This is a genomic window from Mesorhizobium sp. STM 4661, from assembly GCF_000359125.1.
Taxonomy (GTDB): domain Bacteria; phylum Pseudomonadota; class Alphaproteobacteria; order Rhizobiales; family Rhizobiaceae; genus Mesorhizobium.
This window is the reverse complement of sequence record NZ_CAAF010000078.1, coordinates 1-56,313: the sequence shown is the minus strand read 5'-3', so window position 1 is coordinate 56,313 and position 56,313 is coordinate 1. Positions and strand designations below refer to the sequence as shown.

Here is a 56,313-nt window from a genome sequence, read left to right as displayed (position 1 = left end):
GCTCAGACCGGCCGCGAGATGCTGATCGGCGTCGCCGGTTGCGTGGCGCAGGCCGAGGGGGCCGAGATCATCCGTCGCTCGCCGGCCGTCGATCTGGTCATCGGCCCGCAGACCTACCACCGTCTGCCCGATGTCCTGGCACGGGTGCGAGGCGGCGAAAAGATCGTCGAGACCGACTACGCCATCGAGGACAAATTCGATCATTTGCCGCAGCCCAGGCGCGCCGAAATCATCAAGCGTGGCGTCACCGCGTTCCTGACCGTGCAGGAGGGCTGCGACAAGTTCTGCACCTTCTGCGTCGTGCCCTATACGCGGGGCTCCGAGGTTTCACGGCCGGTGGCGCAGATCGTCGCCGAGGCCGAACGGCTGGCGGCAGCCGGGGTGCGCGAGGTGACGTTGCTTGGCCAGAACGTCAATGCCTGGCACGGCCAGGGCGAAGCCAAAGGGGGCAAGACCGAGGAATGGGGCCTGGGCCGGCTGCTGTTCAGGCTGGCCGAGATCCCCGGCCTGGGACGGCTGCGCTACACCACCAGCCATCCGCGCGACATGGACGACGAGCTGATATCAGCCCACCGCGACTTGCCCGCGCTGATGCCGTATTTGCATCTGCCGGTGCAGTCGGGCTCGGATCGCATCCTCAAGGTGATGAACCGCCGGCACACGGCAAAAGACTATCTGACGCTGCTCGACCGCATCCGTGCCGCGCGGCCGGATATCGCGCTTTCCGGTGATTTCATCGTCGGCTTCCCCGGCGAGACGGAAGCGGATTTCGAGGCGACGATGGAACTGGTGCGCCAGGTCAGCTACGCCTCGGCCTTCTCGTTCAAATATTCGCCGCGACCGGGCACACCGGGCGCCGAGATGGCCGACCATGTGCCGGAAGCTGTCAAGGACGAGCGCCTGCAGCGGCTGCAGGCCCTGCTCCTGAAACAGCAGCAGGATTTCGGCTTGAGCCTGGTCGGCAGGACCATCGATACACTGATCGAGAAGCCGGGCCGCCAGGCTGGCCAGAAGGTCGGCCGCTCGCCCTGGTTGCAGCCGGTTATTGTTGATGAAAAGGCCGGCGAAATCGGTGACATTATCCAGGTACGAATCACGAAGACGGGCTACAACAGCCTGTTCGCCGAATTGGCCTGAAGGTCTCGGCAGATGAGGAGAGACGGTTGAGCGCTGCGGAAGTGAAGAACCTGCCCCAGAACCTGCAATCTGGGGCCTCGGATATGGCGCACATCGTTCTGACTTTCGACAACAACAAGCTTGCCAGCGCCCTTTACGGCCAGTTCGACGAGAATCTGGCCCGGCTCGAGCAGAAGCTCGGCGTCGACATCCGCTCGCGCGGCAACCAGCTGACCATCAAGGGGTCCGCCTCGGCCGCCGAGCAGGCACGCCGCGCTTTGGATAATCTCTACGGCATTCTGCAGAAAGGTGTCGACATCGGTCAGTCGGACGTCGACGGCGCGGTGCGCATGGCGATCGCCGCCGACGATCAGCTGACGCTGCCGACGCTGGAGCGCAAGGGCAAGGTGTCCGCGGCCCAGATATCGACGCGCAAGAAGACGATCTACGCCCGCTCGCTCAACCAGGACGCCTATATGCGCGCACTGGAGCGGTCCGAACTCGTCTTCGGCATCGGCCCGGCCGGCACCGGCAAGACCTTTCTGGCGGTGGCGCATGCGGCGATGCTGCTCGAGCGCGGCATGGTCGAGCGCATCATCCTCTCGCGGCCCGCCGTCGAGGCCGGCGAGCGGCTTGGCTTCCTGCCCGGCGACATGAAGGAAAAGGTCGATCCCTATCTGCGGCCGCTCTATGACGCGCTTTACGACATGATGCCGGCCGACAAGGTCGAGCGGGCGATTGCCGCCGAGGTGATCGAGATCGCGCCGCTGGCCTTCATGCGCGGCCGCACGCTGGCGCACGCCGCCGTCATCCTCGACGAGGCGCAGAACACCACGCCGATGCAGATGAAGATGTTCCTGACCCGCCTAGGCGAAAACTCGCGCATGATCGTCACCGGCGATCCGACCCAGATCGACCTGCCCACGAACACCAAATCCGGCCTCGTCGAGGCGTTGCGCATCCTGGATGGCGTGCCGGGCGCGGTGACCGTGCGCTTCAATGACGGCGACGTGGTTCGCCACCCGCTCGTCGCGGAAATTGTCAGGGCCTATGACAGGGACGGCAAGCTGGCGCGCGGCCTGGGCGCCGAGAGTTGATGTGACGATGCGGCCTCATGGCTGACGACAGAAAGTCCGGCGGCGGGGATTTTTCGGTTCCCGTCGACATCGATATCTCTGTCGAAGCCGGCGACTGGCCCTATGAGGCAGCGCTGACGCTGCTGGTCGATCGCGCCGTTGCCGCCGCCTTTGCCGAAACCGCGGTGGCGGGTCGTTCCGAACTCAGCATCGTCTTTTCCGACGATGCCCATATTCGCACGCTCAATGCCGGCTGGCGCGGCAAGGACAAACCGACCAACGTCTTGTCTTTCCCGGCGTTTCCTTTTCCAAAAGGCGGTCCGCTGCCGCCGATGCTGGGCGACATCGTACTGGCTGCCGAGACTGTTGCGCGCGAAGCGACCCTGGAAGACAAGCCTGTCGAGAACCATATCACCCATCTCGTCATCCACGGCCTGCTGCACTTGCTGGGCTACGATCACGAGACCGACGCCGAAGCCGAGGAAATGGAAGCGATCGAGCGCTCGGCACTTGCGAGGCTTGCCATTCCCGATCCCTACGCGTAACTAAAAAGACCAATTGACCGGACGACAATGAACGACAAACCAGAAACTGCCGCCCGCCCCGACGCCGGCAGTGCGACCAAGCCTTCCGAAACGGCGGAAGAGGGCTCGAGTCCGAGTACCACGACCGGCAGCATCGCCAGCGAGCCATCGCCTGCCGGTCCTTCCCTGTTCGATCGCGTGCTCGGCCTGTTCAGGCAACGCAACGGCACCAGCCTGCGTGAGGAGATCGCTGGCGCGCTCGCCGAAACGACGAGCGATGCGGAATCTTTTTCGCCCGGCGAGCGGGCCATGCTCAACAACATCCTGCGCTTGCGCGAGGTGCGCGTCGAGGACGTCATGGTGCCGCGCGCCGACATCGAGGCGGTCGAGATCACCACGACGCTCGGCGATCTTCTGGGGCTGTTCGAGCAGTCCGGCCATTCCCGCATGCCGGTCTATTCCGAGACGCTTGACGATCCGCGCGGCATGGTTCACATCCGCGACGTGCTGGCCCACATCACCAAGATCGCCCGCGTCAAGAAGGGCAGGACGACCAGGAAGACGCCGGTCGCGACGGTTCTCGATCTCGCCAAGGTCGATCTCGCGCGCACCATCGGCGACCTGAACCTGATCCGCCCGGTGCTGTTCGTGCCGCCGTCCATGCTCGCCTCCGATCTCATGGGACGGATGCAGACGACGCGCACCCAGATGGCGCTGGTCATCGACGAGTATGGCGGCACCGACGGCCTCGCCTCGCTGGAGGACATCGTCGAGATGGTGGTCGGCGATATCGAGGACGAGCATGACGACGACGAGCCGATGATCACCCAGACCGGCGAGGGCGTGTTCGTCGTCGATGGCAAGGCCGAGATCGATGAGGTCACCAAGATGATCGGCGAGGATTTTGCCGCCGGCGAGCATGGCGAATATGTCGACACCATCGGCGGCATGATCTTCAACACGCTTGGCCGTGTTCCTGCGCGCGGCGAAGTGGTGCAGGCCATACCCGGCTTCGAATTCCATGTGCTGGATGCCGATCCGCGCCGGGTCAAGCGCGTGCGCATCGTGGAGACCCAGAAGGGCGAGCGCCGCCGGCGCGCCGCCCGCGCCGAGCAGGCCTGAGAATCGGTCGCGTGACAGTCGACGACCCGTTCAGGCATTCGGTCCTTGGTTCGGGGATTTTCTACAGGGCGCCGCGAATATTGGCTCATTGCGGCTTTCGCGCGACGACTCTTAACTCAACGACAACGCCTTCGGATGCAAATCCCCCAACCTCGATTGCGGTCCAGGCCGGATATGGCTCACGAACATATTGGGCGCGTATGGACTTGAACTGCTCCAGATGGTCTCGCAGCCCTACATGGTAGGAGGTCATTTCCACCACGTCCTCGAAGCGCATTCCAGCTTCAGCGAGAACCATGTTGACCTGGGAAAATGCTTCGTGGATCTGCTCCGAAGGGACTGCGGACAATTCACCGTCGAGAGACATTCCGTTGATGCCGGTCAGAAAGACGAAACCATCGCATTCCAAACCCGGCGACATGCGCCAGTTTTCGTACAGGGATTTCATCCTCGCGGGGATTATTGCGCGCTTGACCATGGTTCCTGCTTAACAGCCAAGACCATTTCTCTCAACGACTGCTCTGGGGTGGCTTTCATAGCTGACAGGCTTGCAATGGGCGCGAGCCGAAATTCAAACCGAGACGTTCGCTAGTGGGGGCATCGTTTGGCGCCCGGAGCGCGGCCTGATAAATCTTGCTTCCTGATTCGCGCGACTCGGGAAGTGTGCATGGAGCGCCTGGCCGGCCGGATAATTCTGCTATGGGGTTGGCGGCGCGCACTGGTGGCGTTCCTTGCCGGGGCGCTGGCGGTTCTTGCCCAGGCGCCCTACGATTTCTTCGCGGTCTGTTTCGTTTCGTTTCCGCTGCTGGTCTGGCTGCTCGACGGCGCCACCGGCGAAGCTTCCGACGGCTGGCTCAGGCGCCTGCGGCCGGCTTTCGCCATCGGCTGGTGGTTCGGTTTCGGCTATTTCCTCGCCGGCCTGTGGTGGATCGGCTCGGCGCTTCTGGTCGAGGCCGACAGCTTCGCCTGGGCGCTTCCCTTCGCCGTGGTCGGGATTCCACTGGCGCTCGCCTTCTTCTACGGCTTCGCGACGGTGGTTGCCCGGCTTCTGTGGAGCAACGACATCGGCCGCATCGCCGCCCTCGCCTTCGGTTTTGCCCTGGCGGAATGGCTGCGCGGCTTCCTGTTCACCGGCTTTCCCTGGAATGCAATCGGCTACGCCGCGATGCCGGTGCCCTTGCTGATGCAGAGCGTGTCGGTGACCGGCATGGTCGGCATGAACGCGCTGGCGGTCTTCGTCTTCGCACTGCCCGCCCTGCTTGCGGCGCGCCGGCATGTCCGCCTGGGCGCCGCACTGCTTGTCGTCGTCGTCGCGGCTCATGTCGGCTTCGGCTATGTCAGGCTAGCCGCTCCGGAGAAGCCGGCCGAGCGGAGCCTCGATGTCCGTATCGTGCAGCCGGCCGTCGACCTCTCGGAGAAGTGGGACGCTTCGGTGCGCGACCGCATTTTCGCCACCATGATGGGGCTCTCGGCCAAGACGCCCGAGCCCGGCCATGAAAAGCCGCAATTGATCCTGTGGCCGGAAACCTCCGTGCCGTTTCTTCTGACCGAACGTCCCGATGCGCTGACCGCGCTGGGGGATATGCTCGGCGACGGCCAGTTGCTGATCGCCGGCGTCGTCCGGGAGGAGGGCGGCTCGGCGGCCAATGCCGACGCCCGGTACTACAATTCCGTGGTGGCCATCGACGACAAGGGCGAAATCGCCGACGCCGTCGACAAGGTTCACCTGGTGCCGTTTGGAGAATATCTGCCTTTCGCCGAATTGCTTGGCCGCTTCGGGCTCGAGCAGTTGGTCGCCGGGCCGACGAATTTCGCGGCGGGCAATGAACGGCATCCGATTGCGCTTCCCGGCGGCATACGCGCGCTTCCGTTCATTTGCTATGAAGTTATCTTTCCCGATCTGGTAGCAGTTGACGCTACGTCAGCCGAGCTTATTGTGAACCTCACGAACGATGCGTGGTTCGGGGACACGCCAGGCCCCTACCAGCATTTCAGACAGGCGCAGGTTCGTGCGGTGGAGAACGGGGTGCCCCTCTTGCGCGCAGCCAATAACGGCATTTCCGCGGTGGTCGATCCGCGTGGGCGCATCGTCGACGCGCTGGCGATCGACGCCCGCGGGGCCATCGATGTGCGTGTGCCGATTTCCAATCAAGCCATCGTCTCCTCCGGCCAAAGACGCATTAACGGAATGCTGATCATGTTGCTGTTTGCCCTAACGGCATGCGCATTGAATGTAAGGCAAAGGCTACGGGTGAATTGACAGTCGACACATTAGAAACTCATACTGTAAGCGCCTGAAATTTCTCGAAGTCGGTGGGTCGTTGTGTTGGGGCACAGGCCGCCGGCTTCGTTTGGGCGAGAAAAAATAGAAAAAGCCGGAAAAATTCGGCGAGGAAAAATAATGACAGAAGAGAACAAGAAGAAACCGAATCCTATCGACATCCATGTCGGAAGTCGTGTCAGGCTTCGGCGCAATATGTTGGGAATGAGTCAGGAAAAGCTGGGCGAGAACCTCGGCATAACCTTTCAGCAGATACAGAAATACGAAAAGGGGACCAATCGCGTCGGCGCCAGCCGCTTGCAGGCAATCGCCTCGATTCTTGGCGTGCCTGTCGCCTTCTTTTTCGAGGATGCGCCAGGCCAGGAGGCCGTGGGTAACCGCGGGTTTGCCGAAGACACATCGATGACTTTTGCCGTCGAATTCTGCGGCAGCCCGGAAGGGCTCCAGCTCAACCGGGCCTTCGTCAAGATCGCCGACGTAAAGGTTCGCCGCAAGATCATCGAGTTGGTGAAAGCCCTTTCCGTCGATGAAGTTGATTGATCTGGAAGTTGATTGACCTGGCGGGCTGTTGAAGGGGTCGAAAAAGACCGGGGCGTCGCAGCGGGGTATGCAAATTTCCGCGGTCGCGTGCATCGTGGAATTTGCATTCCACGGGCATGGCGGAATGGGGATCGATTTTGCTCGACACGCATCCCCAAAGCCCTTTTTCTTGCAGCCTGCGAAAGGTAGGGGACGACGGCGGCGCCTTGCCGCCGTCTAGGGATACGAACATAAAGATAATAGGATATGAAGATAATAGCATAGAAATTCACGTCAGAGCGGCCACGCCGCTTGACGAGCGGCGGCTGGCACCGCTAACACGTGGCGCGCCTGGATCGGCAGCCTGCCGATATTTTTTCAAGAGGGGACACCCGTGACGCGGCAGAACTATTTCTTTACCTCGGAATCCGTTGCCGAGGGTCATCCCGACAAGGTTTGTGATCGTATCTCCGACGAGATCGTCGATCTGGTCTATCGTGAGGCCAGGAAGACCGGCATGGATCCCTGGAAAGTCCGCGTCGCCTGCGAAACGCTGGCGACCACGAACCGCGTCGTCATCGCCGGCGAAGTGCGCGTCCCCGAGACACTGCTCAAGAAGGACAAGGAAGGCAACATCCTGAAGGATGCCGCCGGCCATCCGATCGTCAATCCGGCGAAGTTCAAGTCGGTCGCCCGCAAGGCCATCCGCGAAATCGGCTACGAACAGGCCGGCTTCCACTGGAAGACGGCCAAGATCGAGGTTCTGCTGCACGGCCAGTCGCCGGACATCGGCCAGGGCGTCGACAATGCCTCCGACCGACAGGGCGAGGAAGGGGCCGGCGACCAGGGCATCATGTTCGGCTATGCCTGCCGCGAAACGCCGGACCTGATGCCGGCGCCGATCTACTACAGCCACAAGATCCTCGAACTGCTGGCCACCGCGCGCCATGAGGGCAACGGCGATGCCGGCCGGCTTGGCCCGGATGCCAAGAGCCAGGTCACCGTCCGCTATGTCGACGGCAAGGCGGCCGAGGCCACGCAGATCGTGCTGTCGACCCAGCATCTCGATGCGACTTGGGATTCGAAGAAGGTCCGCAAGGTCGTCGAACCCTATATCCGCGAGGCGCTGGGCGAGCTGAAGATCGCCGACACCTGCAACTGGTATATCAACCCGACGGGCAAGTTCGTCATCGGCGGCCCTGACGGCGACGCCGGCCTTACCGGCCGCAAGATCATCGTCGACACCTACGGCGGTGCTGCGCCCCATGGCGGCGGTGCTTTCTCCGGCAAGGACACCACCAAGGTCGACCGCTCCGCCGCCTATGCGGCGCGTTACCTCGCCAAGAACGTGGTGGCGGCCAAGCTCGCCGACCGCTGCACCATCCAGCTTTCCTACGCCATCGGCGTCGCCCAGCCGCTCTCGGTCTATGTCGACCTGCACGGTACAGGCAAGGTCGATGAGGCAAGGCTCGAGCAGGCATTGCGCAGCGTGATGGACCTGTCGCCGTCAGGCATCCGCCGTCACCTCGATCTCAACAAGCCGATTTACGCCAAGACGTCGTCCTACGGCCATTTTGGCCGCAAGGCCGGCCGCGACGGCTCCTTCTCCTGGGAAAAGACCGATCTCGCCAAGGCGCTCAAGGACGCACTCGCCGAAACGGCCGCCGAAGCAGTCGCCGCCTAACCGCGGCGCCTATGGATCCGAAAGACCGGCCAAGTCGCGCGACCGAAGCGTTTTTCGGTCGCCGGCGCGGCAAGACCATCCGCCCGCAACAGGCGGCGGCACTGGAAAGCGGCTTCAAGACATACAAGCTCGATCTGACGGCGGGACCGCCGGCCGAATTGCGCAGCCTGTTCGAAGCCGATATTGGCGCTATCCACCTCGAAATCGGTTTCGGCGGCGGCGAGCACCTGTTGCATCGCGCGACGGCGGCTCAGGCGACCGGTTTTATCGGCGTCGAGCCTTTCGTCAACGGCATGGCCAAGATGATGATGGCGGTCAGGGAACGGCCGCTTGCCAATCTTCGGGTCTATGATGACGACGCCACGCGCCTGCTCGACTGGCTGCCGCAAGCCTCGCTCGACGGCATTGACCTGCTCTATCCCGATCCCTGGCCGAAGAAGAAACACTGGAAGCGGCGCTTCGTCAGTCCGCTCAATCTCGACCGTTTCGCGCGCGTCCTGAAGCCTGGCGGAAAGTTCCGTTTTGCTTCCGATATCGATAGCTACGTGAACTGGACGCTGCTCAACTGCCGGGCGCATGATGCGTTCGCCTGGCAGGCCCGCGAGGCGGTCGACTGGCATCGGCCTTACGAGGGTTGGCCGGGGACGCGCTACGAGGCAAAAGCCATCCGCGAGCGTCGGCGGCCGGCCTATCTCGCTTTCGTTCGAAAATAGCGCCGATCGAATATCGCCCTTCTGGGGCGACGCTCAGACGCTCAATCAAATATCGCCGCAGCGGGACAGAAGAACCATCCCGGCTAGCATGGCCTGCTTCAGAAACGGCCGATCTTGTCGAAGGCGGCCGGGTCCATGCCAAGGTTGCGCAGATCGTTGGCGCGCGGCTTGCGGCCAGCTTCGACGGCCCTCGACACGGCAACGGCGCTGCCGAATGTGGTGAAGATGTCGCCAATGGCGGAAAACAGTTTACGGCTGCCCATGATATCAGACCTTTCGCGCGCCACTGCGCGCCTCTTGTGCAATGCAACATAAATAGGCATGACGCAGCTCCAATCACAGCGGTGTTACTGCATGGTGGCCATGCGTCAGGCGCAAGGCTGCCCGTTTCCTGCCCAGCCTCCATTCGCCGAAGATCAAACCGCACAACTCGCATGCCACCTAATCCGGACAACTCATCTGCTTACGACACACGCCTGCATGCAGACTTGAAACGCCGGCCGGGATCGTCTATATCAGCCTCAAATTCTTGGTCGGTATGACGAAGAGTGGGTCCACCCGGTCCCGCTCTTTTTTATTACCTGCCCGGCGCATCGGACCGAAAAGTGCGAAGCGGTTTTCGGCTGAATCCGATGCGCAAGCTGAGAACAAGACAGTGGCAATCCGGTTTAGGGTTTGCCAACTGCCTACGGAAAGAGCGACAGGATCGAATGACCGCAGCGGCAAGCCAGGCCGACGACCGTATCATCCGCGAAAGCGGCATCGATGCGCGCATCGCGCTGATCGTGCAGCCGGTGCTGCGCGGCATCGGTTTCCGCCTTGTGCGGGTGCATCTGTCGGGCCAGAACGGGCTGACGCTGCAGATCATGGCCGAACGCGAGGACGGCACCATGACCGTCGAGGATTGCGAAGAGGTCAGCCGCGCCGTGTCGCCGGCGCTCGATGTCGATGATCCGATCGAAAAGGCGTATCATCTCGAAGTGTCGTCGCCGGGCATCGATCGGCCGCTGGTCCGCAAGTCGGACTTCGCGACCTGGGCCGGCCATCTGATCAAGATGGAGACGTCGATCCTCGTTGCCGAACGCAAACGCTTCAAGGGCAAGATCGCGGAGGCCGGTGAAGACGATGTGCTGATCGAGCGCGACAAGGCCGCTTATGGCGAGGAGCCGACGGTGCGCATTCCTTATGAAGCGATCGCCGATGTGCGGCTGATCCTCACCGACGACCTCATCCGCGACGCGCTGTCGAAGGACAACAGGGCGCGCAAGGAAGCCAAGAAACGCCGTGGCGAACCGGACGACGCGCCAGATGGTGCGGAAGCCGGCGCCAAAGACGAAATCGAACAGGAACTATGATTGAGCGGCCGAGCCCAAAAGGTTCGGCAAAAAGCTCGGGAGAAAAAAGATGGTTGTAAGCGCCAACAGGCTTGAACTGCTGCAGATCGCCGACGCGGTCGCGCGTGAAAAGTCGATCGACAAGTCGATCGTCATCGCCGCCATGGCCGATGCGATCCAGAAGGCGGCGCGCTCGCGCTACGGCCAGGAGACCAACATCCGCGCCGACATCAACGCCAACACCGGCGAGATGAAGCTGCAGCGGCTGATGGAAGTGGTCGAGAAGGTCGACGACTATGCCACGCAGATCGCCATTTCCTCGGCCCGCGAGCGCAATCCAGACGCCCAGCTCGGCGACTTCATCGCCGAACAGCTGCCGCCGATGGATTTCGGCCGCATCGCCGCCCAGTCGGCCAAGCAGGTCATCGTGCAGAAGGTGCGCGAGGCCGAGCGCGACCGCCAGTATGACGAATACAAGGACCGCATCGGCGAGATCGTCAACGGCACGGTCAAGCGCGTCGAATACGGCAACGTTATCGTCGATCTCGGCCGCGGCGAGGCGATCATCCGCCGCGACGAGCTGATCCCGCGCGAGAACTACAAATATGGCGATCGCGTCCGCGCCTATGTTTATGACGTGCGCCGCGAGCAGCGCGGCCCGCAGATATTCCTGTCGCGCACCCATCCGCAGTTCATGGCCAAGCTGTTCACCATGGAAGTGCCGGAGATCTACGACGGCATAATCGAGATCAAGTCGGTGGCCCGCGATCCTGGTTCGCGCGCCAAGATCGCCGTCATCTCGCGTGACTCATCGATTGACCCGGTCGGCGCCTGCGTCGGCATGCGCGGCTCCCGCGTCCAGGCGGTGGTCGGCGAACTGCAAGGCGAGAAGATCGATATCATTCCGTGGTCGCCTTCGGCCGCATCCTTCATCGTCAACGCGCTGCAGCCGGCCGAAGTCGCCAAGGTGGTGCTCGACGAGGATGCCGAGCGCATCGAGGTCGTGGTGCCGGACGACCAGCTCTCGCTGGCCATCGGCCGCCGCGGCCAGAACGTCCGGCTTGCCTCGCAGCTCACCGGCTGGGATATCGACATCCTGACCGAGCAGGAAGAGAGCGAGCGTCGTCAGAAGGAATTCGTCGAGCGCTCTTCGCTGTTCATGGAAGCCCTCGACGTCGACGAGATGGTCGGCCAGGTGCTCGCCTCGGAAGGCTTCACCAGCGTCGAGGAGGTCGCCTATGTCGACGCCGGCGAGATCGCTTCGATCGACGGCTTCGATGAGGACACCGCTTCGGAAATCCAGACCCGCGCCCGCGAATATCTGGAGAAGATCGAGGCCGAGCACGACGAGAAGCGCAAGGCGCTGGGCGTGACGGACGAATTGCGCGAGATCCCCGGCGTCACCACCGCCATGATGGTGACGCTCGGCGAGGACGGCGTGAAGACGATCGAGGATTTCGCCGGCTATGCGGCTGACGACCTGACCGGCTGGAAGGAACGCAAGGACGGCGAGACGAAGGTGTTCCCCGGTGTGCTTGCCAATCACGGCGTGTCGCGCGCCGATGCCGAGCAGATGGTTCTGGCGGCCCGCCTCAAGGCCGGCTGGATCACCGAGGACGAGGTTGCGGCCCAGGAAGCGCCGGCTGACGAAGCCGTTGGTGCGTGAGGTGAAACCGCATCGCACACAACCCGCCCTTGGACGAGATGAACGATCGCACCTGCATCGTTACGCGCAGACAGGCCGAACCGGATGAACTGATCCGCTTCGTCGTCGGCCCGGATTCGGCCGTCGTTCCGGACATCAAGAAAAACCTGCCCGGCCGCGGTTGCTGGGTGACGGCCGACCGCCTACATATCGACAAGGCGGCAGCGAAAAACCTGTTTGCCCGCGCCTTCAAGGCGCAAGTGGCCGTGCCGGCCGACCTCGGTGGCATGGTCGACGGGCTGCTTTCCAAATCCGCTCTGGGTATGCTGGGCCTTGCTCGCAAGGCAGGCGCGATCGCGCTCGGCGCCACCAAGGTCGAGAGCGCGGTGCGCGGCGGACTGGCACTTTTCGTGCTCCACGCAGCCGAGGCGTCCGATGATGGGGTTCGCAAGATCAGCCAGGCGCGGCGGGCAACCGTCCATCTCGGCGGCCCCGCCATCCTTGCCTACAAACTTTTCTCCGAGGCCGAGTTGAGCTTGGCTTTGGGGGGTACAAATGTGATACATGCTGCCGTTCTCGCGGGAGACGCGGGCAGGGCGGTCCAGAAGCGCATGGTTGCGCTCGACCGGTATCGGGGCGGTTCCCCGGACGATCTGGCAATGCTTGCGGCCGTTGCTGATGAAGATGATGCCGCAGAGGATATGGAATGAGCGATACGAAATCGGGCGACGACAAGACGTTGAGTGTTACGCCGAAGAAGACCTTGACGCTGAAGCGCCCCGGTACGGAACAGGGCACAGTGCGCCAGAATTTCTCGCACGGCCGCACCAAGTCGGTTGTCGTCGAGACCAAGAAGCGCAAGTTCTCGCTGCCCGGTGACAAGCCGGAGCCGGCCGCTGCCCCTGTGTCCGTCTTCACGCCGAAGCCGCCGGTCGCGGCAGCGCCCGTCGTGCAGGAAGCGCCCAAGGCGCCGCCGTCCCCGCCGCCGGTCGAACGCGGCGGCATGGTGCTGAACGAATTGTCGCGCAATGAGATGGAAGCACGCCGCCGAGCCCTGGAAGGGTCGAAAGTGCGCGACGTCGAGGATCGCCAGCGCGCCATCGACGAGGCCAAGCGCCGCAACGAGGATGAAGAACGCCGCAAGCGCGAGCGCGAGGAATCCGCGCGCCGCCAAGCCGAGGAAGAGGCGCGGCTGCAGACCGAGGCCGAGTCCCGCCGCCGTGCCGAGGAAGAGGCGCGCCGCCGTGCGCCGCTGGCCGCCGAACTGGCGACCGCCGACGACGATGAGGAGGTCAAGCCGAAGCGCGCCGGCGCCGGTGCCCCGGTGCGCCGTCTGGTTACGCCCGAAGTGGCGCGCCCGGCCAAGCCGACCAAGGGTGAGGAAGACCGCCGTCGCGGCAAGCTGACGCTCAACACCGCGCTTTCCGAAGAGGATGCGCGCGCCCGTTCGCTGTCGTCGATGCGGCGGCGTCAGGAGAAATTCAAGCGCGCGATGCACAATGAACCGCGCGAGAAAGTCATGCGCGAAGTGATCCTGCCCGAAACCATCACCATCCAGGAACTGGCGCAGCGCATGTCCGAGCGCGCCGTCGATGTGGTCAAGTTCTTCATGAAGCAGGGCCAGATCCTGAAGCCGGGCGACGTCATCGACGCCGACACGGCCGAGCTGGTTGCCACTGAATTCGGCCACACGGTCCGCCGCGTCGCCGAGTCCGACATCGAGGAAGGCCTGTTCAACATCGCCGACCGTCCCGAAGATCTCGAGCCGCGTCCGCCGGTGGTGACGATCATGGGCCATGTCGACCACGGCAAGACCTCGTTGCTCGACGCCATCCGCAACGCCAATGTCGTGTCCGGCGAGGCCGGCGGCATCACCCAGCACATCGGCGCCTATCAGGTCGAGAAGAATGGCCACAAGATCACTTTCATCGACACGCCCGGCCACGCTGCCTTCACGGCGATGCGCGCCCGCGGTGCCCAGGCGACCGATATCGCCATCCTCGTGGTGGCGGCCGACGACAGCGTGATGCCGCAGACGATCGAATCGATCAGCCACGCGAAGGCGGCAGGCGTTCCGATCATCGTGGCGATCAACAAGATCGACAAGCCGCAGGCCGATGCGCAGAAGGTGCGTTCGGAACTGCTGCGCCACGAGGTCTTCGTCGAATCGATGGGCGGCGAAGTGCTGGATGTCGAAGTGTCGGCGACCAAGGGCACCAATCTCGACAAGCTGCTCGAAGCGATCCTGCTGCAGGCCGAAATCCTCGACCTCAAGGCCAATCCGGACCGTACCGCCGAGGGCGTCGTCATCGAGGCCCAGCTCGACAAGGGCCGCGGCCCCGTCGCCACCGTGCTGGTGCAGACCGGCACGCTGATGCCGGGCGATATCCTCGTCGCCGGCAATGAATGGGGCCGGGTGCGCGCGCTGGTCAACGACCGCGGCGAGCAGGTCAAGGAAGCGCCGCCGGCGATGCCGGTGGAAGTGCTCGGCCTGCAGGGAACCCCGCTGGCCGGCGACCGCTTCGCCGTGGTCAACAACGAGGCCCGTGCCCGCGAGATCACCGAATACCGCCAGCGTCTGGCGCGCGAGAAGGCGGTGGCCAAGCATGCGGGCCAGCGTGGCTCGCTCGAACAGATGATGTCGCAATTGCAGACGAGTGGGCTGAAGGAATTCCCGCTGGTCATCAAGGGCGACGTGCAGGGCTCGATCGAGGCGATCAACGCCGCGCTCGACAATCTCGGCACCGACGAGGTGCGTGCACGCATTGTCCATGCCGGCGCCGGCGGCATCACCGAAAGCGACGTGTCGCTGGCGGAGACCTCGGGTGCCGCGATCATCGGCTTCAACGTCCGCGCCAATGTGCAGGCGCGCGCCGCTGCCGCGGCGGCAGGCATCGAGATCCGCTACTATTCGATCATCTACAATCTCGTCGATGACGTGAAGGCGGCGCTCTCCGGCCTGCTCTCGCCGGAGCGTCGCGAGACCTTCATCGGCAATGCCGAGATCCTCGAGATCTTCGACATCACCAAGGTCGGCAAGATCGCCGGCTGCCGTGTCACCGAAGGCAAGGTCGAGCGTGGCGCGGGCGTACGCCTGATCCGCGACAACGTCGTCATCCACGAAGGCACGCTGAAAACCCTGAAGCGCTTCAAGGATGAGGTCTCGGAAGTCCCCGGTGGCCAGGAATGCGGCATGGCCTTCCAGAACTACGAGGACATGCGCGTCGGCGACGTCATCGAGTGCTTCCGCGTCGAGATGGTGACCCGGACGCTCTGAGTTCGTATACTATCGACATGACCGGGCGGTGGTCGAAAGGCCGCCGCCCAAAACATATGAGACATGCGGTGCGGTCCCATCCCGTGCCTCACGATTTCAGGACAGAAAAAATGCCCCGTCCAACCACATCAGGCCCATCCCAGCGCATGCTGCGCGTCGGCGAGCAGGTGCGCCATGCGCTGTCGGAAACCTTGCAGCGCGGCGAGATCATCGATCCGCTGATCGAGAACGCCGTGGTTTCGGTCTCCGAAGTGCGCATGTCGCCCGATCTGAAGATCGCCACTGCCTTCGTCTCGCCGCTTGGCGCCGGCGATGCCAATGCCGTGGTTGAGGCGCTCAACAAGCACGCGAAATTCGTCCGTGGCCGCGTCTCCGGTGCGCTTAGGCAAATGAAGTACATGCCGGAATTCCGCTTCCGGCTGGACACTTCCTTCGACAATTTCGCCAGGATCAACGATCTCTTGAAGTCGCCCGAAGTGGCGCGCGATTTAGCTCACAACGAAAAGCCGACTGGTGAGGACGATTGATGTCCAAGCCAATGACGCCCAAAATGATTGCAAGCATGACCACTGAACAACGCCAGATCCTTTACAAGAACTGTATGGATCGCATTGATAGTGAAGAGGCTATTCGAATTGTAGATATGATTGTCGATTCGGGACTTCCTTTTAAGAAAACGAAGGAAATTTCGCACGGTGACCCCGAAATGAGAGCGATAGAAATCATAGTAAACGCCAAAGATAACGAAGCCATTATGCTTGATGCTGCGGCTAAGGACATGCCGCCTTTGTCTGTCTTAGAACCGTTGATCGTCGAAAAGCTTGGTGAGGGTTATCGTGGAGACAACGGTGGAACTATTGCAGCAGGATATCTAATTGCCAAACGGCTTTACGCCCTCGGCTACGAGAAAAGGCCAAGCAAGGCAATGCCTGCGGGAAGCGTCGCCAAAACGGCTGCTACTTTTCGCAAGAAGCCGGGAAATCGCTGATGGCGCGCCGCGGCAAGAAGAAAGGCCGGCCGGTCTCCGGCTGGCTGGTGCTGGACAAGCCGGTCGGCATGGGCTCGACCGAAGCCGTCTCCAAGATCAAATGGCTGTTCCAGGCGGAAAAGGCCGGCCATGCCGGCACGCTCGACCCACTGGCCTCCGGCATGCTGCCGATCGCGCTCGGCGAGGCGACCAAGACCGTCCCCTACGTCCAGGACGGCGCCAAGATCTATCGCTTCACCGTCGCCTGGGGCGAGGAGCGTTCGACCGATGACCTCGAAGGCCCGGTAACGAAGAGTTCCGACCGGCGTCCGCCGGAAGCCGATGTTCAAGCGCTCCTGCCGAAATACACCGGCGTCATCATGCAGACGCCGCCGCAATTCTCGGCCATCAAGATCGCTGGCGAGCGTGCCTACGACTTGGCTCGCGAGGGCGAGACGGTCGACATTCCGCCGCGCGAGGTCGAGATCGGCCGCCTCGACCTGGTCGAACACAATGCCGATCACACCATTTTCGAGGTCGAATGCGGCAAGGGCACCTATGTGCGCTCGCTGGCCCGCGACATGGGCCGCGACCTCGGCTGTTTCGGCCACATCGCCGAGCTGCGCCGGATCGAGGTCGAGCCGTTCACCCAGGACGACTTCGTCACCATCGCCGAGCTGGAGGCAGCGCGTTTCGGCGAACAGGGCGATGAGGATCCGGATACGGCCGATGATGCATCCGACGCTCCCGATCTGCCGGTCGACTTCACAGCCATCGACGCGCTTCTGGTCGACACATCAGCCGCGCTCGATTGCCTGCCGCGGATTGCGATCAGTGACGATGCGGCGACAAAAATCCGCCTCGGCAATCCGGTCATCATCCGTGGCCGCGATGCGCCGGTGGAGGCCGAGGAAGCCTGTGCCATGGCGCGTGGCAAGCTGGTCGCCATCGGCGCCATCGAGCAAGGCATGTTCAAGCCGAGGCGGGTTTTTGCCGGGTGACGGCTCTCATCTAATCTCGGTTCGACATTGCGCTCGAGGGGCATATGGCAAAGGTTGAGACGATCAAGAAGCAGGTGCCGGTGAAAACGCGGCGGCCGCCGGTTGGCGCTTCGCCAGGCACGCTGATTGCAGATCCCGCGGCCCGCAGGTCCGAACTCAGGCTGACGCTGATGTCGCCCGACAGGTTCGAGACGATCGAAAATGCCAGTATCGACGACCTCAACACCCATTGCGACAATTGGCCGGTCATCTGGCTGGACTGCACCGGCCTTGCCAACATCCCGCTGATCGAGGAGATCGGCCGCACTTTCAGCCTGCATCCGTTGGCGCTGGAAGATGTCGTCAACACCGGCCAGCGGCCGAAAGTGGATTTCTTCGAGAACCATGCCTTCATCGTCGTCAGGATGATCGACGATGTCACGGCGCATCGCTACGAGCAGATCGCCGTTTTCTTCGGTGAGAACTTCGTCGTCACCTTCCAGGAGCGCGAGGGCGATCCGTTCGACCCCGTGCGCAAGCGCATCGAAAGCTCGGTGCCCAACCGGTTGCGCTCGCGCGGCGCCGACTATCTCGCCTATGCGCTGATCGACGCCATCGTCGACAGCTATTTCCCGCCGATCGAGACCGCCGCCGACATGGTCGACGACATCGAGGATCAGATGCTGCACACGCAGCACAAGCACCAGATGCGCAAGCTTCACGAGTTGCGGCGCGACGCCAATGTGCTGAAGGGCGTGCTGTGGCCGATGCGCGACGCGCTGGCGACGCTGATCCGCAACGACGTGCCCTATGTGAAGGCTGAGACCAAGGTCTTCCTGAACGACACGCTCGATCATTCGCTCCGGCTGATCGAACTGGTCGAGACCCAGCGCGAAATGCTGACCGGCCTGATCGAGATGCATCTGTCGCTGAGCCAGGCGCGCACCAACGAAGTCATCGGCTATCTGACGATCGTCTCGGGGGTCTTCATGCCGCTTACCTTTCTGGTCGGCGTGTGGGGCATGAATTTCGACCCTGATAGCTCGCCGTGGAACATGCCGGAATTGAAGGCCTACTACGGCTACCCGGCAGCGCTCTTGTTCATGGCTGTTGTCGCAATAAGCCTGGTTGCCTTCTTCAAATGGAGGAAGTGGCTATAGCATAAGCCTAAAAGTCTTCATTTTCTCGTAAAAGCCGCGGCAAAGCCGGCTTGTGAATTGGGCTGGTGTTTTCTGGGGAATTGCACTATATGCGCCGCAGCATCGCGCCATGACGCGTTGCTTGCACCGGCCCCTGCTGGACGACATCCCGGCTGAGGGCGTCCCGTTTCCTCAAACAGATAAGGAAAAACACGATGTCGATTACTGCCGAGCGCAAGAAGGAATTGATGGGTGAATTCGCAACCGCCAAGGGCGATACCGGGTCTCCGGAAGTCCAGGTGGCCATCCTTTCCGAGCGCATCAAGAACCTGACCGATCATTTCAAGGACCACAAGAAGGATAACCATTCCCGCCGTGGTCTGCTCGCTCTCGTCTCCCAGCGCCGCAGCCTGCTTGATTATCTCAAGCGCAAGGATGACGCGCGCTATCAGACGCTGATCGAGAAGCTCGGTCTGCGCCGTTGACGAATTGGCCGGCGGGCTTTCCTCGGAGAGCCCGCCGGTCGCGCATTGGAGCACCGGATCAATCCGGCGCTCCAATGAAGGAACAGAGCGTCGCGCCCGACGCGCAAAAGGACGCTCTGAAAATTTGATTTGCGCATGACGCTTGCCGAAAGCCGTGGTTTTCGGGGTCATGCGCAAGGCCAGTCGGATCGATTGGCCAGACCCGGTTTCGAGCAGCAGAGGGCCATTCGAAACCGCCCATGGACGGTCATGGGGCAGGATTGCAGGACGCTCGTCGCGGCCACGGTGCCGGACTAACCGAGCTTCCCGTTGTCTTGCCCGTGGCTGCCCGAGAAAGGAAGCCAGGGAAAGGGCATCCGCGCACGCTGAAACGGCGCGGCCCTTTCCGCATATGAAGGACAAGACATGTTCAATCACCACAAAGTGGAAATAGAATGGGGCGGCCGCCCGCTCATCCTGGAAACCGGCAAGATCGCGCGCCAGGCTGACGGCGCGGTGCTCGCCACCTACGGCGAAACCAAGGTTCTCGCCACCGTCGTTTCGATGAAGGAGCCGAAGCCCGGCCTCGATTTCTTCCCGCTGACCGTCAATTACCAGGAAAAGACCTATGCCGCCGGCAAGATCCCGGGCGGCTATTTCAAACGCGAAGGCCGTCCCAGCGAGAAGGAAACGCTGGTTTCCCGCCTGATCGACCGCCCGATCCGCCCGCTTTTCGCCGACGGCTACAAGAACGACACCCAGATCGTCGTCACTGTCGTCCAGCATGATCTCGAGAACGATCCGGACATCCTGTCGATCGTCGCCACTTCGGCGGCTCTGACGCTGTCGGGCGTGCCCTTCATGGGCCCGATCGGCGGCGCCCGCGTCGGCTACATCAACGGCGAATATGTGCTCAACCCGCATGTCGACGAGATGCAGGAATCCAAGCTTGACCTGATCGTCGCCGGCACCGCCGACGCCGTGCTGATGGTCGAGTCCGAAGCCAAGGAGCTCGGCGAGGATTTGATGCTCGGCGCCGTCATGTTCGGCCACAGGGGCTTCCAGCCGGTGATCGACGCGATCATCAAGCTGGCCGAAGTCGCCGCCAAGGACCCGCGCGATTTCACCGCGCCGGACTATTCCGCGCTCGAAGCCGAGATGCTGAAGATCGTCGGCGACGAGCTCCGCGACGCTTACAAGATCACCGACAAGCAGAAGCGCTATGCCGCCGTCGACGCCGTCAAGGCGAAGGTCAAGGCCGCGTTCACGCCGGCCGAAGGCGAAGAGGCCAGGTACACGTCCGAGCAGATCGGCAGCGTGTTCAAGGAGCTCCAGGCCAAGGTCGTGCGCTGGAACATCCTCGACACCGGCTCGCGCATCGACGGTCGCGACCTGAAGACGGTCCGCAAGATCGTCTCCGAAGTCGGCGTGTTGCCGCGCACCCACGGTTCGGCGCTGTTCACCCGCGGCGAAACCCAGGCGCTGGTCGTTGCCACGCTCGGCACCGGCGAGGACGAGCAGTATGTCGATTCGCTGACCGGCATGTACAAGGAGAAGTTCCTCCTTCACTATAACTTCCCTCCCTATTCCGTCGGTGAAACCGGCCGCATGGGTTCGCCGGGCCGCCGCGAAATCGGCCACGGCAAGCTCGCCTGGCGCGCCATCCGGCCGATGCTGCCGACCGCTGACCAGTTCCCCTACACGCTGCGCGTCGTCTCGGAGATCACCGAGTCCAACGGTTCGTCGTCGATGGCCACCGTTTGCGGCACCTCGCTGGCGCTGATGGATGCCGGCGTGCCGCTGGCCAAGCCCGTCGCCGGTATCGCCATGGGCCTGATCAAGGAAGGCGAACGCTTCGCTGTGCTCTCCGACATCCTCGGCGACGAGGATCACCTCGGCGATATGGACTTCAAGGTCGCCGGCACCGCCAACGGCATCACCTCGCTGCAGATGGACATCAAGATCGAGGGCATCACCGAAGAGATCATGAAGATCGCGCTCGACCAGGCCAAGGACGGCCGCCAGCATATCCTCGGCGAAATGTCCCATGCGCTCTCCGGCGCGCGTGCCGAGCTCGGCGAGTTCGCGCCGCGCATCGAGGTCATGCACATTCCGACCGATAAGATCCGCGACGTGATCGGCTCGGGCGGCAAGGTCATCCGCGAGATCGTCGAAAAGACCGGCGCCAAGATCAACATCGAGGACGATGGCACCGTCAAGATCGCCTCGTCCAATGCCAAGGAGATCGAGGCGGCGAAGAAGTGGATCCACACCATCGTCGCTGAGCCGGAAGTCGGCGAGATCTACGAAGGCACGGTCGTCAAGACCGCCGACTTCGGCGCCTTCGTCAACTTCTTCGGTCCGCGTGACGGCCTCGTCCACATCTCGCAGCTTGCCAACGACCGCGTCGCCAAGACCTCCGATGTCGTCAAGGAAGGCGACAAGGTCTGGGTCAAGCTGATGGGCTTCGACGAGCGCGGCAAGGTCCGCCTGTCGATGAAGGTCGTCGACCAGGCCACCGGCAAGGAACTCGCTCGCGACAAGAAGGCCGAAGGCGAAGAAAACGCCGCCTGAACGGTCTGAAAAACATGACCGAAGCGGGCGCGACGGATGTCGCGCCCGCTTTCATTTGAGCAACAATCAGAAAGACCAGGCTACAATCCACGCATGTCGGCAGAACCTCTCAAGACCCTGTTCCATCCCTTCGAGGTCGAAGCTCTCCCGATGCCATCGAAAGACGCGCGCATTCTCTTCCTCGGCGCGGAGCCTGGCTTCCGCTTGCCGGAAGGCTTTGATGCCGCGCTTCATCTCGTGCAGGGCTTCAGGCCACACTTTCGTTCGCTGGAGCGTGCCGGCCATGTGGTGACGCCGCGTCTAGAAGGTCACGGGTTCGACGCAGCTCTTGTCCTGGTAGGCCGCCATCGCGGCGAGAATGAAATACGCATTGCCGATGCGATCGAACGGGTCGTGTCAGGCGGATTGATTGTTGTCGCCGGCGGCAAGGAAGATGGCATCGATAGCCTGCGAAAGCGCATGGCCAACAACGAAGACAAGTTGGCCGCTGCGATAGGACGCCGTGGACCGGGCGGACTTGTCCTTGAACGGCCAGGCCAGCCCCCTGAGATATTCAACGAAAGGCGGTACCATCCTCAGAAGGTCCATGTGCCTCTTGGCGGTCATCTGTCAAAGAACCATGGTGTTGTGTTTTGGCTGGGGGGGACCCCTCAGGCAGATGCATTCGCGAAATCCATCAAGGATTGGCAAGACGGTTGGCCGCTTATTGACGGCCGTTTCCGCACCGCCCCCGGCATGTTCTCCTTCGACCGGATCGACGCCGGTTCGAAATTGCTCGTGGACAATCTGCCCAACGATCTGCGCGGCAACGTTGCCGATTTCTGCGCCGGCTGGGGCTATGTGGCGGCGGAGGTCGCAGCACGCTCGCCCGGCATATCGGGGCTCGACCTTTACGAGGCGGACTTCGCCTCGCTAGAAGCGGCGAAAGGCAATGACGGCAAGGGCACCGTTGAGCCGCGCTTCTTCTGGATTGATCTGCTGACCGAAGCGGTCGAGCGCCGCTATGACGCAATTGTCATGAACCCGCCCTTTCACCGCAGCCGTGCCACCGAACCGGAGATCGGCGCCGGCATGATCCGCGCTGCGGCAAAGGCGCTGAAACCGGGTGGACGGCTGTTCATGGTGGCGAACCGTCAACTCCCCTACGAGCCGGTGCTGGCGGCAGCCTTCTCCAGCCACGCCGAGATCGCCCGCGACGGCATGTTCAAGATCTTTGCTGCGCGGCGCTAGTCTAGCGCAACTCGCCCAAAAGCACATGGCCTTGGTCTTCAGCCGAGGGCGCGCTGCGGATTTGGGATAGGCGGCTGAACGATACCGCTCAGTGCAGGTTGGCGACACGCCGTTCGCGGATCCCATGGACGGCGAGCGCTCCGCCAAGCTCAAGCGGTGCCGGCCGCCCGTACAGAAACCCTTGCACCACTTCGCAGCCGGCCGCCCGAAGCAGCGTCGCCTGGGTTTCGGTCTCGACGCCTTCCGCGATGATGCTGACGCCGAGCGCGCGCGAAAGCCCGACAATGGTCGAAACCACCGCACCGGAGCTGGAATCGGTATCGATGCGGCTGACGAAGGAGCGGTCGATCTTCAGCTTGCCGAACGAGAAATCGATCAGATAGCTCAGATTGGAATAGCCGGTGCCGAAATCGTCGACGGCGACAGAGATGCCCATCTCGGCAAGCTGCCGCAGGATGGTGGCGGCGCGGTCGCGGTCCTGCATCATCGCCGTCTCGGTCACTTCCAGCTCCAGCCGCGACGGCTTGATGCCGGTGCTCGCCATCGTATCGCGCACGATGCCGACGAAATCCTTGGTCATGAACTGGACCGGCGAGATGTTGACGGCAACAAAACAGTCCTCGGGCAGATGGCGGGCATCGCTGCAGGCCTTGCGCAGCACCCATTCGCCGATCGGGCCGATCATGCCGGTTTCCTCGGCGATCGGAATGAACTCCATGGGCGCGATCATGCCGCGTTCGGGATGCCGCCAGCGGATCAGCGCTTCGTAGCCGACGATGCGGCCGCTCGAAAGGTCGAGTTGTGGCTGATAGTGCAGGTCGAAATCGCCGCGGTCGAAAGCGGTGTGCAATTCCGATTCGATCCACTGGCGATAGTCGGCGACCTGGCCCATGTCGGAATGGAAGACCGACCAGTTGCCTACCCCGCTGGCGCGCGCGTTCTGCAGCGCCAGATTGGAACGGCGCAGGATCAGGACGGGATCGACGCCATCCTTCGGCATCGCCACGATGCCCACAGACAGGCTGACCGATTGCAGGTGGGAGCTGAGCTGGTAGGGCTCCATCATCTGGTCGATGAGCTTCTCGACGGCGCTTTCCAGCGACCCTTCTATCTCCCGGTCGGTGATGAGCACGGCGAACTCGCCGGCGCCGATGCGCCCGATCACCGCGCCCTCCGGCAATGAGTCCTTCAGCCGGCTGGTGAAGACGCCGATCAGCTCGTCGCCCTGGCTGTAGCCGATCGCGTCGTTGATCTGCTTGAAACGGTCGATATCGATGTCGATGAGAAACACCGGTTCGCCGGTCTTCATCGTCGCGGATGCGGCGTCGGCAATCCTGCCGACCATTGCCGGGCGCGCCAGCAGGCCGGTCAGCTTGTCGAAATGGGTTTCCTTGAAGACATAGTCCGCCGATTCATCGACGCCAGCGAAGAAGGACAGCGCCGCTCCCGCGGAAGCGAGCGCGCAAAGTGCCGCTATGATGGCTATCATCGTTCCGGTCTGCATGGCGGCAAGGCCGTCGCCGAAACCGAATTTGAGGCCCCACAGCCCGAGGATGAAACTGCCGATACCCGAGCTGGCAATGGTGAGCAGCCGAAAGACAGGTGTTCGCGTCGGATTGCCGGCAGCAGACATTGTGCAAAGTCCCCAAGTTGGGGGACTTTTAGCGGACATCTCCTTAAAATGAGTTGCCGCGAATATTAATAATTTTACTGGACTGCTAGTCCTTGCCGCCGTCGGTTTGCTTCAACTCGTCGAGCGTCGGCATGGAGACGATGTGGTAGCCGGAATCGACATAGTGGATTTCGCCGGTGACGCCCGATGACAGGTCGGACAAGAGATAAAGCGCGGAACCGCCGACCTCGTCGATGGTCACGGTACGGCGCAGCGGCGAGTTGCGCTGCTGGTAGGAAAACATGTGGCGTGCATCGGAAATCCCGGCGCCGGCCAGTGTTCGCACCGGTCCCGCCGATATGCCGTTCACCCTGATGCCGCGCGGGCCGTAGTCATTGGCGAGATAGCGGACGCTGGCCTCCAGCCCGGCCTTGGCGACACCCATGACGTTGTAGTTCGGCATGACGCGGACGGAGCCGGCATAGGTCAGCGTGATCATCGAGCCGCTGTCCCCCATCAGTCTGGCGGCGTGACGGGCGATCTCGGTGAAGGAATAGCAGGAGATGACCATGGTGCGGACGAAATTGTCGCGGCTGGTGTCGGCGTAGAGACCCTTCAGCTCATTCTTGTCGGAAAAGCCGATGGCATGGACGACGAAGTCCAGCCCGCCCCAGGCCTTGCCCAAAGTCTCGAAGGTGGCGCTGACCGATGCACTGTCCTCGACATCGCAAGGCACCACCAGCGATGCGCCAAGCTTGTCGGCGAGCGGCTTGACCCGGCGCCCGAAGGCATCGCCCTGATAGGTGAAGGCGAGTTCCGCCCCGTGTTCGGACAATTTCTTGGCGATGCCCCAGGCGATCGAATGATCGTTGGCGACACCCATGACAAGTCCGCGCTTGCCCTTCATCAATCCGTCCATGGCCGGCAAAATCCCTTATGCGGAATAGCGCTGGAAAACCAGCGTCGCGTTGGTGCCACCGAAACCGAACGAATTGGACAAAACAGTGTCGATCCTGGCGTTATCGATGCGCTTTCGCACGATCGGCATGCCCTCGAATTCCGGGTCGAGGTTCTCGATATGGGCGCTTTCGCCAATGAAGCCGCCTTGCATCATCAGGATCGAATAGATCGATTCCTGCACGCCGGCCGCACCCAGCGAATGGCCGGTCAGCGATTTCGTCGAGGTGATGAAAGGCATCTTCTCGCCGAACACCTCGCGGATCGCCCCCATTTCCTTGGAATCGCCGACCGGCGTCGAGGTGCCGTGCGTGTTGATGTAGTCGATCGGCGAGGAGACGGTCGCCAGCGCCTGCCGCATGCAGCGCACCGCACCTTCGCCCGAGGGCGCCACCATGTCATGGCCGTCGGAGGTCGCGCCATAGCCGACGATCTCGGCATGGATCTTGGCGCCGCGCGCCTTGGCATGCTCGAGCTCTTCCAGAACCAGCACGCCGGCGCCGCCGGCAATGACGAAACCGTCACGATCGACATCGTAGGCGCGGGACGCGACCGATGCCCTGTCGTTATACTTCGACGACATGGCGCCCATCGCGTCGAACAGGTCCGACATCGTCCAGTCGAGATCCTCATGGCCGCCGGCGAAGACCATGTCCTGCTTGCCCCACTGGATCAGCTCGTAGCCATTGCCGATGCAGTGGGCCGAGGTCGAACAGGCTGAGGAGATCGAATAGTTGACGCCGTGGATCTTGAACCAGGTGGCAAGCGTCGCCGAGGCGCTCGACGACATCGCCTTCGGCACGGCGAACGGACCGATGCGCTTGGGGCTGCCGTTCTTGAGGGTGGTTTCGGCTGCCTCGGCGATGGTTCGGGTCGACGGTCCGCCCGATCCCATGACGATGCCGGTGCGTTCATTGGTGATGTCGTTCTCGCCAAGCCCGGCATCCGCGATCGCCTGATCCATGGCGACATGGTTCCAGGCCGCACCTTGCGACAGGAAACGCATGGCCCGGCGATCGATCATGGCTGAGGGGTCCAGCGTCGGCGCCCCCCAGACCTGGCAGCGGAAGCCGTGCTCGGCGAAGGAATCGGAGAAGCTGATGCCGGATTTGGCATCGTGGAGCGAGGCCTGCACCTCGTTGGCATTGTTGCCGATCGACGACACGATGCCGAGGCCTGTTACTACGACCCGTCTCATGGGCTGCTCCTTCCAGAGTGTCCGGTGACGGTCAGGCGACCGCCGATTGCTTTGACAGACCCACTTTGAGATCCGTTGCCGCGTATATGGGCTCGCCATCCGCTTTCAGCCAGCCATCGGCGATGCCAAGCACCAGCCGCCCGCGCATCACGCGCTTGAAGTCCACGCCATACTCCACCTTCTTGACTGACGGCGTGACCATGCCCTTGAACCTCACTTCGCCGGTCGACAGCGCCATTCCCTTGCCCGGCTCGCCGAGCCAGCCGAGGTAGAATCCCGTCAATTGCCACATGGCATCGAGGCCGAGGCATCCCGGCATGATCGGATTGCCGATGAAGTGGCAGGCGAAGAACCACAGGTCCGGCTTGATGTCGAATTCCGCGCGGATGAAGCCCTTGTCGAAGGCGCCGCCCGTCTCGCTGATCTCGGTGATGCGGTCGAACATCAGCATCGGCGGATAGGGGAGCTGGGCGTTTCCAGCTCCGAACAGCTCGCCGCGGGCGCAGGCAAGCAATTCCTCGTATTCGTAGCTGGATTTCGAACCCGCCATCAATCGTCCCCGTAATCATCCCGGGCGGTAGGGCGCCCTTGTCGTTGGTTTCCTAACACAATCTGTTTCAGGCCGGAAACCGGCGTTTGCGCTTAACCTGCCCGTCTGCCCGGGTCAATGCGCGCTATTGATCGTATTCGGCCGACAGAATATATGTCAGGAGGTGTCCAGTTTCGGCCGATATTGTTTTTTTGCCATTCTGGGCAGGTCTTGGGGCGGAACTGTGAGCTTCGACGGATAGATGGATCTGGGCTGCCGGAAGGAAAATGTCGCTGTGGACAAGCGGGTTCGCGAAGCCGGCCTGAGGCCGACGCGCCAGCGCATCGCGCTGGCCGATCTGCTTTTCGCCAAGGGCGACCGCCATCTGTCGGCAGAGGAGCTGCACGAGGAGGCGATCGCTGCCGGCGTGCCGGTGTCATTGGCCACCGTCTACAACGCCCTTCACCAATTCACCCAGGCGGGCCTTTTGCGCATCCTGGCCGTCGAAGGATCAAAGACCTATTTCGACACCAACACCTCCGACCACCATCATTTCTACATCGAAGGCGAAAACAGGATTTTCGACATCGCCAGCGGTCCCGTCACCGTTTCCAACCTGCCGGAGCCGCCGGAAGGCATGGAGATCGCCAATGTCGACATCGTGGTGAGGCTGCGCCCCAAACGCTGCGATTGATCCGCTCGTGACGAGGCCTGTCGATCTGGGGATCGGACTGCTTTGCGCCTTTTAAGAATTGATCCCATGGGTGTTTTGTAGGCGCAGCAAAATGAACGAACAACCGGAAGTCATTGCGACAAAGAGAACAAGCGTCGTCCTCTTCGGAGCCTACGTCGAGTTCATGAAAATGATGCTCGGCAACCTGTTCATCATGTGCGCCGGTTCGGCAACCGCCCTCCTGACTTTTGCCGGCGCCAAGGGGACAAGTTCGCCCGACCTGATCAGTGAGGCTGGCTTGAAGACGTCCGTTATCTTGTTCGGCGTCGGGGCTTTTTTCGCGGTGGTAGCCACCGGTCTTATGGGCTGGCAAGAAAACACGAACTCCAGCCTCGTTGAGAATGCGGCTCCTGATGCGGGCCAGGTTCTCGGACGGCACAATTTCCAAAGCTACCGCTGGGGGCTCTTAGGCTTGGCGTTCATGTTTTTGGCCGGGCTCTCCTTTAGCGTAGGCTGCTACTACGGTGTCGTCTTGAAGTAGCCCTGTCTGGACGGGTTGTTGCCCGTTCGGCGCCCAGTGACCGGCGGGATCAGTTCTTGACCCGCTCGCCCGGATAGGCGCCCCATACGAGCGACTGGGCGAGCCAGCCGGTGTGGCCGTCGAAAGTCATCTCGCACCACTGGCCGTCGCAGGACTTGATCGTGCCCATCACGCCGGGCTCGACGATGGCGACGACGCTGGCATCCTTGTCCGGGTCGTCGAGAAGGTTGATTCGGCCACCCTTGCCGCGCTGCCAGGGCGCCACGATCGCCGTGCGGCGGCCCGAAAGCAGCGACTGGTTGATCCAGCCCTCCGAGCCGTCGGCGTCGCGCACGCGACGCCATGTATCGAATTCCTGGATGATTTCCATCGGCAGGCCGGGCTTCATGTACATCCAGTCGACGGAGTAGTTGACGCCTGGTCCGACGCGGGAGTTGACACGGCCTGATTTCAGGCTGACGAAACGCGGCAGCGGCAGACCGCTCGGCCCGAGCGTGATCGTCTGTGCGGGTGCCGCCGCACTTTGTGCCGCCACGACAGGGGCGTAAAGCAGAGCGCCGAGAAATGCTGCGCAAAGGGTCAGGCGGAGCGACGCGAAACCAGACACTTTCGTTCCTTTCGGCGCTCGCCCATGGCCCCGGCGCCCCTTTTTCTTTGTCTTCGGCGGCACCGCTTGTTACATGGATGACCGGCGCCGTGATCGGTTCTCAGTTTCGCCGGTCTTGGTTAAAGAGGTCTCAACGAGATCGGGATTCGAGGGAACAATGGCAGGCAAAAAACGGCCGCTCGTGGTCATAACGCGCAAGCTGCCCGACCCGGTCGAGACCCGCATGCGCGAGTTGTTCGACGCCCGGCTGAATGTCGAGGACAGGCCGATGACGCAGCCGGAACTGGTCGCGGCGGTCAAGGAAGCCGACGTGCTCGTGCCGACCATAACCGATCGTATCGATGCCGCGCTGATCGCCCAGGCCGGCGACAACCTCAAGCTGATCGCCAATTTCGGCAATGGTGTCGACAAGATCGACGTGGCGGCGGCGGCCAAGAAGGGCATCACCGTCACCAACACGCCCAACGTGCTGACCGAGGACACGGCCGACATGACGATGGCGCTGATGCTGGCGGTGCCGCGGCGGCTGGCGGAAGGCGCCAACGTGCTGACCGGCGACAAGAAATGGGCCGGCTGGTCGCCGACCTGGATGCTGGGCCGGCGTATCTGGGGCAAACGCCTCGGCATTGTCGGCATGGGCCGCATCGGCACAGCGGTTGCCAGACGGGCCAAGGCTTTCGGTCTTTCGATCCACTACCACAACCGTAATCGCGTACTGCCGGCGGTCGAGGACGAACTGGAGGCGACCTACTGGGAAAGCCTCGACCAGATGCTTGCCCGCATGGACATTATTTCGGTCAACTGCCCATCGACGCCGGCAACCTTCCACCTGCTTTCGGCGCGGCGGCTGGCGCTTATGCAACCGTCCGCTTACATCGTCAACACGGCGCGCGGCGACATCATCGACGAGGAATCGCTGGTCAAGCTGATCCAGGACGGCAAGGTCGCCGGCGCCGGCCTCGACGTCTACGAGCACGAGCCGGCGCTGAACCCGAAACTGCTGAAGCTCGCCGCCAAGGGCAAGGTCGTGCTTTTGCCGCATATGGGCTCGGCGACGCTCGAGGGCCGCATCGACATGGGCGAGAAGGTCATCATCAACATCCGCGCCTTTTTCGATGGCCACCGCCCGCCGGACCGCGTGCTGCCGCTGCGGGCGTGAACAGCCATCGCGGGACCGCCCTGCACCTTATGTCGATGCAGGCTTACGAAAGCTCCTTGCGCATGGTGATCGAGGTCGCCCGGCTGTAGCCGTCATGCGCCGTCCGTTGCGTCTCGCGAAAGCCGAGGCGGGCGAAGGCCGCGTGATTTCCGGTCAGTTCGATCCTCGTCTGCAACTCGATCGCGCGCTTGTCGAGGTCGCGGGCAAGAGACTCGGCAGCTTGCATCAGCCGCCTGCCGACGCCTTGACCCTGAAGACCCGGCTCTACCGCCAGCTTTCCGACATAGAAGTCGTCAGCCCGCTCCAGGACGAACACACAGCCGATGATCCTGCCATCCTTCTGTGCAGCGAAGACTGTCTCCCGCCCGGCCTTGTCCCGAAGATTCTCGACGGTAAGCCGATGCGCCGAGGATGGCGGATCGATGACGCCGTCCATCGTGGCAAAGGCACGCATGACCAGCGCCAGCACCTCGTCCCAACGGTCGCAATCGGCTGGAAGCTGCGTGATTGACACGCCCGTGGTTCGGTCCATGGGTCTAGTTCTTCTTGTAGCGGATCGTGTCGAAGCGCGCTGCCAGCGCATCATAGAGCAGCAGCCGGCCGACGAGCGGCTCACCGATTCCGGCGATCAGCTTGATCGCCTCCATCGCCTGTAATGTGCCGATGACACCAGTCAGCACGCCGAGCACGCCGGCGACGGCGCAGGACGGCACCAGTCCGGGCGGCGGCGCCTCGGGAAAAAGATCGCGATAGCTCGGGTTCGGCCTGCCGTCCGTGCCGGTCTCGAACGGTTTCAGCACCGTCACCGAGCCGTCGAAGCGGCCGACGGCGGCGTGCACCAATGGCCGTTTTTCCGCCGCGCAGGCGTCGGCCACCGCATAACGTGTCTCGAAATTGTCGGAACCGTCGACGACGACATCATAGCTGGCGACGAGGGCAGGGGCGTTGTCCGCCGTCAGCCTGAAATTGTGCTCTTCCACCGCGACGTGGGGGTTGATGCGGGCGATCGCCGCCTTGGCGCTGCCGGTTTTCGTCATGCCGACTGTGTCGGTGCCGTGGATCACCTGCCTTTGCAGGTTTGACAGCGAGACGGTGTCGTCGTCGACGATGCCGAGCGTGCCGACACCCGCGGCGGCGAGATATTCGAGCACCGGTGCCCCCAGCCCGCCGGCGCCGATGACCAGAACCCGCGCACGTTTCAACCTTTGCTGGCCGGCGCCGCCGATTTCCGGCAGCACGATGTGGCGGGCATAGCGTTCGAGTTCTTCGTCGGTGAAGGCGGCGATGGTCATCGCCGGACCATATAGTGAGGGGAAAATCTTGTCAGGGGCAAATGCATGTCGCCCAAAAGTGCATAGCGGTTTTGGGATACGATATGCATAAACAAAGACTTAGACGGTTAGCCCAACCGTGCCGTGGTCGACCGTCAGGAACTGCGCCCGTCCCTTGAGGCTGGAAAACAGCGACGCGTCGGTTCCCGTCATGAGGGCCTGGCAGTTCAGCTCTTCCAGGATCGAGAACAGTGCGGCGCGCCGGCCGCCGTCGAGATGCGCCGCGATCTCGTCGAGCAGCAGGATCGGCGTCATGCCGGACATCTCGCCGGTCAGCCTTGCATGCGACAGCACGATGCCGACCAGCAGCGCCTTCTGCTCGCCGGTCGAGCAGAGTTCGGCCGGCATCGCCTTGGGCCGGTGCCGCACCACCAGATCCGAACGGTGCGGGCCGTCGAGCGTGCGCCCGGCGGCGCGGTCGCGATCGCGGCCTTCGGCAAGGGCGCGGCGAAACCGTTCCTCGACATCGACTGCTGGCGAGTTGGCGACCGCGCCTTCCAGTTCGCCGAACAGGCCGATATCGGCTTGCGGAAACGGGCCGTCGCCCGGCAGCCTGTCGATCATGGCGGCAAGCAGGCGCACCAGCTCGGCACGCGCCGCGGCAATCGCCACGCCGGTTTCGGCCATCTGCGTTTCGATCGCATCGAACCAGGCGCCGTCGCGCGAGCCGTCGGCAAGCAGCCGGTTTCGGCCGCGCATCGCCTTTTCATAGTCGAGCGCGCGCTGGCCATGGCCGGGATCGATCGCCAGCACCAACCGGTCGAGAAAGCGCCGCCGGTCGGCGGCCGGGCCGGGGAACAGGCCATCCATCGCCGGCGTCAGCCAGACGACGCGCAGCCATTCGAGCATGTCGTCGGCCGAGCGCGCCGCCGCGCCGTTGATCCGCACCCGCCGGCCGCCTTCACCGGCGGTGTCGCCGCCTGAAATCCCGGTGCCGATCTCGACCGGGCCATCCGGCCCATCGAGCCGGGCATGTAGCGCGAAGCCGCCGTCGCCGCTCTCGCGCGCCACATCGGCGTAAGGCGCGCGGCGCAGGCCACGCCCCGGCGACAGCAGCGAGATCGCTTCCAGGAGATTGGTCTTGCCGGCGCCGTTGTCGCCGGACAACACCACGGCCCCTGGATCGAGCCCGATCGACAGCGCGGCATAATTGCGGAAATTCGTAAGTGTAAGCTTACTTATGTGAGTTTGTTCCGGCAACCGCTATCCGCCTATAAATGCATGTCGCGCAAAAGTGTGCAGCGGTTTTGCGATAACGATATGCATAAAACAAGAATCTAAAGCGCGTCGCATGAGGCCGGTCGAACGCGACGCGCTTTTAGAAGTTGCCGCAATCATTGTCGTCGTGGCGCAGCCAGACCGGCGACGCAGCGCGGCTACACCCGCATCGGCATCAGCACATAGAGCGCGGTTTCGTCGGCCATGTCGTGGATCAGCGTCGGCGAGCCTGCATCCGCCAGCATGAACTTTGCCTCCGTGCCGGTCAGCTGGGCGGCGACGTCGAGCAGATATTTGGCGTTGAAACCGATCTCGATCGGGTCGGATGAATAGTCCGCGGCCAGCTCCTCGGTGGCGCTGCCCGAATCCGGATTGTTGACCGCAAGCGTGACCTGCCCCTCGGCGATCGAAAGCTTCACGGCTCGGCCGCGTTCGGAAGAAATGGTCGAGACGCGGTCGACGGCGGCGGCGAAAGACTGACGGTCGATGATCAGCTTCTTGTCGTTGCCTGTCGGAATCACCCGCTGATAGTCAGGGAAGGTGCCGTCGATCAGCTTCGACGTCAAAACGACACTGCCGATGGTGAAGCGGATCTTGGTGTCGGACAATTCGGTGGTGACGGCTACATCGGGGTCGTCGACCAGCTTTTGCAGCTCGCTGACCGTTTTGCGCGGAATGATGATGCCCGGCATGCCTTCGGATCCTGCCGGCGCATCGATCTCGGCGCGCGCCAGACGATGGCCGTCGGTCGCGACCGAACGCAGCTTCAGCTTGCCGCCGGCCTCATGCGTGTGCAGATAGATGCCGTTCAGATAGTAGCGTGTCTCTTCGGTCGAGATGGCGAACTGGGTCTTCTCGATCAGCCCCTTTAGCGCCACCGAATCGAGCCGGAAGATATGCGAGAATGATCCGGCCGAAAGCTCCGGAAAATCGGACTGCGGCAGGCATTGGAGCCGGAAGCTCGATCGGCCCGAGGTCACCGTCACGGCGTTGCCGTCCTCGTCGGTCTTCAGCATGACCTCCGCCCCGTCGGCCAGCTTGCGCACGATGTCGTAGAGCAGGTGCGCCGGAACCGTTGTCGCCCCGCCGCGCTCGACCTTTGCGGGCGTGGCTTCGGTCACCTCCAGATCGAGGTCGGTCGCCTTCATTTCCAGAGTGGCGCCCTCGGCGCTCAACAGCACGTTCGACAGGATCGGTATGGTGTTGCGTCGTTCGACCACGCGATGAACGTGATTGAGCGACTTCAGGAGATTTGACCGTTCCAGGATAACACGCATGACGAAACAGGCTCGCTTGAATGAATGAACGGGTCTCCGCCTGGCGGCGTCCCGCGAAAGGTCTGAACAGGCTCAGAATCTGCACAAACTGACAGGAAAAAACCCGCAAACGCAAGCCCGCGCCACCGGTTCAAGCCGGTTACGCGGGCTTTCTGGGGATAAAGCCTGCTAATGCATGTCGCGCAAAAGTGCGCAGCGATTTTTCGACAACGACATGCATAAAACAAGACCTTAAAGCGCGTCGCATGAATCGGTTTAAACGCGACGCGCTTTAAGTCCGCAAGCCAAAGCATCGGACCCAAAAATGGGTACCGATTCTGGGGCAACGACATGCATAAAAACAAAGATTTCAAGCGCGTCGCATGAATCATCCAAACGCGACGCGCTTTCGTTTCTCGGGCCGGTCAGGCCTGATCGTTGATCAGTCTTCTCAGCAATTCAAGCTCCTGCGCCAGCGTGTTGTCGACGCCCGAGAGATCCTCGATCTTGCGCACGGCATGCAGCACCGTCGTGTGGTCTCGCCCCCCGAAACGCCGGCCGATCTCCGGCAGGGAGCGTGGCGTCATCACTTTCGACAGATACATGGCGACCTGCCGCGGCTTGACGATGGTGCGCGTACGCCGGTTGGACAAGAGTTCGGTCTTCGACACATTATAGTGGCGCGCGACGATGCGCTGGATGTCCTCGATGCGCACCCGCTTGGGTTCGCCCGAACGATAGATATGGCCGAGAATCTCGTCGATGCGGTCGATGGTGATCTGCGGTTCGAAGGACTGGCGGAACAGAAGCTGGTTGAACGCGCCTTCGAGTTCGCGGCCGCTGCCGGTCACCGTGCGGGCGACATGGTTGAGGATCTCCTCGGAAATGTCGAGCGATGCGTCATCGGCCTTGGCGGTGGCAAGACGCAGCTTGAGCATGCCGATGCGCATGGCGAAATCCGGCGCCGACATTTCGAGCGCGACGCCGCCATTGAGGCGCGAGCGGACACGGGGCTCCAGCGATTCCAGCTCCGACGGCGGCCGGTCGGCGGCAACCACCACCTGTTTGGCGCTGTCGAGCAACATATTGATAAGATGGCAGAATTCGTGCTGGATCGATTTGCCCTGCAGGAACTGCATGTCATCGATGATGAGGAGGTCGATGTCGCGCAACTGTTCCTTCAGCGTCAGCGCGTTGTTGTCGCGGATCGCGGTGGCGAATCGCCACATGAAATATTCGGCTGTGAGATAGACCACGCGCGATTTCGGATTCTGCTTCAACGATTCCGCCGCGATCGCCTGCAAAAGGTGCGTCTTGCCGAGCCCGACCGTCGCATGGAGAAAGAGCGGATTGAAGCGCACCGCGCTCGATTGCGATTCCGCCACTGCCTTGGCGGCGGCGAAGGCCACGCGGTTCGACGGTCCCTCGATGAAGGAGCCGAACGTGTAGCGCGGGTCCAGCGGCGAACCGAGCACATTGTGCCTGAACTCGGTCTCTGCAGGCATTCCCGGGCGAGGTGCCGGTGCACGCTCCGCCCTGCCAGGGCCTGCCGTGCCGGCGGCCAGCGCAGTTTGCGCCTGCCTGGTCATCTTGCGCGCCGGTGCCGCTTCGGGCTCGACGCCGTTGCGACCCGGGCGGGTAGCGTTGCGCACGACGATCTCGATCTTGAGGATTTCGGGATCTTCGCGTTTCCACAGCTCGGCGATAAGGTCGAGATAGTGGCCGTTGATCCACGAGCGCAGGAAGGCTGTGGGCACGGAGATACGGACAATGCCCCGGGACGCCTCGGCGACCTTCATGCGTCCGAACCAGCTCGAATAGACCTCGGTTCCCAGACGCGCCTTCAACTGGGTCTTGACCCGGTCGAACTTTTGTTCCGCGTCGCTGGAAGCCGACATGTCGTCCCCTCCGATCAAGGTTCCAGGAAATGGGAGGTCGCCCGTGAGCTCCCTTTCGATGCCGCTCTGCATGATAGAGTTCCTTGTCCTTTTGTACCTTTATTTCCGCCGGGGATACGCCTCCTGCATCCATGTTTCCGGCGACCGTGTCTTCGCTGCGTCATCATCGCCGCCGCCGGCAATGGATGTCGCTTCGTTGTCAAGGGACCGGCGCCGACCTCTGAGAGCCAGCCCGCTTTGGTTATGCCAAGGCAAAGCAATTCCACCCGGCGAAAACGCCGGTGCGTCGTTGACCTGCCATGTACAATTACGCCAGTCCCCTACCGCATCGAAAGACAAACCAAACCCGTGCGCGGAAATGATCCACGTCATGAATTCCGCCATTTTCAGCTGGCCGATTCAGGCTGGGTTTAAGGGCCAATGGCCCGTCCCTCTCGATAGACCGACATTAACGAAATCGTTGTGGATAGGGCAAGGCCACGACTAACGGATTTTTAAGGAATCTGGTTAGCGAAGACGGATTGGGACGCTATACTGCAACCGCACATTTTGACAAAGCCATTGTGATTCAAACCCTTTTCCGGCGAATATGAAAAAGGCCGCGCCGCGCGAAATTTTCTGAAATAATTTTCTTGACAGCCAATTGTCCCCGATCCCCCACCCTTGATGTGAACAAGCTGTGGATGACCATCTGTAATTATTTGAAATTAATACATAATTTTTGACAGGCGCTATTTCTGGCGCGGCCGCTTTCGGCGACTTCGAATATCAGCGGGCATGTATATGCCGGCAAAGCATTTGGAACTTCGAAATCCACGCACAGTGTCGTTTGCGGGCTTTCTTTTTAAGTACTTGCCGGCAAACGAAAAAACCCGGCGCGATCGGCCGGGCTTGAAGAAGACAAGTTCAGGAAACGTATATTAGGCCGACAGCACTTTAAGCCGTTGAGCGAGTCGCGATACCTTGCGGGATGCCGTGTTCTTGTGCACCACGCCCTTGGTCGCGGCGCGCATCAGTTCCGGCTCCGCCACCTTGAAGGCAGCCTGCGCGGCAGCCTTGTCGCCCGAGGCGAGCGCCTCTTCGACCTGGCGGACATAGGTCCGCACGCGTGAGCGGCGGTTCTTGTTGACCGCCGCGCGGCGGGCGATCTTGCGCGTTGCCTTTTTGGCCGAGGAGGTGTTGGCCATGATGCCTCTCTTCTGATCTGGTGGGCGCACGCGGGATGCCGCAGGGCGCAAAAAACAAACGGGCAGCCACGCGGCCGCCTCGGTTGGAGCGGCTTATAGTTCAGCTTTTCCGGCGCGTCAACGCCGCTTCGCCCTCTTTTTGGCCGGTGCTGCCGAGGTCCTAAAGCGCGTCGCGTTTAAGCGAATTCATGCGCCGCGCCTTAGGGTCTTGTTTTTATGCAAGTCGTTGTCGCAAAACCGCTGCGCATTTTTGCGCGACATGCATTAGCGGTTGGTGAAATTCGGCTTCCGCTTTTCGGCAAAGGCCGCCATGCCTTCCTTCTGGTCGTCGAGCGCAAACAGGGAGTGAAACAGGCGCCGTTCGAACCGCAGCCCTTCGGCCAGGGTCGTTTCATAAGCGCGGTTGACGGCCTCCTTGGTCATCATCACCGACGGTAGCGAAAAATCCGCGATCTTGGCTGCCGCCTTCAGCGCCTCCTCGAGCAGTTCGCCGGCAGGCACGACGCGCGACACCAGGCCGCAACGCTCGGCCTCCGCCGCATCCATCATCCGTCCGGTCAGGCACATGTCCATCGCCTTCGATTTGCCGACGAAGCGGGTCAGGCGCTGCGATCCGCCCATGCCCGGCATGACACCAAGGGTGATTTCGGGCTGTCCGAAGTTGGCGTTGTCGGCGGCGATAATGAAATCGCACATCATCGCCAGTTCGCAGCCGCCGCCGAGCGCATAGCCGGCGACCGCCGCGATGATGGGCTTTCGCGCCCGCGTGAGCTCTTCCCAACCGACGAAGAAGTCCTGCACATAGGCGTCGACAAAAGAGATCGCCTGCATTTCCTTGATGTCGGCACCGGCGGCAAAAGCCTTCTCGGAACCGGTAATGATCATGGCGCCGATATCAGGGTTCGCGCTGAACCCGTTCACGGCCGCCACCACCTCCTTCAGAACCTCGGAGTTCAGCGCGTTGAGCGCCTTGGGCCGGTTCAGCGTGATCAGCCCGACCTTGCCGTGCGTTTCCACAATGATGGTTTCATAGGCCATGGCTTCGCCTCCTCGTTCCAGGCAATCGATGAATGTCGATCGGTCCTAGCTTACCGCTGGCAGGTCCGGCAATAGAAGGTCGAGCGCCCGCTTTGCACGATGCGCTCGATATGGCCGCCGCAACCAGGCTTGGAGCAGGGTTCGCCTTCCCGATCGTAGACCGCGAAGGAATGCTGGAAATAGCCCATTGAGCCATCGGTCTGCATATAGTCGCGCAGCGACGATCCGCCGGCGGCTATCGCATCGGCAATGACCGAACGGATCGCCGCGGCGAGGCGTTCAGCCTGTTCGCCAGCCTTTTTCCCGGCCTTGGCGATGGTGCCTGCTTCGCGCAGCGGCGACAGGCCGGCGCGCCACAGCGCTTCCGACACATATATATTGCCCAGTCCCGCGATCAGCCGCTGGTCGAGCAGTGCCGCCTTCAACGGTGATCTGCGACCTTTGAGCAACGAGGCGAGCAGCGCTCCATCCAGCGCATTGCCTGTCGGCTCGACGCCCAGCCCCGCAAGCATCGGATGCGTGTCGACCAGCCCTTCCGCAAACAACATGAAGCCGAAGCGGCGCGGGTCGTTGAAGATCACGCGCGATCGGCCGCCTTCCGGCGAGACGACATCGAACACGACATGATCGTGCGCGGCACTTTTCGAACGCTCGTGATAGAACACGCCCGGCAGGTCGCTGCTGTCGGCCGTTTCGATGCGGAACGAACCCGACATGCCGAGATGGCAGATCAGCACCGGACCGCCGTCCAGATGCATCGTCAAGTATTTGGCCCGGCGGCCGAGCGCCGTGATCGTCTTGCCGGTCAGCCGCTCCGAAAATCTTTCCGGAAACGGAAATCTGAGATCGGGCCGGCGTGCCTCGACGCGGGCGATGCGTGCGCCTTCCAGGACCGGCTGCAGGCCGCGCCGGACCGTTTCGACTTCCGGCAACTCAGGCATGGCCGCCTATCGTCGCGTGGAAGGAGGTACCGTGACGGCCGCGCGCCAGCCCGAGATGTTCGGCGACGGTCTCACCGATGTCGGCGAATGTCGCTCTCAGTCCGATGTCGCCGCCTCTGAAACCCGGACCCATGCCGATCACCGGGATGCGTTCGCGCGTGTGGTCGGTGCCGTGCCAGGTCGGATCGTTGCCGTGGTCCGCCGTGAGGATGAGAAGGTCGCCGGGCTTCAGGCGCGCGAACGCCTCCGGCAGCCTCCGGTCGAAGGTTTCGAGCGCTGCGGCATAGCCGGCTACGTCGCGGCGATGGCCGAACTCGGTGTCGAAATCGACGAAATTGGCAAAGACGAGATCGCCGTCGCCGGCGTCGTCCATCGCGCCCAGCGCCTTGTCGAACATCGCCATATTGCCGGCAGCCTTGCGCACCTCCGAGATGCCGCGATGGGCGAAAATGTCGCCGATCTTGCCGACAGCGATGACTTGGCTGCCACGTGCCGTCAGCCGGTCGAGCAAGGTCGGTTCCGGCGGTGGCACGGCGTAATCGCGGCGGTTGTGCGTCCGTTCGAAGCTGCCTGCGGTTTCCCCGATGAAAGGTCGTGCGATGACGCGGCCGATGTTCAGCGGATCGACCAGCCTGCGCACCACCTTGCAGAATTCGTAGAGCTGCTCCAGGCCGAAGTGGGTTTCATGGGCGGCGATCTGCAGCACCGAATCGACGGAGGTGTAGCAAATCGGCTTGCCGGTACGAATGTGCTCCTCGCCGAACCGCTCGATGATCTCGGTGCCCGGGGCGTGGCAATTGCCGAGAATGCCCGGCACCTTTCCTTCCCGTATGATTGCTTCGGTCAGTTCGGCTGGAAAGGTAGGGACCGTGTCCGGGAAATAGCCCCAGTCGAAGCGGACCGGCAGGGCGGCGATTTCCCAATGGCCCGACGGTGTGTCCTTGCCGCTCGAAATCTCTTGCGCCGCGCCGTGGAATGTCGAGGCAAGAAGGTGGACTTTGGCGCCGCTTTCGAACCTCAGCCCAGTTGCGGTTTCCGCGGCCCGGCCCAGACCGAGCGATAGCATGTTGGGTACGAAAAGTGGTCCTTTGCGCAGGCCCACGCGATCCCCGCGGCCTTCGGCGCAGGCTCTAGCGATGTGTCCGAAGGTGTCGGAACCTGTATCGCCATAGCGCTCGGCGTCGGCTGCGCCGCCGATGCCGAAGGAATCGAGAACGAAAAGGAAGGCGCGCGCCATTGTCAGGAATTCATTATTCTCTGTCTGCTGGGTCCAGACATAGGGGGCCGCGCCGCCATTGGCAATTCGGAAACCAAACGGCAACTGCATGGCGCGATAGTCGAGATACAGCTATTGCCGAAGTGGCATGGCTCGATGGAAATCGGCGGGGAACACATGAAACATGCCTTGAAGGCCTCAGCTGCCATCCTGGCGTTGCTTGGCGCTTCCTGGCCCGGCCCGGCGCGCGCCGATTGGCGGGACGATATCGGTACGTTCCGCATCGGCATCGTCGCCGAACCCGGCGCCGGCAACACCCTTCCGGGTCTGGCGCTGTTGACGGACGCCTACACCAAGGCGCTTGGCATGAAGGTGGAGTTCGTCGTTGCCCGCGACTATGCGGCACTGATCGAGGCGCAGGCCAATGCCCGCATCGAATATGCGGTCTATTCGGCGACCGCCTACGCCACCGCGTCCGAACGCTGCAGCTGCGTCGAACCTCTCGTGGCGCCGATCGATTCCGACGGCGCCATCGGCATCCGATCGGTTCTGCTGACGCGGAACGGCAAGGTTCCCGACCTGACGGCGATGGAAGCGCACCGGGTCGTCATGGCGCCCTCGGACAGTGTCGGCGGCTCTCTCTTGCCGCTTGCGGGATTGGCCGCTGAAGGCGTCAAGGTCGCCGAGGACGCGCCGTTTCTGACGCACGCCAGTTCGGCTGCGGCGGCCGAAGCAATGCTGGTCGATGGCGAGGCCGATGCTCTGTTCGGCTGGATACCGTCAGCAGCCGACGACGGGCCGGATATTGCGGGCGGCACCGTCGCCAGGCTGGAGGTGGCGGGGCTTTCGAAAACAGCGTTTCAGATCGTGTGGAGGTCCGGCCTGCTGCGGTATGGCCCCCATGCGGTTCGCAGCAATCTCGACCCCGAGGCCAAGCGGCGGCTCACCGTGTTTCTCACCAACCTCAGATCGATCTCGCCGGATATCTACGATCTTCTGGAAGCGAAACATTCCGGCGGGTTCACTGTCGTCGATCCGCAGGATTACGCGATGGCCGCGGCCGTCGTGCGCTGGGTTTCAGGCAGCGACCATCAACAATAGATAGCGGCCAAAGATAGCGGCCAAGTCGTTTCAGCAGTTGTCGCAGGGGATCGTCGGGCTCCTGCGGGCTCTGAGATAGTAGGTTTCGCCCATCGATATCGTGTCGAAGGCCGTGGTCAGCCCAAGGCGCCTTTGACCGTCGGCCGACCAGGTGATGATCGGCTTGTAGGCGAGACCGCTTTCGACGCGAACAAGGAACGTGCCCTTGATGTTGAGCGTCGGCGGGACCGTCGTGATGGAGTTCTTGGCGGCGTCGGCGTTGAAGGCGCCATCGACCATCTTGCGCGACCAGACGACCTGCACCTTCGGCGTCGTTTCGTCCGTGATCTGGATCGCGGTGATGATGATTTTCGGGGTCGAGCGGTTGTAGGGCTGAAGGCTGGAGTTGCCGATCTTCATGATCGCATCGAGGTCGGCGGTCTTGACGGACTGCTGCTGGGTGACGAGATCGGCGACCATGCTGCCGATACGGCTCACCTTCTTGCTGGTCTCGATGGCTTGCGAGGCTTCCATGGTCACGAAATACATGATCAGCAGGACAGGCACGATCAAGGCAAACTCGATGGCCGCGACGCCGCGGCGATCGCGGCAGAACCGTATTGCTCTCGAATAGATCCCGGCGATTCCCATAGGTGCCCCCGCACGAACCATGCCCCTGTCCTCTTCCCACTCACGCATCGGTGCAGCTTCAGTTGTCGAACGGCTCGTTCTGCCAGGTGGCCGATGCGAAATGCAGCGTGTTGCCGTCTTTCAGATTGGCCATCGACTTCGCCATGAAATCGGTCATGACAGGCCATTTGTAAAAGACCCGCAGCATATTCTTTGTTTCAGCCAGCCCCGGAGCCACCGTAAAGGTCGTGGAGCTCGTGCCCGTCAGCACGATGTCGCCGTTCTGGATATTGAAGCCCGCTGATGCCGCGTCGGCGAAGGTCGGGAATTCGCGCAGGTCCACCAGCAATCCCGGGCAGTTCTTGGCGACCATGACCTCCAGCCGGCTGCAGATCATCTGCTTTATCGAGGCCTCGGTCACGTTGGCCTTTCTTATCTGGCCCGTCCGCAGCTGACGGGCGACGTCGTCGGTGGCGTTGGCCATCACCTCTTGCCCCGCAAATGAAATGCAGCTCTCCAGGATGGCGAAGACAAGTAGGGCGAACGGAATGGCAAGCATCGCGAATTCCAGCGCCGTGCTGCCGCGCCGGTCGCGAACGAAGCGCCCGAAAAAGCCTGTTCGTCCTGCTTTGCCCATACACTGTCCCTGCCGATCCTGACGCGGTGTCGGGAGGATCATTAGCGGAAATCCATTGAGGTCCAGTTTGGATGGTCGATAAATTCTTCGGAAAGATTTTAACCGGCCGATAACCGAAGCGATATTTCAGCGAAATGAAGAAGAGAACAGTCCGTTCGCCCTACCGGCTGGTGTTCATCTCGGCTTCGGAGGTCTTCTCCGCTTCGCTCTTGTACGAGCTTTCGCAATATGGCGCGCAGGACATGGTCTGTACCTCGGCGCGTCGATAGATGCGTACCGACGCCGCGGCCTGCCGCACGACGGTGATCTGCTCGTCGACGATCGGGCTGCCGTCCTGATCGAGGACGACGAGGTTGGTGACGCCGAAGCCCTTGCCCGTCAGTACGATCGTCGATGCATCCTGCACGGAGGCGTCGGCGATCGCCGGATTGCCGACGACGACGGTGTCCGCGGGGCGTGACAATTTGACGATCTTCGCCTGGTTCATCGTGACCTCGATGCCGGCGCCGGCTTTGGCAGGCACGACAAAGGCCGCGGCGGCCAGAAACGCTGCAATCGAAAATGACGATCTCGGCCCGGTCATTGAAGCGCTCCACGGCGGCAAACTGTTCAACGGAATATGAACGGGATTGGTGAACCAACGGTTAAGCGGATGAAGACCGTGATAGTGCCGGCAAGGACATTGGGATCACCTGGCGCGGCCCGCCCCCGGTCTCAAATCCCCGAACTAGGGCCCGAACCTGCGTCTCAGGCTGCTGGGCACCACTTAGTTTACGGTTAACCACACAATGCCCTTGAAGCGGGAAAGGAATCGGTAAGGCTGTTTATTAAGCCGATCGAAAGAGCTTCTCCATAGATTGGCAGCATCCGATCAGCCGCTAAGAGAAGTTGACGGAATTGCTGTAACACGTGGAGTAGGAGTTCTCGATGTCTAATCTCATTGCACGTTTTGTGAAGGACGAATCCGGCGCGACCGCTATCGAATACGGTCTGATCGCCGCTCTCATCGCGCTCGCCATCATGGTCGGCGCCGGCTCGCTGGGCAACGCGCTGAACTCGAAGTTCAACACGATCGCTACCTCGGTCAACACCGGTACCGCCCCGTAATAACGACCTCTCGTCGTTTTCCAGAGCAAGGGCCGCCTCATTGGCGGCCCTTTTTCGTCGTACCGGCCGATTTTGAGTTGGCGGCCTCATCAATCGTTAATCCAAGGTGCCTAGGCTGGAACCAGCATAGTTTGACCCCAGATACAGTTGACCACGGGCGCCGCGCCGATGCTTGAAGCCTTGATCTTCGTTGTCTTCCCTTTCTGCATGCTTTTCGCCGCGATCTCCGACATGCTGTCGATGACGATCGCCAATCGCGTGCCGGCGCTGCTTGTGGTTGTCTTCGCCCTGGTCGCGCCGTTGACCGGCATGGACTGGGCTACCTATGGCTGGCATTTCGCCGCCGGCGGCCTCGTTCTCGCCGTGACGTTCGGTCTGTTTGCGCTCGGCGGCATGGGAGGCGGCGACGCCAAGTTGCTGGCCGCCACCGCCATCTGGATGGGGCTGAACATCCATCTCGTCGAATATCTCGTGGCCTCGACATTCATCGGCGGCCTGCTGACGCTTGCCATCCTCGTCTATCGGAAATCGCCGCTCGCAGCCATTACGAGCCGCAATCCGTTCTTACGCCATTTCGCCGACGAGACATCAGGCGTTCCCTATGGCATCGCACTTGGCATTGGCGGATTGCTCACCTTTCCGGATTCGCCGTTGACGGTGTGGGCCCTCGCAAGACTGACAGGCTGATCCTCGACTCACTCCAGTTTCGGATTTTGAGCAGGCGGATTGGCGCTTTTTTGCGCGCCGGGCCGCGATCCCTCCAATTTATGTAAACCTTAAATTAATCACGATCGTAAGTATTACATTAACCTTGTTTTGACGATTGCCGCTGCAATGTCCGGCTTGGCTACATGGTTTGCCAAGGGCGAGGTTCGGACAGATGCCAGCATCCCGACTGATTATTCTGGGCGTGGCGGTGGCTGCGGCGGGTGGCGCAGGATATGTTGCGAAAAACATGGTGGCGGCTCCGCCGCCACAAATCGTCGAGTCCCCCCAGGCGCCGGCGATCGCGCTGCAGGACGTCCTTGTCCTGTCCGGCGACGTTCCGATGGGAAGCCAGCTTGAGAACAACATCGGTTGGCAGTCCTGGCCGGCTGACGGCATCAACGCGAATTTCATCACCCGCGCCGCCGAGCCCGAAGCGCTGGAGAAGCTGAAAGGCGCCGTCGCCCGTATGGCGATGTATGCCGGTGAGCCGCTGCGGCGCTCCAAGCTGGTCGGCGAGGGGCAAAGCTTCATGTCGTCGATCCTGCCCTCCGGCATGCGGGCGGTCGCGACAACCATATCGGCCGACACTTCGGCCGGCGGCTTCATTCTCCCCAACGATTTCGTCGACGTCATCATGACCCGTAGATCAGAGGCCGCCAATGGCGCGCCAGCCGGCTTCAACACCGAAACCATCCTCAAGAACATTCGCGTCCTGGCGATCGACCAGACCATCCAGGAAGACGAGGAAGGCAAGAAGACCAGGGTCGGCCAGACCGCCACGCTGGAACTCACGGCGCAACAGGCGGAGATCATTACCGTCGCCCAGCAGATGGCGGATCGCTTGACCTTGGCGCTGCGGTCGATCACCGACACCCAGGAGAAGAATCTGAGTGAGGCCGATTATCTTGTTTCCGGCAATGGGCGGCGCGGAACGGTGCGGTTGATCAAGTCGGGCGAAGTTTCCGAAGTGGGGACAAGGAAATGAGGCTAAACGGCAAACTACCGGTCACCCTGGCTGCGGCAATCGGCCTGTTTCTCCTTGCAACGAATGCGCATGGCCTTATCGAGGCGAAGGCGGCGAGCAGGAATGCCGAGGTGACGGCTTCGACCGCCACCCAGCGCGTCAAGCTCGGATTGAACAAATCGGTGGTCATCGACCTGCCGAGCGACGCCTATGACATTCTCGTCGCCAACCCGACGGTCGCCGATGCGGTGACCCGCACCGCCAGGCGCATCTATCTGTTCGGCAAGCAGGTTGGCGAGACCAACATCTTCGTCTTCGGCCCCAATGGCGAACAGATCGCCAGCCTGGATCTGGCGGTCGAACGCGATGTCGCCGGCTTGGAGGACTATATCAAGCGCTTCATCCCGACGTCGGAGATCAAGATCGAGTTGCTGAACGACAACGTCGTTCTGACCGGCACCGTGGACACCCCCCTGGACGCCAAGCGCGCGCAAGACCTGGCGGAGATCTTCGTGTCCGGCGGCGAAGCGACCACGGGCCAATATTCGCAGACCGCTGCCGGCGGTTCGGCCGAGTCTGGCGTCGCCATCGACAATCCGGACTCCGAGCGCCGCGTCAGCAGGATCGTCAACCTCTTGCAGATCATCGGCGACGACCAGGTGACGCTGAAGGTGACGGTCGCGGAAGTCAGCCGCTCGGTGATGAAGCAGCTCGGCGTCAACATGGTCGGCAACGGCGGCAGCAATGGCATCAGCTGGGGCGCGCTCAGCGACTCCGTCATGGGTCTCGGCAAGCCTCTGAGCAGTTCTGGCGTCAGTTTCGCCACGTCGTCGTTGCAGGGCTACATCAACGCCATGGAACAAGCCGGCGTGATGAAGACGTTGGCCGAACCGACATTGACCGCCGTGTCCGGCGAAAAAGCGACTTTCAAGGTGGGTGGCGAATTCAATCTCGTCACCGGTCAAGATGTTACGGATGTCGACAACGAAGAAAGGCAAAAAGGAAAGAAGCCCAAGATTACCTATACTGTCGAGCAGCTCGAATACGGCATCGGCCTGGAGTTTCAGCCTGTCGTGCTGTCGCCCGGCCGCATAAGTCTGAAAGTAAGGACATCCGTTTCCGAGCCAACCACCGAAGGTTCCGTAGGGCTTTCGACCGGGTTGAATTACCCCGGCACCAACATGCTTTCGATCCGCAAGCGCCTGGCCGACACGACGGTCGAGCTGCCTTCCGGTGGCTCCATGATGATCGCCGGTCTTGTTCGCGACGATGTCCGCCAAGCCGTAGGCGGCCTGCCCGGCCTGACCAAGATTCCGGTGCTCGGCACGCTGTTCCGCAGCAGGGATTTCGTGCGCAACGAGACGGAGCTCGTCATCATCATCACGCCCTATCTGGTCAAGCCGGTGGCGCGCAACAACCTTGCCAAGCCGGATGACAATTTCAATCCGCCCAGCGATGGCGCCGGCATGTTCCTTGGCCGTGTCAATCGCGTCTACGGCACCATGCAGACCGACAAGCCCAACGGCCGTTATCACGGCGTTGTCGGCTTCATCTACAAGTAAGCGGGGAAGCGGATATGTCTCAATCAGCATCGAAGGCAAGGACGGCTACCGCGACGACGCGATCCGGCCGTTCGCGGATCTACCGGCCGGCGGTTCCAGTCTTGGCGGTCGCGGTCGCGGCATTGCTCACGGGCTGCGCCAATTTCAAGAGGGATAGCATCACGGTCGGATCCGTTCCGGACGATTATCGCACCACCCATCCAATCGTGATTGCCGAGAAGAACGAAAAGATCGACCTTCCGGTCGGCGCCGGCGATCGCGGCATGACCGGCTCTCAGCGTGACACGCTGCTGGGTTTCCTCGACGGTTACGACAAGAGCGCCGCTCCGGCGCTGACCATCGCGATCCCGAGCGGCTCGGCCAATGAGATCGCCGCGACCGCGGCCGGTCGCGATTTCGCCAGGCTTGCCATTGCCAGCGGCATCGGCCGCAACCGGATCGTCATGACCACCTACCAGTCGGTTTCGGCCGAAGCGTCCGCGCCGATCCGCGTCGCCTATGTTTCGGTGAAAGCCCAGACCGACAAATGCGGACGCTGGCCCGAAGACCTGCTGCAGACGTCGGAAAACAAGCACTATGCCGATTTCGGCTGCTCGTATCAGAACAATCTTGCCGCCCAGATGTCCAATCCGGCCGATCTGCTCGGGCCGCGCAAGCAGACGCCCATCGACGCGGAAAATCGGGGCAATGTGATCGACGCCTACCGCAACAGAGAGATTTCTGACGAGCTCCTCGGTAATTCGGAAGTGGACTACTAGGAACTTCGACACTCGACGGACCTTAAGCCGCAGAAGTCACGGAAAGAGATGACAATGAGCAATCTTGCTTACGACACCGGGGTGGATGGCGGCGAAACCTCGCAGCAGGATATCGCCGCGATGCAGGCCTTGCGGCCGATCCCGCGCATCTCGATACAGGCATTTTGCGAGACCGACGGCGTCGCCAATCCGGTTGAACGCGCCGGCGAGGACCGCCGCATGGCCAAGGCCCATCTGAAGGTCCATATGGGGGGCATCCCCACCGCCATCGAATTCTATCAATCGGCGCCGACGCCGAACCTGATCCTGCTGGAATCGCGCAGCGAGCCGAAGCAATTGCTGGAGCAACTCACCCAGCTCTCCGAATATTGCGATCCGACCTCGAAGGTCGTCGTAATCGGCCACTACAATGATGTCGGCCTCTACCGCGAGCTCATCCGCTCCGGCATTTCGGAATATGTCATCGCGCCGGTGTCGATGGCCGATATCGTCAGCGTGATATCGTCGATCTTCGTTGATCCGGAAGCCGAGCCGATCGGCCGCTCGATCGCCTTCATCGGCGCCAAGGGCGGCGTCGGCTCGTCGACCATCGCCCACAATGTGGCCTGGGCGATGTCGTCCCTGTTCAAGTCCGAGGTCGTCGTCGCCGATCTCGATCTTGCTTTCGGAACGGCCAACATCAATTTCGATCAGGATCCGGCCCAAGGCATTGCCGAGGCCGTCTTTTCACCCGAACGTATCGACGAGGTCTATCTCGACCGGTTGCTTGCCCAGTGCGCCGAGCACCTGTCGCTGCTTGCGGCGCCTTCAACGCTCGACCGGGTCTACGATTTTGATCCAGACGCCTTCACGCAGCTTGTCGACACCGCCCAGCGCAGCGTGCCGCTTCTGGTGCTCGATGTCCCGCATATCTGGACGGGCTGGACCAGGAACACGCTGACCAAGGCCGACGAGGTCGTCATTACGGCGACGCCGGAACTGGCCAATCTGCGCAACACCAAGAATCTGGTCGACATGTTCAAAAGGCTTCGCCCGAATGATCCGCCGCCGAAGCTGATCATCAATCAGGCCGGCGTGCCGAAGCGTCCGGAGATCTCGTCGTCCGACTTCGCCGACTCGCTCGGCATCTCGCCGATGTCGGTCATTCCCTTCGAGCCGCTGCTGTTCGGAAACGCCGCCAACAACGGGCGCATGCTGGGTGAAATGGATGCCAAGAACCCGGTCGTCGCTATGGTCAACGAGATTGCGCATGTGCTGACCGGGCGCAGCGAAATCAAGGTGAGAAAGAAAGCGGGCCTTGGCAATCTCCTTGGCAAGCTCTCGCGCAACAAGAAGTGATGCATCCGTGGCTGAATTGGTAGTCGATCATGTTTGGTAAAAGAGGCAGTGACGACGGCAGCCGATTCACGCCGGAATTCCGTCAGCCGGCATCTGCGCCTGCCGCCCCGGCGCCGGCAAACCCAGCGGAAACGGCGGTTCTTGCCAAGCCCGCGCCGCCGCCATCTGGCGCGCCTGCACCGCCGCCCGCGCGCCGCGCGGTCGAGGCGCCGCCATTGGCGCCGGAGCCGAAAAGGGTCCAGCGCGAAAGGAGCGAAACCTACTACGATACCAAGAGCCAGGTCTTCTCGGCGCTGATCGACACGATCGACCTGTCGCAACTCGCCAAGCTCGACCCCGAAAGCGCGCGCGAGGAAATCCGCGACATCGTCAACGACATCATTGCGATCAAGAATTTCGCGATGTCGATTTCCGAGCAGGAAGAGCTGCTCGAGGATATCTGCAACGACGTGTTGGGCTACGGGCCGCTGGAGCCATTGCTCGCCCGCGACGACATCGCCGACATCATGGTCAACGGCTCCAAGAACGTCTACATCGAGGTCAACGGCAAGGTCGAGCAGACCGGTATTCGTTTCCGCGACAACCAGCAGCTCCTCAACATCTGTCAGCGCATCGTCAGCCAGGTTGGCCGCCGTGTCGATGAATCGAGCCCGATCTGCGACGCGCGTCTTCCCGACGGCTCCCGCGTCAATGTCATCGCGCCGCCACTCGCCATCGACGGCACCGCGCTCACCATCCGCAAATTCAAGAAGGACAAGCTGACGCTCGATCAGCTGGTCAAGTTCGGTACCATTTCGCCGCAAGGCGCCGAGATTCTCAAGATCATCGGCCGCGTCCGCTGCAACATCGTCATTTCAGGCGGTACCGGCTCGGGCAAGACGACGCTGCTCAATTGCCTGACCAATTATATCGACCGCGATGAGCGCGTCATCACCTGCGAGGATTCGGCCGAACTGCAACTGCAGCAGCCGCATGTCGTGCGTCTGGAAACCCGCCCGCCCAATCTCGAAGGCGAGGGTGAGGTGACCATGCGCGACCTGGTCAAGAACTGCCTGCGCATGCGGCCCGAGCGCATCATCGTCGGCGAAGTGCGCGGACCGGAAGTGTTCGATCTGCTGCAGGCGATGAACACCGGCCATGACGGCTCGATGGGAACGATCCACTCGAACAGCCCGCGCGAATGCCTGAACCGTATCGAATCGATGATCGCGATGGGTGGCTACACGTTGCCGCAGAAAACCGTGCGCGAAATCGTGGTCGGTTCGGTGGACGTGATCATACAGGCCGCTCGCTTGCGCGACGGATCGCGGCGCATCACCCACATCACCGAAGTGATCGGGATGGAAGGCGACGTCATCATCACGCAGGACATCGTCCTCTACAATATCAAGGGCGAGGACGCGAACGGCAGACTGTTGGGCGAGCATGTGTCGACAGGCATCGGTCGCCCGCATTTCTGGGACCGTGCCCGCTACTATGGCGAGGAACAGCGTCTCGCCAATGCGCTCGAGGCGATGGAGAAACGCGCTGACTGACGCATCCGGAGGCGCAGGGGCCAGGGTCGATGTTCGGGATTGACGGCACCGTATTGGCATTCATCGTGCTCGCCGGCTTCAGCGCCGGCGGGGTCGCCTATGCTTTTCTGTTCAACCAGATCAGCGAGGAGAAGCAGGTCGGCAGGCGGCTGGAGACGATCAAGACCGCCGAGACGGATCGTTCGGTCGTCAAGGCCTCGCGCGATCGCGTGGCGGAAGCCGCCAAGCGGCGCAAATCGGTGCAGGACTCGCTGAAGGAACTCGAACAGAAGCAGAAATCCAACCAGCGCATCGTCAAGAAGCCGCCGCTGAAGGCTCAGATCCGCCAAGCGGGCATGAAGATCTCGCTCGAGCGCTTCTATGTCTACTCGGCCGTTTGCGGCGTCGTCCTGACGTTTCTTGCCTATTTCATCGGCGCGCCGCTGCTTGCCTTGCCGGGCGTGCTGCTGGTCGGCGCTCTCGGCCTGCCGCGCTGGTTCGTCTCGTTTTCCCGCGCTCGCCGGGTGAAGGCCTTCCTCAACGAATTCCCGAACGCGCTCGACATCATCGTGCGTGCGGTCAAATCGGGCCTGCCGCTCAACGACGCCGTCCGCCTGATCGCCAACGAATCTCCCGAACCGGTCAAGACCGAGTTCCGCCGCATCGTCGATTCGCAGCAGATGGGCCTGTCGATCCCCGACGCCAGCCTGCGCATGGCCGAAACCATGCCATGCACGGAAGCGAGCTTCTTCGGCATCGTCATCCAGATCCAGTCCCAGGCCGGCGGCAACCTTTCGGAGGCGCTTGGCAATCTCTCGCGCGTGCTTCGCGATCGCAAGAAAATGAAGGCCAAGGTCCAGGCGCTGTCCATGGAAGCGAAGGCGTCCGCCATGATCATCGGCGCTTTGCCTTTCATCGTCGCCTTTCTCGTCTACCTGACAAGCCCGAATTACATCATGCCGCTGTTCACCACCAGCGTCGGCAATCTGATCCTTGGCTGTTCAGCGGTCTGGATGTCGATTGGTATCCTGGTGATGCGCAAGATGATGAACTTCGATGTCTAGGATTGAGAGCGCATGACCGAACACGTCGTCAAAACCCTGACCGACCCGGCGTTTCTCATTGCCATGCTGGTCGCTATCGCGGTGTTTGCGACCGCCCTCACGCTGCTGCCCGCCTTCGGCGGGAACCAGCTCAAGGCGCGCATGAAATCCGTGGCGTTGGAGCGTGACGAATTGCGCGCCAAGCAGCGCGCGCGGCTGGCCGCCGAGGCTGATCGCCGCCGCAAGGGCCTGCGCGAGGAACAGTCGATCGGCATGCGCAACATCGTCGACCGTCTCGATCTGAGGCGCGCTTTGGCCGATGAAGGCACGTTGCAGAAGCTGAAAGTGGCGGGCTTTCGCGGGCAAAACCCGCTGACGCGCTTCCTTTTCTTCCGTCTGGTCCTGCCTTTTGTCGGCTTCGCGCTGGCTGCCGTGTATATGTTCGTGCTCGGCGGATTGCCCGAGCAGCCGCTTTTGATCAAGATATTCGTTTGCATCGTCGTTGCCTATGCGGGCTTTTACGCGCCGGTGCTCTATGTCAACAACCGAGCCACCAAGCGCAAGCAGTCGATCCAGTTGGCCTGGCCCGACGCGCTCGACCTGATGCTGATCTGCGTCGAGTCGGGCATGTCGGTGGAGGCGGCACTTCGCAGGGTCGCCGACGAGATCGGCGCGCAGTCGGTAGCGCTCGCCGAAGAGTTCATCCTGACCAATGCCGAGCTTTCCTATCTGCAGGAACGCAGGCAGGCTTACGAAAACCTTGCGAGCCGCACCGGCCTGGAATCTGTCAAGTCGGTATCGCAGGCGCTGGTCCAGGCCGAGCGCTACGGCACGCCTGTGGCGCATGCGCTGCGTGTGCTTGCCGCCGAAAGCCGCGACATGCGCATGAACGCCGCCGAGAAGAAGGCGGCGGCCTTGCCGCCCAAGCTCACCGTGCCGATGATCCTGTTCTTCCTGCCGGTGCTGTTCGCCATCATTCTAGGCCCCGCGGGTATCCAGGTGAGCCAACGCGGCATTTTCGGCGACCAGCCGAAAACCAGCAGCGAGTAGGCGACCTGTCGCAGAGAAAGCCGCGCTGCTGACGCCGTGCGGCTTTTAGTCTGAATGGGCGCTACCGCATCGGCCCGAAAATCGGAATCGATTTTCGGGCGGCCGATGCGTGGATTAAAAGTGCTAGAGCGTACTTTGTGCGTCCAAGTGGACGCACGTCGCTCTAGGTGCCCCGTAGCTGCAATTGTCAGTTGGTGGCGGGCTTTGCCTTGTCCTGATCCTTGAGCTGGCTCCAGGCATTCTGCTGGGCGAGCATCTGGCGAAGATAGGCCACGTTCGCCTGCGCCTGGTCGGGCGACAGTTCCTGCGAAGCGATCTTTTCGGCCTCGTCGAAACGGCCCTGCAGGCCGACGACCAGAGCCAGGTTCTGGCGGACCCGGCTGTCGGCGTTCGGCTGCTGTGCGGCCGAACGCATATAGGTTTCAGCCGTGCGCAGATCGCCTTCCAGCACATAGGACATGCCGAGGTTGGAAAGGATCGAGGGCTCGTTCGGCTTGAGGTCGAGCGCCTTGCGGTAATCCTGGCGCGCTTCGTCCTTCTGGCCGAGCTGGTCGAGAATGGCGGCTTCCGCCGATACCAGTTTCCAGTCCGGATATTCCGGCGTCTGCGCGCGGCGCACGGCATCGAGTGCCGGCTCGAACTGCCCGTTGGCGGCGAGCGCCTTGCCATAGGCGGCAAGCACGTCGCGGTCCTTTGGCAGGACGATCGCCAGCTTGCGCATAACGGCAAGCGACTGATCGGCATCGCCATCCATCTGCAGCGCCGCCGCATAGTTCGTCGCGATCCGCTTGTCGTTGGGATTCTTGGCATAGGATTCGCCAAGCCTGATCGTTGCACTGTGCAACTCGCCGGCTGACATGGTTTCCAGCGGTTTGCTGCTCGAACGCGCAATCGAGCCGGTGGTGAATTTGCTGGTTCCGCAGCCGGCGACGCTGGCTGCAAGCGCCATCACGAGCGCCGTGGTGATCAGCCGTTTTCCCGTGGCGTTCGTCATTCGGTTGGTCGGCATCAACATCGGCCTCTATTCGTGCGCGTGGCCATTGCGTGGCCATCTTCCCTCCCAAAGAAATATTCTGTTAACCCTAACGGACAGTTAAGAAACGCCGACTCAAAGCCGGAGACCATTCCATGCCCGTCGAACTCATCGAGACGAAACCGAAGAACGCGCTGCCCGTGCATCTGGTCGCCAAGGACGGTCTGGAGACAGCCGACCTTGCGCCATCTTCGATCGCCTGGGCGAAGGCCAACGGCTTCTCCGGCGAGGCTGGCAGGACGCTTGTCGTGCCCGGTGAAAACGGCGCGCTGGCCGGCGCGCTGTTTGGCATTGGCGATGGCGCGCTCACCGTCGGCGCCCTGGCGAGAGCCCTGCCGGAAGGCGACTGGCATTTTGCCTCCGCACTGGCCGAGCCGGAACTCGCCGCCATCGCGCTGGTGCTCGGGGGCTATGTCTTCACCCGCTATGGCAAGAAACCGGGCAAGACGCTGCGCTTCGCGCTGCCGCGCGGCGCCGATGCGGCGCGCATTCACCGCATCGCCGACGGCGTCTTCCTGACACGCGATCTGGTCAACACGCCGACCAGCGACATGGGGCCGGACCAGCTGGAGGCGGCGGTTCGGACACTGGCCGCGGCGCACAAGGCCGAAGTGTCGGTGACCAGGGGCGACGATCTGCTGACGCAGAATTTCCCCATGATCCACGCGGTCGGCCGTGCATCGGCCGATGCGCCGCGTCTGGTCGATATGATCTGGGGACCGAAGAATGCGCCGAAGGTGACGCTGGTCGGCAAGGGCGTCTGCTTCGACACCGGCGGCCTCGACATCAAGCCGTCATCGGGCATGCTGTTGATGAAAAAGGACATGGGCGGCGCCGCCAATGTTTTGGGCCTGGCTTCGATGATCATGGCTGCCGGGCTGAAGATCCGGTTGCGCGTGCTGATCCCGGCGGTCGAGAATTCGATCGCCGGCAACGCCTTCCGGCCCGGCGATGTACTCACGAGCCGCAAGGGCATCACCGTGGAGATCGGCAACACCGACGCCGAAGGGCGGCTGGTGCTGGCGGATGCCTTGGCGCTGGCCGATGACGAGGAGCCGCAATTGCTGGTCGACATGGCGACCCTGACGGGGGCCGCGCGCGTCGCGCTCGGTCCCGACCTTCCGCCCTTCTATACCGGCGACGAAGCGCTGGCGTCCGAACTGGCGGCGGCCTCGGTCGCGGCCGAGGATCCGCTGTGGCGCATGCCGCTGTGGCGCCCCTATGATGCAAAGCTGTCGTCGAAGATTGCCGACATCAACAATGTCACCACTGACGGGTTCGCCGGTTCGATCACCGCGGCCCTGTTCCTCAAGCGCTTCGTCGAGAAAACGGTCGCCTGGGCGCATTTCGACATCTTCGCCTGGAACCCGGCCGATCGCAATTACGGTCCGGCCGGCGGCGATGCGCAATGCATCCGCGCGCTGGAGAGTGTCATCTCAAAACGCTACGGCTGACCATGATCCCGAAAAGTGGGAACCGGTTTTCGGATAAGATCATGGTCCAACAATAAGATTCGCGACTGAAACGGAACCGAAACAATTTGCCGTCATGCTGGCCGGATGTCGATCGCGATGCGTCCGAGCCAGGCCATGCGACTGTGGCAGCAGGTCATGCTGTCGCAGGTGCGCGAGAACGCGCCTGATCTCACCATGCGCCAGACGGCGATCCTGTTCACCATCTATCTCGATCCACCGCCGCATACGGTGCGCGGGCTGGCCGCGCGGCTCAACGTCACCAAGCCGGTCATCACCCGCGCGCTCGACACGATGGGCGCGCTGAAGCTGGTGTCGCGCCATCGCGACGAACTCGACAAGCGCAATGTGCTGGTCAAGCGCACGGTCGAAGGCGCGCTCTTTGTCGAGCGCTTCGGCGATGGTATCATCGCCAGAGCCCAGGAACTGCCCATCTAGGGCAAAGCTCAAACGCCAAGATAGAACAGACAAGATAGAACAGAGTTGCCGATTTGACCGCCCGCGACGCCCGCCTCCACGCCTTCCGATCTGATCTCGCCGACGCCAGGCTGAAGGGCGAGGTTGCCGCCGAGCGCTTTGTCGCCGGCCGGCCGGCGCGGATCACTGCGCCGGTGGCCGACATACGCAAGGCGCCGCGCCCCGACGCCGGCGTCAATACCCAAGCCCTGTTCGGTGACGATGTCCTTGTCTTCGAGGACGCCGAAGGCTGGGCCTGGATCCAGGCCGAACGCGACGGTTATGTCGGCTATGTCGCCGACACTGTGCTGGGCGCGCGGGATCGCACCCCGACCCATATCGTTTCCGTGCCGCGCACCTTCCTCTATCCCGGCCCGGATCTGCGGTTTCCCATCACTGGACAACTCTCGATGGGATCGGCGGTGACGGTGACCGGTACTGCCGAAACGCGCGGCACGCACTATGCGCTGCTGCCATCCGGCGAGGCGATCATATCGGGCCATTTGCGGCCAGTCGGCGAGGCCGTCGCCGACTATGTCGGCGTCGCGGAGACCTTTCTCGGTACACCTTATCTTTGGGGTGGCGCCTCGGGCTTCGGCATCGACTGTTCCGGCCTCGTGCAACTGGCGATGCACATGGCCGGCAGGCAGGTGCTGCGCGATTCCGACATGCAGGCGGCGACCATTGGCGAGCCGCTCGACCCCGGCCCGGATTTTGCCGGGCTCAGGCGCGGCGACCTGATGTTCTGGAAAGGCCATGTCGCTGTCATGACCGATGCAAAGACCATGATCCACGCCAATGGCCACACCATGCTGGTCTCACGCGAGGGGCTGAAGGATGCCGTTGCCCGCATCGGCTATCTCTACGGTGGGCCGACCGGGTTCCGACGGCCCTAAATGCAAATCTTCCCTTCTCCCCTTGTGGGAGAAGGTGGATTGGCGCGCAGCGCCAAGAC

Annotated in this window: 55 protein-coding genes (1 of these 55 only partly in view); 35 read left to right on the top strand and 20 right to left on the bottom strand. The window is 62.3% G+C overall.

The window, feature by feature from the left end; translation table 11 throughout:
• The 4 genes from miaB to MESS4_RS26610 form a co-directional block, all read left to right on the top strand.
• Positions 1–1,137, top strand: partial view of a tRNA (N6-isopentenyl adenosine(37)-C2)-methylthiotransferase MiaB gene (gene miaB, locus MESS4_RS26625; RefSeq protein WP_006337989.1) — the 3' portion only. The gene continues 285 nt to the left of window position 1, outside the view; the window shows 1,137 of its 1,422 coding nt (coding positions 286–1,422); its start codon lies beyond the left edge, outside the window; its stop codon occupies positions 1,135–1,137.
• An 83-nt stretch (positions 1,138–1,220) separates the two neighbouring features.
• Positions 1,221–2,213, top strand: coding sequence for a PhoH family protein (locus MESS4_RS26620; protein WP_244441231.1), 993 nt, complete (start codon positions 1,221–1,223; stop codon positions 2,211–2,213).
• 17 nt (positions 2,214–2,230) lie between these two features.
• The gene (gene ybeY, locus MESS4_RS26615; protein ID WP_006337987.1) at positions 2,231–2,737 is read left to right on the top strand and encodes an rRNA maturation RNase YbeY; all 507 of its coding nucleotides are present in this window, start codon (positions 2,231–2,233) and stop codon (positions 2,735–2,737) included.
• A 27-nt stretch (positions 2,738–2,764) separates the two neighbouring features.
• The gene (locus tag MESS4_RS26610) at positions 2,765–3,838 is read left to right on the top strand and encodes a hemolysin family protein (RefSeq protein ID WP_006337986.1); all 1,074 of its coding nucleotides are present in this window, start codon (positions 2,765–2,767) and stop codon (positions 3,836–3,838) included.
• An 85-nt stretch (positions 3,839–3,923) separates the two neighbouring features.
• Here the strand turns inward: MESS4_RS26610 and MESS4_RS26605 are convergent, their stop codons facing one another.
• Positions 3,924–4,316, bottom strand: a complete 393-nt coding sequence (locus MESS4_RS26605) for a Rid family hydrolase (RefSeq protein WP_006337985.1) — start codon at positions 4,314–4,316, stop codon at positions 3,924–3,926.
• Between the two features lie 189 nt (positions 4,317–4,505).
• On the opposite strand from MESS4_RS26605, the gene lnt reads away from it, so the two are divergent.
• From lnt to MESS4_RS26585, 4 genes are all read left to right on the top strand, one after another.
• Entirely contained in the window at positions 4,506–6,098 is a 1,593-nt protein-coding gene (gene lnt / locus MESS4_RS26600; RefSeq protein ID WP_006337984.1) for an apolipoprotein N-acyltransferase, read from the top strand.
• Between the two features lie 141 nt (positions 6,099–6,239).
• Positions 6,240–6,659 (top strand): helix-turn-helix domain-containing protein, encoded by a 420-nt coding sequence (locus MESS4_RS26595; RefSeq protein ID WP_006337983.1) that lies wholly within the window; start codon positions 6,240–6,242, stop codon positions 6,657–6,659.
• Positions 6,660–7,032: 373 nt separating this feature from the next.
• Complete coding sequence (gene metK / locus MESS4_RS26590) at positions 7,033–8,322, top strand: methionine adenosyltransferase (protein WP_006337982.1); 1,290 nt, start codon at positions 7,033–7,035, stop codon at positions 8,320–8,322.
• A gap of 11 nt (positions 8,323–8,333) precedes the next feature.
• Complete coding sequence (locus MESS4_RS26585) at positions 8,334–9,035, top strand: tRNA (guanosine(46)-N(7))-methyltransferase TrmB (protein ID WP_006337981.1); 702 nt, start codon at positions 8,334–8,336, stop codon at positions 9,033–9,035.
• A 98-nt stretch (positions 9,036–9,133) separates the two neighbouring features.
• Here MESS4_RS26585 and MESS4_RS26580 read toward each other — a convergent pair whose 3' ends face one another.
• Positions 9,134–9,358, bottom strand: a complete 225-nt coding sequence (locus tag MESS4_RS26580; protein WP_006337980.1) for a hypothetical protein — start codon at positions 9,356–9,358, stop codon at positions 9,134–9,136.
• Positions 9,359–9,745: 387 nt separating this feature from the next.
• Here MESS4_RS26580 and rimP point away from each other — a divergent pair, with 387 nt between their 5' ends.
• The 11 genes from rimP (at position 9,746) to MESS4_RS26525 (ending at position 22,645) form a co-directional block, all read left to right on the top strand.
• Positions 9,746–10,390: a ribosome maturation factor RimP gene (rimP, locus tag MESS4_RS26575; protein ID WP_006337979.1), complete on the top strand. Its 645-nt coding sequence runs from the start codon at positions 9,746–9,748 to the stop codon at positions 10,388–10,390.
• A gap of 49 nt (positions 10,391–10,439) precedes the next feature.
• Positions 10,440–12,035, top strand: coding sequence for a transcription termination factor NusA (gene nusA, locus MESS4_RS26570; RefSeq protein ID WP_006337978.1), 1,596 nt, complete (start codon positions 10,440–10,442; stop codon positions 12,033–12,035).
• Positions 12,036–12,073: 38 nt separating this feature from the next.
• Positions 12,074–12,724, top strand: coding sequence for an RNA-binding protein (locus tag MESS4_RS26565; RefSeq protein ID WP_081609871.1), 651 nt, complete (start codon positions 12,074–12,076; stop codon positions 12,722–12,724).
• On the top strand, positions 12,721–15,291 hold the full coding sequence (gene infB, locus MESS4_RS26560; protein WP_006337975.1) for a translation initiation factor IF-2: 2,571 nt from the start codon (positions 12,721–12,723) through the stop codon (positions 15,289–15,291). Before MESS4_RS26565 ends, infB begins: the two co-directional genes overlap by 4 nt.
• A gap of 110 nt (positions 15,292–15,401) precedes the next feature.
• Positions 15,402–15,818: a 30S ribosome-binding factor RbfA gene (gene rbfA, locus MESS4_RS26555; protein WP_036242243.1), complete on the top strand. Its 417-nt coding sequence runs from the start codon at positions 15,402–15,404 to the stop codon at positions 15,816–15,818.
• Positions 15,818–16,279, top strand: a complete 462-nt coding sequence (locus MESS4_RS26550; protein ID WP_006337966.1) for a hypothetical protein — start codon at positions 15,818–15,820, stop codon at positions 16,277–16,279. Before rbfA ends, MESS4_RS26550 begins: the two co-directional genes overlap by 1 nt.
• On the top strand, positions 16,279–17,259 hold the full coding sequence (gene truB / locus MESS4_RS26545; protein ID WP_006337965.1) for a tRNA pseudouridine(55) synthase TruB: 981 nt from the start codon (positions 16,279–16,281) through the stop codon (positions 17,257–17,259). The genes MESS4_RS26550 and truB overlap by 1 nt, the downstream gene beginning before the upstream one ends.
• Positions 17,260–17,303: 44 nt before the next feature.
• Positions 17,304–18,398 carry a magnesium/cobalt transporter CorA gene (gene corA / locus MESS4_RS26540; RefSeq protein WP_006337964.1) on the top strand — a complete coding sequence of 365 codons (1,095 nt, stop codon included), beginning with the start codon at positions 17,304–17,306 and terminating at the stop codon, positions 18,396–18,398.
• 152 nt (positions 18,399–18,550) lie between these two features.
• Entirely contained in the window at positions 18,551–18,862 is a 312-nt protein-coding gene (rpsO, locus tag MESS4_RS26535) for a 30S ribosomal protein S15 (RefSeq protein WP_280953385.1), read from the top strand.
• A gap of 405 nt (positions 18,863–19,267) precedes the next feature.
• On the top strand, positions 19,268–21,415 hold the full coding sequence (pnp, locus tag MESS4_RS26530) for a polyribonucleotide nucleotidyltransferase (RefSeq protein WP_006337961.1): 2,148 nt from the start codon (positions 19,268–19,270) through the stop codon (positions 21,413–21,415).
• Between the two features lie 93 nt (positions 21,416–21,508).
• On the top strand, positions 21,509–22,645 hold the full coding sequence (locus tag MESS4_RS26525; protein WP_006337960.1) for a class I SAM-dependent methyltransferase: 1,137 nt from the start codon (positions 21,509–21,511) through the stop codon (positions 22,643–22,645).
• A gap of 88 nt (positions 22,646–22,733) precedes the next feature.
• Here MESS4_RS26525 and MESS4_RS26520 read toward each other — a convergent pair whose 3' ends face one another.
• The 4 genes from MESS4_RS26520 to fabA all read right to left on the bottom strand — a co-directional run bounded on the left by MESS4_RS26520 (position 22,734) and on the right by fabA (position 26,962).
• Positions 22,734–24,278 (bottom strand): bifunctional diguanylate cyclase/phosphodiesterase, encoded by a 1,545-nt coding sequence (locus tag MESS4_RS26520; RefSeq protein WP_006337953.1) that lies wholly within the window; start codon positions 24,276–24,278, stop codon positions 22,734–22,736.
• An 85-nt stretch (positions 24,279–24,363) separates the two neighbouring features.
• On the bottom strand, positions 24,364–25,176 hold the full coding sequence (gene fabI / locus MESS4_RS26515; protein WP_006337952.1) for an enoyl-ACP reductase FabI: 813 nt from the start codon (positions 25,174–25,176) through the stop codon (positions 24,364–24,366).
• A gap of 15 nt (positions 25,177–25,191) precedes the next feature.
• Positions 25,192–26,412 carry a beta-ketoacyl-ACP synthase I gene (fabB, locus tag MESS4_RS26510; RefSeq protein ID WP_006337951.1) on the bottom strand — a complete coding sequence of 407 codons (1,221 nt, stop codon included), beginning with the start codon at positions 26,410–26,412 and terminating at the stop codon, positions 25,192–25,194.
• A 31-nt stretch (positions 26,413–26,443) separates the two neighbouring features.
• Complete coding sequence (fabA, locus tag MESS4_RS26505; RefSeq protein ID WP_006337950.1) at positions 26,444–26,962, bottom strand: 3-hydroxyacyl-[acyl-carrier-protein] dehydratase FabA; 519 nt, start codon at positions 26,960–26,962, stop codon at positions 26,444–26,446.
• A gap of 241 nt (positions 26,963–27,203) precedes the next feature.
• On the opposite strand from fabA, the gene irrA reads away from it, so the two are divergent.
• Entirely contained in the window at positions 27,204–27,635 is a 432-nt protein-coding gene (gene irrA / locus MESS4_RS26500) for an iron response transcriptional regulator IrrA (protein WP_006337949.1), read from the top strand.
• A 91-nt stretch (positions 27,636–27,726) separates the two neighbouring features.
• On the top strand, positions 27,727–28,155 hold the full coding sequence (locus MESS4_RS26495; protein ID WP_006337948.1) for a hypothetical protein: 429 nt from the start codon (positions 27,727–27,729) through the stop codon (positions 28,153–28,155).
• Positions 28,156–28,204: 49 nt separating this feature from the next.
• On the opposite strand, the gene MESS4_RS26490 is transcribed toward MESS4_RS26495, so the two are convergent.
• Positions 28,205–28,762 carry an SH3 domain-containing protein gene (locus MESS4_RS26490; RefSeq protein WP_006337947.1) on the bottom strand — a complete coding sequence of 186 codons (558 nt, stop codon included), beginning with the start codon at positions 28,760–28,762 and terminating at the stop codon, positions 28,205–28,207.
• Positions 28,763–28,919: 157 nt separating this feature from the next.
• Here MESS4_RS26490 and MESS4_RS26485 point away from each other — a divergent pair, with 157 nt between their 5' ends.
• Positions 28,920–29,921, top strand: coding sequence for a D-glycerate dehydrogenase (locus MESS4_RS26485; RefSeq protein ID WP_006337945.1), 1,002 nt, complete (start codon positions 28,920–28,922; stop codon positions 29,919–29,921).
• Between the two features lie 43 nt (positions 29,922–29,964).
• Here MESS4_RS26485 and MESS4_RS26480 read toward each other — a convergent pair whose 3' ends face one another.
• The 9 genes from MESS4_RS26480 to MESS4_RS26440 form a co-directional block, all read right to left on the bottom strand.
• Positions 29,965–30,453: a GNAT family N-acetyltransferase gene (locus MESS4_RS26480; RefSeq protein ID WP_006337942.1), complete on the bottom strand. Its 489-nt coding sequence runs from the start codon at positions 30,451–30,453 to the stop codon at positions 29,965–29,967.
• A 4-nt stretch (positions 30,454–30,457) separates the two neighbouring features.
• On the bottom strand, positions 30,458–31,213 hold the full coding sequence (locus MESS4_RS26475) for a molybdopterin-synthase adenylyltransferase MoeB (RefSeq protein ID WP_006337940.1): 756 nt from the start codon (positions 31,211–31,213) through the stop codon (positions 30,458–30,460).
• 99 nt (positions 31,214–31,312) lie between these two features.
• On the bottom strand, positions 31,313–32,452 hold the full coding sequence (gene recF / locus MESS4_RS26470) for a DNA replication/repair protein RecF (protein WP_006337938.1): 1,140 nt from the start codon (positions 32,450–32,452) through the stop codon (positions 31,313–31,315).
• Between the two features lie 176 nt (positions 32,453–32,628).
• Positions 32,629–33,747, bottom strand: a complete 1,119-nt coding sequence (gene dnaN / locus MESS4_RS26465; protein WP_006337922.1) for a DNA polymerase III subunit beta — start codon at positions 33,745–33,747, stop codon at positions 32,629–32,631.
• A gap of 404 nt (positions 33,748–34,151) precedes the next feature.
• Positions 34,152–35,624, bottom strand: coding sequence for a chromosomal replication initiator protein DnaA (dnaA, locus tag MESS4_RS26460; RefSeq protein WP_244441230.1), 1,473 nt, complete (start codon positions 35,622–35,624; stop codon positions 34,152–34,154).
• A gap of 920 nt (positions 35,625–36,544) precedes the next feature.
• Positions 36,545–36,811: a 30S ribosomal protein S20 gene (gene rpsT / locus MESS4_RS26455; protein ID WP_006337920.1), complete on the bottom strand. Its 267-nt coding sequence runs from the start codon at positions 36,809–36,811 to the stop codon at positions 36,545–36,547.
• A 264-nt stretch (positions 36,812–37,075) separates the two neighbouring features.
• The gene (locus MESS4_RS26450; protein ID WP_006337919.1) at positions 37,076–37,849 is read right to left on the bottom strand and encodes an enoyl-CoA hydratase; all 774 of its coding nucleotides are present in this window, start codon (positions 37,847–37,849) and stop codon (positions 37,076–37,078) included.
• A 50-nt stretch (positions 37,850–37,899) separates the two neighbouring features.
• On the bottom strand, positions 37,900–38,790 hold the full coding sequence (mutM, locus tag MESS4_RS26445) for a bifunctional DNA-formamidopyrimidine glycosylase/DNA-(apurinic or apyrimidinic site) lyase (RefSeq protein ID WP_036242237.1): 891 nt from the start codon (positions 38,788–38,790) through the stop codon (positions 37,900–37,902).
• Positions 38,783–40,027 (bottom strand): phosphopentomutase, encoded by a 1,245-nt coding sequence (locus tag MESS4_RS26440; RefSeq protein ID WP_036242266.1) that lies wholly within the window; start codon positions 40,025–40,027, stop codon positions 38,783–38,785. Before MESS4_RS26440 ends, mutM begins: the two co-directional genes overlap by 8 nt.
• Positions 40,028–40,183: 156 nt before the next feature.
• Here MESS4_RS26440 and MESS4_RS26435 point away from each other — a divergent pair, with 156 nt between their 5' ends.
• Complete coding sequence (locus MESS4_RS26435; protein WP_006337912.1) at positions 40,184–41,107, top strand: PhnD/SsuA/transferrin family substrate-binding protein; 924 nt, start codon at positions 40,184–40,186, stop codon at positions 41,105–41,107.
• A 30-nt stretch (positions 41,108–41,137) separates the two neighbouring features.
• On the opposite strand, the gene MESS4_RS26430 is transcribed toward MESS4_RS26435, so the two are convergent.
• The 3 genes from MESS4_RS26430 to MESS4_RS26420 form a co-directional block, all read right to left on the bottom strand.
• Positions 41,138–41,758 carry a TadE/TadG family type IV pilus assembly protein gene (locus tag MESS4_RS26430; protein ID WP_006337910.1) on the bottom strand — a complete coding sequence of 207 codons (621 nt, stop codon included), beginning with the start codon at positions 41,756–41,758 and terminating at the stop codon, positions 41,138–41,140.
• 37 nt (positions 41,759–41,795) lie between these two features.
• Positions 41,796–42,395, bottom strand: coding sequence for a TadE/TadG family type IV pilus assembly protein (locus MESS4_RS26425; RefSeq protein ID WP_157385689.1), 600 nt, complete (start codon positions 42,393–42,395; stop codon positions 41,796–41,798).
• A 118-nt stretch (positions 42,396–42,513) separates the two neighbouring features.
• Positions 42,514–42,936, bottom strand: a complete 423-nt coding sequence (locus tag MESS4_RS26420) for a pilus assembly protein N-terminal domain-containing protein (protein WP_006337906.1) — start codon at positions 42,934–42,936, stop codon at positions 42,514–42,516.
• 344 nt (positions 42,937–43,280) lie between these two features.
• Here MESS4_RS26420 and MESS4_RS26415 point away from each other — a divergent pair, with 344 nt between their 5' ends.
• From MESS4_RS26415 to MESS4_RS26375, 9 genes are all read left to right on the top strand, one after another.
• Entirely contained in the window at positions 43,281–43,460 is a 180-nt protein-coding gene (locus MESS4_RS26415; protein ID WP_006337905.1) for a Flp family type IVb pilin, read from the top strand.
• Positions 43,461–43,628: 168 nt separating this feature from the next.
• Entirely contained in the window at positions 43,629–44,147 is a 519-nt protein-coding gene (locus tag MESS4_RS26410; RefSeq protein ID WP_036242264.1) for a prepilin peptidase, read from the top strand.
• Between the two features lie 193 nt (positions 44,148–44,340).
• Complete coding sequence (gene cpaB, locus MESS4_RS26405) at positions 44,341–45,153, top strand: Flp pilus assembly protein CpaB (RefSeq protein ID WP_006337902.1); 813 nt, start codon at positions 44,341–44,343, stop codon at positions 45,151–45,153.
• Complete coding sequence (locus MESS4_RS26400) at positions 45,150–46,694, top strand: type II and III secretion system protein family protein (protein WP_006337901.1); 1,545 nt, start codon at positions 45,150–45,152, stop codon at positions 46,692–46,694. The genes cpaB and MESS4_RS26400 overlap by 4 nt, the downstream gene beginning before the upstream one ends.
• 14 nt (positions 46,695–46,708) lie before the next feature.
• On the top strand, positions 46,709–47,452 hold the full coding sequence (locus MESS4_RS26395; protein ID WP_006337898.1) for a CpaD family pilus assembly protein: 744 nt from the start codon (positions 46,709–46,711) through the stop codon (positions 47,450–47,452).
• Between the two features lie 54 nt (positions 47,453–47,506).
• Positions 47,507–48,790 (top strand): CpaE family protein, encoded by a 1,284-nt coding sequence (locus tag MESS4_RS26390; RefSeq protein ID WP_006337897.1) that lies wholly within the window; start codon positions 47,507–47,509, stop codon positions 48,788–48,790.
• Between the two features lie 29 nt (positions 48,791–48,819).
• The gene (locus tag MESS4_RS26385) at positions 48,820–50,325 is read left to right on the top strand and encodes a CpaF family protein (protein WP_006337895.1); all 1,506 of its coding nucleotides are present in this window, start codon (positions 48,820–48,822) and stop codon (positions 50,323–50,325) included.
• 29 nt (positions 50,326–50,354) lie between these two features.
• Positions 50,355–51,368, top strand: a complete 1,014-nt coding sequence (locus MESS4_RS26380) for a type II secretion system F family protein (protein WP_006337892.1) — start codon at positions 50,355–50,357, stop codon at positions 51,366–51,368.
• Positions 51,369–51,380: 12 nt separating this feature from the next.
• Positions 51,381–52,397 carry a type II secretion system F family protein gene (locus tag MESS4_RS26375; RefSeq protein ID WP_006337890.1) on the top strand — a complete coding sequence of 339 codons (1,017 nt, stop codon included), beginning with the start codon at positions 51,381–51,383 and terminating at the stop codon, positions 52,395–52,397.
• A gap of 187 nt (positions 52,398–52,584) precedes the next feature.
• Here the strand turns inward: MESS4_RS26375 and MESS4_RS26370 are convergent, their stop codons facing one another.
• Positions 52,585–53,412, bottom strand: coding sequence for a tetratricopeptide repeat protein (locus MESS4_RS26370; RefSeq protein ID WP_198292807.1), 828 nt, complete (start codon positions 53,410–53,412; stop codon positions 52,585–52,587).
• 113 nt (positions 53,413–53,525) lie between these two features.
• Between MESS4_RS26370 and MESS4_RS26365 the strand changes: the two genes are divergently transcribed.
• The 3 genes from MESS4_RS26365 (at position 53,526) to MESS4_RS26355 (ending at position 56,254) form a co-directional block, all read left to right on the top strand.
• On the top strand, positions 53,526–54,884 hold the full coding sequence (locus tag MESS4_RS26365) for a leucyl aminopeptidase family protein (RefSeq protein ID WP_006337886.1): 1,359 nt from the start codon (positions 53,526–53,528) through the stop codon (positions 54,882–54,884).
• A gap of 105 nt (positions 54,885–54,989) precedes the next feature.
• Positions 54,990–55,340 (top strand): MarR family winged helix-turn-helix transcriptional regulator, encoded by a 351-nt coding sequence (locus tag MESS4_RS26360; RefSeq protein ID WP_006337884.1) that lies wholly within the window; start codon positions 54,990–54,992, stop codon positions 55,338–55,340.
• Positions 55,341–55,393: 53 nt separating this feature from the next.
• The gene (locus MESS4_RS26355; RefSeq protein WP_006337882.1) at positions 55,394–56,254 is read left to right on the top strand and encodes an NlpC/P60 family protein; all 861 of its coding nucleotides are present in this window, start codon (positions 55,394–55,396) and stop codon (positions 56,252–56,254) included.
• Positions 56,255–56,313: the final 59 nt, after the last annotated feature.

Coding starts and splice junctions, on each gene's coding strand:
- fabB (WP_006337951.1), bottom strand. CDS start 26,412: ATGAGACGGGTCGTAGTAACAGGCCTCGGCATCGTGTCGTCGATCGGC.
- MESS4_RS26390 (WP_006337897.1), top strand. CDS start 47,507: ATGAGCAATCTTGCTTACGACACCGGGGTGGATGGCGGCGAAACCTCG.
- MESS4_RS26430 (WP_006337910.1), bottom strand. CDS start 41,758: ATGGTTCGTGCGGGGGCACCTATGGGAATCGCCGGGATCTATTCGAGA.
- infB (WP_006337975.1), top strand. CDS start 12,721: ATGAGCGATACGAAATCGGGCGACGACAAGACGTTGAGTGTTACGCCG.
- MESS4_RS26360 (WP_006337884.1), top strand. CDS start 54,990: ATGTCGATCGCGATGCGTCCGAGCCAGGCCATGCGACTGTGGCAGCAG.
- MESS4_RS26525 (WP_006337960.1), top strand. CDS start 21,509: ATGTCGGCAGAACCTCTCAAGACCCTGTTCCATCCCTTCGAGGTCGAA.
- dnaA (WP_244441230.1), bottom strand. CDS start 35,624: ATGTCGGCTTCCAGCGACGCGGAACAAAAGTTCGACCGGGTCAAGACC.
- MESS4_RS26400 (WP_006337901.1), top strand. CDS start 45,150: ATGAGGCTAAACGGCAAACTACCGGTCACCCTGGCTGCGGCAATCGGC.
- fabA (WP_006337950.1), bottom strand. CDS start 26,962: ATGGCGGGTTCGAAATCCAGCTACGAATACGAGGAATTGCTTGCCTGC.
- ybeY (WP_006337987.1), top strand. CDS start 2,231: ATGGCTGACGACAGAAAGTCCGGCGGCGGGGATTTTTCGGTTCCCGTC.
- MESS4_RS26605 (WP_006337985.1), bottom strand. CDS start 4,316: ATGGTCAAGCGCGCAATAATCCCCGCGAGGATGAAATCCCTGTACGAA.
- truB (WP_006337965.1), top strand. CDS start 16,279: ATGGCGCGCCGCGGCAAGAAGAAAGGCCGGCCGGTCTCCGGCTGGCTG.
- rbfA (WP_036242243.1), top strand. CDS start 15,402: ATGCCCCGTCCAACCACATCAGGCCCATCCCAGCGCATGCTGCGCGTC.
- MESS4_RS26395 (WP_006337898.1), top strand. CDS start 46,709: ATGTCTCAATCAGCATCGAAGGCAAGGACGGCTACCGCGACGACGCGA.
- rpsT (WP_006337920.1), bottom strand. CDS start 36,811: ATGGCCAACACCTCCTCGGCCAAAAAGGCAACGCGCAAGATCGCCCGC.
- MESS4_RS26585 (WP_006337981.1), top strand. CDS start 8,334: ATGGATCCGAAAGACCGGCCAAGTCGCGCGACCGAAGCGTTTTTCGGT.
- corA (WP_006337964.1), top strand. CDS start 17,304: ATGGCAAAGGTTGAGACGATCAAGAAGCAGGTGCCGGTGAAAACGCGG.
- irrA (WP_006337949.1), top strand. CDS start 27,204: ATGGATCTGGGCTGCCGGAAGGAAAATGTCGCTGTGGACAAGCGGGTT.
- MESS4_RS26595 (WP_006337983.1), top strand. CDS start 6,240: ATGACAGAAGAGAACAAGAAGAAACCGAATCCTATCGACATCCATGTC.
- fabI (WP_006337952.1), bottom strand. CDS start 25,176: ATGGACGGATTGATGAAGGGCAAGCGCGGACTTGTCATGGGTGTCGCC.
- MESS4_RS26365 (WP_006337886.1), top strand. CDS start 53,526: ATGCCCGTCGAACTCATCGAGACGAAACCGAAGAACGCGCTGCCCGTG.
- MESS4_RS26610 (WP_006337986.1), top strand. CDS start 2,765: ATGAACGACAAACCAGAAACTGCCGCCCGCCCCGACGCCGGCAGTGCG.
- MESS4_RS26550 (WP_006337966.1), top strand. CDS start 15,818: ATGTCCAAGCCAATGACGCCCAAAATGATTGCAAGCATGACCACTGAA.
- MESS4_RS26450 (WP_006337919.1), bottom strand. CDS start 37,849: ATGGCCTATGAAACCATCATTGTGGAAACGCACGGCAAGGTCGGGCTG.
- MESS4_RS26495 (WP_006337948.1), top strand. CDS start 27,727: ATGAACGAACAACCGGAAGTCATTGCGACAAAGAGAACAAGCGTCGTC.
- rimP (WP_006337979.1), top strand. CDS start 9,746: ATGACCGCAGCGGCAAGCCAGGCCGACGACCGTATCATCCGCGAAAGC.
- MESS4_RS26520 (WP_006337953.1), bottom strand. CDS start 24,278: ATGTCTGCTGCCGGCAATCCGACGCGAACACCTGTCTTTCGGCTGCTC.
- MESS4_RS26565 (WP_081609871.1), top strand. CDS start 12,074: ATGAACGATCGCACCTGCATCGTTACGCGCAGACAGGCCGAACCGGAT.
- MESS4_RS26410 (WP_036242264.1), top strand. CDS start 43,629: ATGCTTGAAGCCTTGATCTTCGTTGTCTTCCCTTTCTGCATGCTTTTC.
- MESS4_RS26370 (WP_198292807.1), bottom strand. CDS start 53,412: ATGTTGATGCCGACCAACCGAATGACGAACGCCACGGGAAAACGGCTG.
- MESS4_RS26580 (WP_006337980.1), bottom strand. CDS start 9,358: ATGCCTATTTATGTTGCATTGCACAAGAGGCGCGCAGTGGCGCGCGAA.
- lnt (WP_006337984.1), top strand. CDS start 4,506: ATGGAGCGCCTGGCCGGCCGGATAATTCTGCTATGGGGTTGGCGGCGC.
- MESS4_RS26425 (WP_157385689.1), bottom strand. CDS start 42,395: ATGATCCTCCCGACACCGCGTCAGGATCGGCAGGGACAGTGTATGGGC.
- cpaB (WP_006337902.1), top strand. CDS start 44,341: ATGCCAGCATCCCGACTGATTATTCTGGGCGTGGCGGTGGCTGCGGCG.
- MESS4_RS26385 (WP_006337895.1), top strand. CDS start 48,820: ATGTTTGGTAAAAGAGGCAGTGACGACGGCAGCCGATTCACGCCGGAA.
- pnp (WP_006337961.1), top strand. CDS start 19,268: ATGTTCAATCACCACAAAGTGGAAATAGAATGGGGCGGCCGCCCGCTC.
- MESS4_RS26420 (WP_006337906.1), bottom strand. CDS start 42,936: ATGACCGGGCCGAGATCGTCATTTTCGATTGCAGCGTTTCTGGCCGCC.
- MESS4_RS26475 (WP_006337940.1), bottom strand. CDS start 31,213: ATGACCATCGCCGCCTTCACCGACGAAGAACTCGAACGCTATGCCCGC.
- mutM (WP_036242237.1), bottom strand. CDS start 38,790: ATGCCTGAGTTGCCGGAAGTCGAAACGGTCCGGCGCGGCCTGCAGCCG.
- MESS4_RS26620 (WP_244441231.1), top strand. CDS start 1,221: ATGGCGCACATCGTTCTGACTTTCGACAACAACAAGCTTGCCAGCGCC.
- MESS4_RS26435 (WP_006337912.1), top strand. CDS start 40,184: ATGAAACATGCCTTGAAGGCCTCAGCTGCCATCCTGGCGTTGCTTGGC.
- MESS4_RS26485 (WP_006337945.1), top strand. CDS start 28,920: ATGGCAGGCAAAAAACGGCCGCTCGTGGTCATAACGCGCAAGCTGCCC.
- dnaN (WP_006337922.1), bottom strand. CDS start 33,747: ATGCGTGTTATCCTGGAACGGTCAAATCTCCTGAAGTCGCTCAATCAC.
- MESS4_RS26480 (WP_006337942.1), bottom strand. CDS start 30,453: ATGGACCGAACCACGGGCGTGTCAATCACGCAGCTTCCAGCCGATTGC.
- MESS4_RS26415 (WP_006337905.1), top strand. CDS start 43,281: ATGTCTAATCTCATTGCACGTTTTGTGAAGGACGAATCCGGCGCGACC.
- MESS4_RS26375 (WP_006337890.1), top strand. CDS start 51,381: ATGACCGAACACGTCGTCAAAACCCTGACCGACCCGGCGTTTCTCATT.
- nusA (WP_006337978.1), top strand. CDS start 10,440: ATGGTTGTAAGCGCCAACAGGCTTGAACTGCTGCAGATCGCCGACGCG.
- MESS4_RS26380 (WP_006337892.1), top strand. CDS start 50,355: ATGTTCGGGATTGACGGCACCGTATTGGCATTCATCGTGCTCGCCGGC.
- MESS4_RS26440 (WP_036242266.1), bottom strand. CDS start 40,027: ATGGCGCGCGCCTTCCTTTTCGTTCTCGATTCCTTCGGCATCGGCGGC.